This is a genomic window from Aureimonas sp. AU12 (genome assembly GCF_001463705.1).
In the GTDB taxonomy this organism is placed as follows: domain Bacteria; phylum Pseudomonadota; class Alphaproteobacteria; order Rhizobiales; family Rhizobiaceae; genus Aureimonas.
This window is the reverse complement of record NZ_BBWH01000029.1, coordinates 1-57,671: the sequence shown is the minus strand read 5'-3', so window position 1 is coordinate 57,671 and position 57,671 is coordinate 1. Positions and strand designations below refer to the sequence as shown.

The following is a 57,671-nucleotide window of genomic DNA, read 5'->3' as shown; positions in this document are numbered from 1 at the left end:
CTGCAGGTCAAGATCCCCGACGCCGTGGACGCCGACCGCCTCTTCTCGCGCCTGATGGGCGACGAGGTCGAACCCCGCCGCGAGTTCATCCAGGAACACGCCCTGCAGGTCGCCAACCTCGACATCTGACGAGCTTTGGCGGTCAACGCAAAAGCATGCGACTTCAACCCATGATGGCGGAATGGATTAAACCATAAGTGCGCTGATGCTCCGTTGCGTCGGAGGCTGGTTCGCCCGAACCGTGTATGGTTGCGTCGACAGCACCACCTTGAGTCCGTGATTGTTCGAGTGGATGGACGGCCGCGGTAGCGCATCGGATACCGAGGGTGGCCGCGCAGACCTTTCTCGAGCTATTTATATGCTTGGTCAGGGCATCTGGTTCCATCGTCGAGGCAATTAACCCCATGTCCTGACAGGACAGAAGCTCACATCGCCTGCCCTCACCAGGTGACCCGGTTCAGATCCGATGGACGGTGGACTTGTCCTTGACGGTCGAGGTAGCCGGCGAAGGGGAGGTGGCCCAGCCACCCGTGGCACGACGGCGGGTGCAGGCGGACGGTAGCCGAGGTTCGCATGCGGCCGCTTGGTGCTGTCGGGGCCGCGCCGGCCCTCGATGACGATCCGCGCTTTGGTGAGACCGTACGAGATTTCGCCGTTGAGCCGCTCGTCCGGCGGTCTCGAGCTGCCGCTTTCGTCGTATCCGATCTGCCAAGGTAAGCCCGGTTCTATGAACGCTGCCACGGCGCTGACTGCAGAGTTTCATCCGCCACCACTTGGGCTGCGAACTCGCGGCCGTTTCGGAGCGAACGTGATCTGGCACGCCGCCTGGGATGAAAACGTTGGACAGGACATCGATCATATCCGACGAGCACAGCTTCCGAGCGGTTCGGCTGCAAAAGCACTCCCGATGAACTCGCCTATCGGTCGGACGCCCGGTTGCCCTTGGTCGTCTGGCAGATGGAGCGGCGATCCGATCCTGCGGTGTCGGAGAATTCTCGCGAACTCGATCGGCAGCAACCCTCCTTGCACGGTCGCGATGGTCGTCGCAGAACCAATCGCGCCGAAGCAGCCGACGTTCCGGTCTCCGAGGCCCTCCTGCCGGTGCTGGAGCGCTCCGCCGACGAACGCGACGGTGATCCTGGTCCTCGACAGACAGGCCGCGCTATGGGCCTCCGTGCAGCGCGTGGCGGGTGCCGCAGGGTTCGGGTCGAACGAGACCCGCTTTGTCGTGCGAAACGACGAGAATCAGTATCGGAAGCGGCTCGCGACGGGGATCAGTCCGCACGTCCTGAGTCATGCCGCGGCCCCACAGATGGCCGGGCGTGGCGGGCCGCTCTGGACCGTCGCCAAGATGCCCGCCAACTCGCTGCCGATGATTGAGAAGGTCTATGCGAAGCAAACACCGGACGATTACGCTCCACCGTCGATCTGATCAGCGGCGAGTAAAGCATCGTCTCCACCGCAAAGCGCGCCGAGAACCTCTATGTCAGGCGATCGGAGCAGGTCATGATGCCCGCCAGAAAAGTTGTACGGTCAGGGGTGCCGATGGTGCTGCGAGAGAGGGCCGATGGTGCTGCGAGAGAGGATTGAACTCTCGACCTCTCCATTACCAATGGAGTGCTCTACCACTGAGCTACCGCAGCCTGCCGACGGAGGCCCTATTGCCATAGCGGCGGCAGGAGCGCAAGGCGAAAGGCGGGCGGTTTTTTTGCGCGGGCGTCGGTCGCAAAAAGGGTGGACAGGCAAATGGGGCTTGCCTATAAGGCCCGAACCCGAGCGAGACGCCGGCCGGTCCAACCGGTCCTGTTCATCGCTCGCGGCGCCCGGGTAGCTCAGTTGGTAGAGCATGCGATTGAAAATCGCAGTGTCGGCGGTTCGAATCCGTCCCTGGGCACCACTATTTTTTCAATATTTACAATGAGTTAGAGGCAAATTCGGCAGGCCCGAAAAGCGCTGGCTCTAGGCCGTTTCGCGCTTTTCCAATTAGCACAGCCTAGCACAGGCACTCTTTAACCATAATAGTTTAAGTGTTCGCGCGTCATACTAGGTAGCGCAGGCCTAGCGCGTTTGATTAGCAAATAACTTGGAAGTACCCTGCTTAATGTGCGCTGTTAATGGCGCAGCATCAGCATCATTCAGGGCCAATCTCTAATGCCGACGATCTTCAGTGGCGACGACTACCAGCTATTTACCCGGCCAGGAAATCCTCAAATCAACGCCCGTTTCTCCGTTCCCAACCAGGGCCAGCGTCGCGTGAGCCTGAAGACGGCGGATCTCACCGAGGCTCATCGCCGGGCACAGGCCGAATGGCACAAGTGCCGGGTACTTGCTGAAGCCGGGCTGGTCGTCACGAACAAGAAATTTGCCGATATCGCCGAGGACTACATCGCGGGTCTCGAACGCGCCGTGGAACGCGGCGACAAACCTGGGTATCAGATCAAAGGCTACCCCGGAGTGATTCGCCGGTTTTTCATCGGCTATTTCGGCCCTCGCCTAATGAGCGCCATCACCTCTGCGGATATCGAGCGCTATTGGGACTGGCGGCGAGAGTTCTGGCTGACCGGTCCGGGTTCGAAAGACCCCAGCATCGTGTATTTCCGCCGCAAGAAAGACGACGTAGGCCCGCCAGCGCGCATCGTGCGTCCGGTGAAGGAGAAGTCACCCTCGCCGGCCACTCTCAAGCTGGAGGGCTGGCTGCTGGGCCAGCTGTTCGATTTTGGGAAGCGCACGGGCTTTGTGAAGACGGTTCCGCTGATCCAGCCGCCCAAAGACACCACACGTCGGGATCGCTCCCGGCCGGGTTTCACGCTGGAGGAGTTCGCACACCTGAAGAAGGTCAGCGAGCTACGCGTCGCGGAGTTCGAACAGAACCCCAATTACCAGCCGGGCAAGCGCATCAAGGAGGACGACGAGCGCGGGCGCAATCAGCGCATCTATTTGGACCGGATCAAGCTCCACTGCTTCTGCATGATCGCCGGGTTCACTGGCATGCGACCCACGGAACTTAAAAATCTGGACTGGGGTGATGTCGTACCCCGCAGCTTCGAGATCCAAGACGGCATGACGGCCGATGCCATCGTCCTACATGTCCGGGGCAAGGGCAAAGCCCGCGAGATGGTCGCACAGCCCGAGGCGCTGACGTACTTCAACCTGCTTTGCAACATCTGCATGCTGGAGATCGGCCGCGAGCCCGGCGCGGATGATGCCGTGTTCACGAACCGCGCGGGCGAACGCGCTGCCTCTTACAAGAAGGGCATGATCGAGCTGCTGGAAGCCGCAAAGCTCCGGTTCAACCGTGAGGGTCGTCGCCGGGATAGCTTCTCATTCCGCCACCTGTATATCACGGAACAAATCCACGGCGGCGTGGACGTGCATATGCTGGCCCGCAATACCGGCACTTCCACCACGATGATCGACAAGTTTTACTCCAAGTTCCTGCCTACCAGCACCATCAGCATGCTGACACCGGATTGGCTCAAGCAGCGGCCTCTCGGCTGATGCAAAGAGTTTAGCGAGTAAACAATTTCGAAGCGTTTCATGCGCGCCGGTTGCTGTCGGTCCGCTACTGGGCAGATCTAAACAAGAGCGGACTTACTGCAGATGACGGGTTTTAACCGGAAGTGGCACTAAGCGTTCGCTTTCCTCAGCCTGTCTCATTGAGTCCGCGAACGCAAGCCAATGCGCGCAACACGGGCGCGTTCTCGATGCCGGGTGGTATGCACGGATCGTCGTCCGATCGTGACGCCATCACACCGTGAACGTTGTCGTTAACCTCCACTGTCGATTTCCAACGAGAGCTGACCCAAAATTTCCATCAAGAACTGATCCGGCTTCGATAATGTTGGACTGGTCAAATGGAGATCAAGTTCCGCGTTCTCTCCCTTGTCGGTTTCTAGGGCTCAGCTGAGCTATTTTGAAGCGGAAGCTGTCGTTTCTACTCCCTAGGATGTGGTAGTGGTGAGTGAGGCGATCGAGCAGCGCGGTGGTCGTCTTCGGATCGCCAAAGACCGCGGCCCTATCGCTGAAGCTTAGGTTGGTGGTGGTGCCTAAGCTGGTGCGTCCGCAATGCCCTGCTCAGCAGGTGGAGCAGCAAAGCACCGTCTGAAGCACTGAACGGCAGGTAGGTCGTCCAGGGTGACGAGCTGCAGAACGCTGTCTTCTATAACAGCGGCTTACTCTGTCGAATTCGCCACCTCGAAGCTGACGTCGTCGAAGAGGCACTCGAGGACGCCCAGGTGGCGTGCGATCTCTGTTGGGGAGTGGCGTCCCATCATCCAGGTAATCCGCGACTGCAGGCTCTTATCACGCAGCCTGCGAGTTTCGGTTTGTTGAGGCATACGTCCAAGCTGTTCAAGGGCTTTCACGCATTCACGCACGAAATCCATCTGCTTGACGAAGCGCAGCTGCCGGCCGTCATCGGCCGTCAAGAGATATTCACCTGCCTTCAGCTTACGCCGATGAACTGGCTCTGCCACGATTAACCGCGGGACATCAGACTTGGGGGCGGTGACCCCCAGGGCGCAAAGATGCTCGTCGTTTGACGCTCGGTCGCCGCTTTTGCGCAGCCGAGTGCGCAACGCTTGATAACCAAGGTTATGAATTGTCCGATAGCTCGCGTACGCACCCTCGGAGAACTCTTTCGCCAAATGGTTGCGGCTGCCTTCGACAAGCGTGCCGTCGGGGAGGCGCACGACGATTGGCTTTACGCGGTCCTGCTTCCTGATTAGATGGTCTATGGTGTCCGCCGACGCCATGGCATCGATCGATCCCACGATCTGATGAAGGCGATGCATAACTGTTGATTGGGATACGCCGGACATTTCGGCAAATTCTTTGATCGGTACCTTACGACCTGATCCATCAGGAGCCGGCAGATTGAATCCCCGGGGAATGGCCACCGCAGTGGTTTTGATCCGTTCACGGTGGGCCCGCGAACGCACCGTGGCTACATTTTCCCCGTCGGCACGTGCCTTGCGGCTCAGCTCGGTTCCACGGCCGTCCTCATGCGATTCAAACTCCAACGCTTCTGCATGTGTCCAACCATTCTGGATGCGCATGAACACCATGCCAACGAAGCGGTCGAGGTCTTTTTCGAGTTCCCGAGCCCGGACTTGGGCTGCTGCTTTAATAGACGGAAACTCCACGAGAACATTATCAACGAGCAGGCGCATGGGCTTAGAATTGCTTGGCCCGCCAGCACTGCATCCCCCCGGCATCAGATTGTAGCCGTTGGGCGCCATCGTTCCTAGTTCCTCGATCCAGCGCCCTTCGCCCTCCAGCATCGCGTGGACTGTGCCGTATTCCTCGAGCAGTTCGATCTGAAAGTGTTCATGAGGGTTGTTGGCGCTCCTGATCTCCGCACGTATCGCTGCACCAAGCGAAAGTGAGTGAATGCTACGCTTAGCCCGGCTTGCCTCGTTGATATGGGCGTCCTTTCGTCTAGCCAACGTTCTCGCTGTCAAGCCGACATATGACTTCAACTCCGCTCCCTCATGATTGAGGTGCCTGATCCGATAGACCTTGAACATCGATATTTACCCCCCGTGAAAGTGTCGCACACGGATCTGGCATTGTTAAAGAACTGCGCACCGTGTGGCATCAGGAAGGATGCAACGGAAAGGAGCCGCTATCGGAAAATGGCCTGGGCTGCCCATGGTATCACACCGCTACAGGCTACACGCCCAATGCCGCTTTAGTAATAGAGGCATGTCAGACACTCTCATGTCCGGTAAATGATTTTCACAGCGGCGGCGCGGCCGCTTTTTTCTCGACGAGGCAGGCTGATATCGCTTTTGGGACTTTCTAAGGAGCAAGGCTTCGTTCAGGGTCGACAACGCGTCCTGGTGGCGAGGAGGATGAATTGAAGCTGCAAGATCCACGCGAAGGTGAGATCATTCATATTAGGAAACGGCCGGCTGCCTTCTCCTTCTTTCCTACCTATCACGGCGCTACGCGGGAGGGTCTTCACTCCACGATGTTCGCGACCCAGCCCTGGAATATCATCAGGCACGAACTCGAGAGAATTAGCGACCCCAACGCCCAGCGGCAGGCACTAGCGTTTTCGAACCAGGCACGAGACTTCTTCACCGCAGCTCAAAGTTCCGAAGTAAACGCGGCCAAACCGCTTCTCCTCTATTACTCGTTCCTGAACCTTGCAAAGTGTCTTATTGTGAAGAAGCTTGGCACCGCTCTAGGAACAGTTAGGCATGGGCTCTCGGAGAAACTACCCATCACGCAGGGCGCGATCCACGGCCACGTATCTATAGATATTACGCAGAACCCGGGCGTGAGTGCGTTCGCAATGTTCGCCAATGCAATCAACGCGATCTTGCCGGTGCCGGCTGCCGGAAATACGCATATTCAAATGCGATCGCAGGACTTCCTTGGCCAGATTTTGATCGGACACCGGGTCTTCAGCCACGCGGAGGGGTTAATTGAGCGTTTTATAAGCGTGGAACGCCTTGAGTACATGCACGCCCCGGCAGCCAAAGAGGCCTGGATAAGGGCGAGGGCCTACGCTGACGATTTCACCCGTCTAGGCTATCCTATGGCAGGACTGTCCAAGAATTTAAGCGACGCCCAGATCTGGCGAAACGTAAAATGCGAGCATACGATCGACGGCCGACGGATCATCGAGGCCGAAATGACAAACGCTGTCGCGTATAGCCACCGCCCATCTCAATCTTTGGAACCGCTTAGCAAAATGACCCGGTCGAGATTGTGGAGGTCAGTTACAGCGGTTCCACCCTATCGTAAGTATTATGTCTATCATGCCTCGTCGACCCAATTTCTTATGAACCAGCTTCTAACAATGTATCTCGCTACTTATTACTTTGGATCTATTACACGCTACAAGCCGGAGCAATTTGATTTCATTCTGCGAAGCCCAATAGGTCCGTTTGTGTTCGAATTCTTTGCCAATCAGCCAGTGCAGTTCTTATACCTCATGGCTTCGGAATTCATGGGCCAGGAAGTCGCCAAGGCAGCTATCGCCTAATTATAAGTTTTTAGAATAATTGGGACGACGACAAAGCACAGTCTTTGGTCGCTTTTTGCCGTTCTGGCTGTAGTCCGGAGATCGGAAACGATTTCACGGAGGACCACATGGCACATCTCAAGACGCTTAAGCTGGCCCACGCAGAGCCGGTGCACGCCCAGGCGGATCCAGTGAAGCGCGCCCGCGATAAGGTAGTTGAGGGCCTGTTCGAGCAGAAGCGGGCGGCCGAGGCCAAGCTCGCGGGACAGCATTACGCGCCGACCCACATGGTCACGCGCAAGAACGAGGCAGGTGAACGCATTCAGTTGGAGCAGCGAAAGCGGTTCCGAAATGGCTGGTTCGAGAACGCAGCGGGGCAGTGCTTCTTTGCCTTGCGCTATGCGGGCAAGGCAATCGAACTTGCCAAGGGCAAGAACGCGATTGAAGTGGGCGAATTCGCAAAGCTGCCGGGGATCATCGACACGCTGATCCAAGCGGTCAACGCGGGGGAGCTTGACGCCCAGCTTGCGGCGGCGGCGGCGGAGCGGGGTCAGCTCCTGCGAAAGACAGCGGCCTGAGCGCGGTTCGCAGGGCCACGAGCATGACCGATGCGGAAGCTCGGGACCTTACCCAGGATCTGATGAGGGACTTCGCCGTTCTCGGCGGGGTTCACGCAAAGGCCGCGGCGACCATCAGCGGGTCCGGCATTCCTGAGGCGCAGAAGACCCTTCTGCTCCACACGATCAAGACCGCAGAGACCGCGATCCGCAAGAGCGGGATCATTCTCTTGAGCTGGAGCATCGGCGCGTACGAGGGGCGGCCAAGTCTCCCGCATGAAGAGCCGGTCCAGCATTGATCCGCAACATCGATATCGTGTTTCGGCTGCTGGCGCTGCCGTTTCACATCGCGGTCGCGCGGTTCTGGACCGTGCTCGCGGTAATCGCCATCGGCTACGTAGCGGTCACTTGGCTGAACGTGGAGCCGGTCCGGATTGTCATCTATGGGTTCGTGGCACTGGCAGTCGTCGGCTTTGCCGTGTCAGCCCAGCAATGGGACAGCGGAAGTCTGGCCGGCGGTATCGTCATTACCGCCCTGATCGGCGTGGTGATGATGGAGCCGGTGTTTGATCGCGTTCTGCCCAAGAACCCCACGTATGAGGTGACCACCGCTATCCCCGTGGACTTCAGGTTCCGACTTACCGGGGAGACAGTCATGGCGGAGGCGATCAACCGCAGCCACGACTGGCTGGAGCATGCGCGTGTCGCCTGCCAGGGCTACTACGGCAATGGCGAACCGGTAGAACAGCCGTGGATGACCGCCGTTGCTGGCTTCTTCTGGCTGCCACCAGGGGAAGGCACAGGCGAACGTCGTCTGTCGCTCAGCATCCGCGACACTTACCGGTACGATCTCGCACGAACGCAGTGCCAGATTGCTGAAGCTCGGTTCCGGCAATCGCCAGTGGTGGTGCCATCGTTCAGCGTCGAGCAAATCAGCGGCAGCGGCCTTGCGCGGTTCCATGTGATCAACGACACTAGTACGGCGTTCACGGCAGTCCGCTTCACGTGCCAGCAGGGCCAAGGGGTACGCGCGACGTTCACAACCTCCCCGATGCTTCAGAAATCCCAAGACTACCTGCTAAAACCAGGTGGCACGATCGACCTCGTTAGCGATCGAATGTTTACGAAGCTGGAAAGCTGCCGCATCTACTCTGTGGACAGCCCGTGAGCGTCAGCAGGCGCGGCCGCATCCCTGATGCAGCACGAGTGCGCCAAAGGGCACGACCACAGCCAGTGACGCTCTATGACGCCCGTTGGATTCCCAGCTCGTCTGAAGCGTGATTCAAAGCTTCCTTTTAGGGAGGCTGCATTGGCGCGAGGCGATCTGTCGGACGAAGAATGGGCCATCATCGGCGAGCTTTTGCCGAGCGAACGAGGTCGCAAGGCTCGTCCATCGCATGACAACCGCCGCTTCCTCTATGGCATGCTGTTTGTCCTGCACGCCGGCTGCCCATGGCGCGACATGCACGAGGGTTACGGCAAGTGGAATCAGTCTGCGTGAGGTTCAGGAGCTGGGCCGAACAGGGCATCTGGGACGCCATGCTGGAGACGCTCGTGGAGCTGGGGCTGACCGACGACTAGCAGCACATGATCGACTCCACCACCGTTCTCGGCCATTCGCAGGCAGCGGGCGCTGAAGGGGGACCCATACGCAGGGCTTTGGTCGAAGCCGCGGCGGTTTTACGTTGAAGATCCATGCCCGTGCAGACGGTCAATGACACCCTCTTGGCTTCGTGCTGACGGGCGGAGAGACCTCCGATTACCAAGCCGTTCCCGCCCTTCTGGCCATGCCGGTAGGCAAGCCGCGCCTGATGCTCGCCGACAAAGGCTACGACGGCGACGAGGATCGTCACTCCTTGCTTCTGAAGGGCGTCATGCCGGTGATCCCACCCAAGGCCACCCGTCGAACACCGGCTGCCTGCAATTTCCGTCAGTATCAGGATCGCAATCGGATCGAGCGCATGTTCAACCGGCTGAAGCAGGCTCGGCGCATCGCAACGCGATACGACAAAACCGCCAAATCCTTCCTGGCCTTCCTCTGCCTCGCTGCATCGCGCATGTGGCTGAAGGACATTGTCAACAGGGCCTAGTCGGCCGCAGTGCGGTCGCGGTCGCTCCTGAGGCGCGTGCTAGCCGAACGGCGGGTCGGCTGCTCGTGCATGCCTCCGGTCTCGACCGACGGGCTCCGGTTCGCTAGGAACAGGAACAGTCAGGCCGCATATCGGCCATAGAAGACTCGTCAGGGACTACAAGACCTATGCTCAATCCGGAGGCCGGTCTGTTCATCGACTTGGAAGCCTTTGGCAGGTGGAGCGTGCTGCAGGGGGCAGGTGCAAGGCTTCCGAGTTTCCAGACGATAGTGCGATCCTACCCGGAGCTGATCGCGGCGAAGCCGTTGCGCCGGACGCCGATGTTCGTGACGCATCGTTGGGACGGCCGAGACCATCCCGATCCTTCGGGATGGCAGCTCAGGGCATTGCGGAACCTAGCCGACGACTACCACTATCATGAAGCCGGTACATGTTTCTGGTACGACTATATGAGTCTGCCACAGCGCCCGCGCAACGCCCACGAGAACAGGCTCTTCACCGCCGGTCTGAACACCATCCGACAGACCGTCGCGGAGTGCGACAACATATGCTTTGTCAGTAGAGCGGGCCAGGATCATGCCGACGATCGCGAAGACATGCGCCGGCGGGGCTGGATATTGTTCGAGCTGTTCATCGCCCGCAGCAACATGAAGCGATCCGTCCCTCTCTACGAACGCGAGAACGCCTCCGTCCGGTTCGGACGAGATGAGCAGTATTCGGATAGCTTCCCCGACATGCTGCTGCACGCGCCGGTGGATACCGCGCAGCATCTCCATGATTGGTTCGTCCGGCGGGAAATTCGCTGTACCAACGGCAGCGACCTCCGGCTTCTCAGCGGGCTGCTGCACGAGGAACTGACGCGGCCGCAGAGCACGGAGCCCCTGCCCAACTTCGAATACGGCGTTCCCGTTCGACTGTCGGCCCGTCAGCTGATTGCGACGGAGTTCCGGAACGCGACGTCGCTTTCGAGCCGTCTGCCGGAGGCTTTTCTGCTCAGCCGGGAGCTGGTGTCCTACCGTACTGATGAAGAGCAGTTCTGGAACGTGGTCATAGTCTGGAGACCTCCTCTGCCGACCCTAGGGCAGTGGCATGACATTGCAGGCAGCGACGTCGAGCATATGAATATAGACTGGGATGATCAGGTCTCGCCGCGATACCCCGGCATCCGCTTCGAAAAGTCTCGCGACGGTCTGAGCTTCAAGGCCACTCTATAGTAGTCTCGAGGCTAGCCGCGAGGCCTGCCGATCTTCAGTAGCGTTTCGAGGCAGCGAGCCCGACCGACTGTTCTATGCCGGCGAGTGAGACAATCTCCTCGATGCGAAGGGGAGGAACAAGGATCACGATGTTGGCCCCGTCGATGCGTTTGGTCGACGCATACCGAATTGCGTCATAGCCGGCCGCACGGGCGCAGTCGGCGACGAACCGGGAAAAGACATACTGCTTCTTCAGCCAGCCCTCCCCGCTTCGGGGTGCGGCCAGAAGTGCAGAGCTCGCCAACGGCGCCATTAGCTCGTGCCCCGGATCACCCTCGTCGATCTCGACGAGATCGAGAAAAACGAGCGGACGTGAGGTCACCAGCTCCGCTATTAAACACGGCTCTCCCGGAGCGCCGATCTCGGCGCTGGCGACCTCGGGCGAACTCGCGAAATAGAGCATTGGAGTGCCGGCGTGGTTGAAGCGTCCTTCGACGACTAGCCGCGTCGGCGGCGGTGCGTAGGCCTGCAGATCGCCAGTGTACTGACCTGAAGAGGATATACTCGCCGCGGTACGTGCACGGAACAGCGACGTGCCGGCGGCCAATGTACCGGCTTGTTTGACGGCGATTCGGAGGTGAGCCAGCACGCGGCGAGCGAATTCGTGTTCAAGCATCAGGAAAGGCGTTTCGTCACCGATCGTCAGCAACTCGTCGATCTGGCTTTCGATCGCCGCCACGTCGCTGAAGGTGTGCTCATAGATCCAGATGTTGCCTGCGACGTATTCACCGCATCTTTCGCATCGGACGAAATGGCGCAGGGTTGAGATCTCCGCAGGACTCCAGACCCCCGTGAGCCGGGTGTTCTCGACCGCGTAGAACACGCCCATGGACTGGGTCTGAAATTCCATTCTGCGGAACGGCACGTCCGGCCAATGGTCCCTGAAGTCGTCAAAGCACACGTCGCAGCAGCAGATGCTCGATGCAAAATCCGAATCTATCTCGTCCGAGAATGCATCGTTGAAGCTATCGATGTCGGATTCGCTGACGGTTAGGTACGGGCCAACGGCATGCTCGGGCCGAAAAGACTCGTGCTCCGCCGCGTCGTCGGTGATCCACCGAAGCCCAACCCTGTTCGACATGTTCTTTTCGCTCCATGCAAGCCCTACACCGATGAGTGCTCGTCGGTGACCCGCCTCCCAAGGCTAAGATATCAACCGCCAGTCATCTATGCCGAAGTGATCGTTCACAATCGCGGTCAGGGCAGCCCTGAACACCGTCTCGTCATTGAGCTGTGCAACGAGTTCGCGTGCTTCATAAGGCCGGCCGGCCCCCAGTAGCGCCAGAGCGCCACGCACAATAGGCACGGACCGCTCCCGCTGTCTCACCTCACCGTCGAAACGGGCAGCGTCGGCAGTCACAAGATCGAACCAGATGCCGCTTACCCCCTGGTCGACGCTCGGCGACAGGCTCCTCGACAATCCTTCGGTCTGGATGCGCAGGGCAGGATCCAATGCATGGTTTCCGCTAGCGAGCAGGTAGGCGAGCATCCGGCCCCCGGTGACGAAGGCAGAGTTATTCCGTTCCGAGCAGCCCGGGCCATAGAGCCTACATCCATTCCGCTTGTGCTGAACGCCCTTGAACTCGATGCAATGGGACAGATCGAGGTCTCCGTCCACCATGAACTCGGATGTATCGCGGGAATTCCAGTACCAGTTTCCGTTTCTTTCCCGAAGGGGACCTCTGTCCACCGACGGATCGTACGGGGTCAGGAACTTGAGAGAACCGAGATCCTTATCAGTGATCAGGATCCTGTAGGCAGGATTTTGGTAGCGGATGGCTTCGACCCAATAGAAGTGCTTTCCCGCAATCAGCTGCAGCCATGGAAAGGTGAACTGAACGGTGCCGTAGAGAGACCCGTGTTGCCATTGGTTCGCCGAAAGCCAGATGACCGCATGCCGCGTCTGATTCATCCGGCTTTCGTCATGGACGATACCGGCGCGAATGCTTCCATGGTCGAGAATGGCTCTCGCCGCGGGTGGGTGAACCACGTGGTGTACCTCCACGAGCTGGGAAACGTTGTTCATCCGCTCGCCGTCCCGGGGGATTGCGATCCTGTACTCATTCCATTCTGGCATGTCCGGCCCCCCTCATCGAAAGCGTGACCCGTACGAAGGTGCGGGTAATGGCATCTCACAGGTCGCTAGCCTATAGCGCGTACGACCGCCAACTCGGCAGGCCGCCTCGTTGCTGAACGGATTTTGGGGTCGTCCTTGAAGCGTACCGCTGACCAGACTTCAGGTCCAAGTCGTTTGAGGTTCTAAAGACACCTCAGAAATTCGCTTGCCGCGCCTTACCTACGGTCGCGCGGACCTGAAGGCCACCTTCGGTCATTGTCAACATGGGGTCAACGACGGAAATGGGTCGAAAGCGGCGCAATGTGTTGTTTCAGCATAATGCCTATTTGAATGACAGTGTCTTCTAATTTCAAGCGCTTAGCACCGCCGACATTCACGACCGCAGCAAACGAGCTTCTATGACACTCGCAGACGGTTTCTAGTGATGTGTAGATGCAGCAGGTTACCCCGTCGCGATCGGCCGAGGTTGAGAATGCGCAGTTGACGTCAAGGCTAATACCGTACCTGCCGTATGAAGGGGCATCGGATCCGCGTGGCACCCAAAGTCGAAGTCTTCATAAACGATGAGGTTGCGATCCAGTGCTGCGGCCAGCTTCCAGCGATTGTTCCGGTAGATCCAGTTAGTATCTTGTACCATATTATTATACCTAGCAGAGAATCCGAGATCCTCTGGTAGCTCGGCATGTCCCGCCACTGACGTATTGATAGCAGACACGTCCTCCTCTTCAGTGATTGTCGTTTCCTTCGATTGCCTGCTTCCAATTCGAATACGCATTGACTGGAACCCGCTGTGTTCCCCGCAGAGCCAACCTGCGTAAGCGCGAATGTCCTCTTGCGGCCACCAGTTCCGCTTGAACAGGATTGGATCTTCCTCCTCAGCGTCCTCGAAAACCGGCATGCCCTTGTAATCGTGCTCGATGCGGAACTTGTTCGCGTATCGAACGATGCTTTGAAGATTTTTCTCTACCTTTCGGCTCGTATCAAAGGCTCGGAGGTCCACCTGGTACGCCGCCTTGCACCCGTAGCTGCGGAGCGCGTTGGCGAACTCCTCTCGAGAGACATCGCCCAGCGCTACGATCGCATGGAAATGCGGCAGCCATAGCGTGGCATCTGATGCCGTGACCGGAACGCCGCTCTGCCTGAGGAATAGGCGCGTGTTGCGCCCTTGGCCCGCGATCTCATCCGCGCGAAGGCGGTCCAACTCCCAGTACCCGACGAGGTGCACGTCGTTCCATCGCGCGTCTTTCTCGCGCTGACGTACGATGAAGTTACGCATACGCGTGTCCGCCCGCGCCATGATCTTCGTCATCGACGCAAGATCCGCGTCCACGGGCATCAGCACGGTGAGTAGCGCGAGCTTGTCGTTCCCAATGCCAGCGAACTCCTCGCGGATCACCCGTTTGGTTTCCCCACCCCTTCGAAGCATGAGGCACCTCGGACACAACGGCACGCGGCATTGCCGCATGTTGTCCTGCTCATCCACCTCCCCGCACGATTGCATGCGAAGTATCAGGTCCTCGCGGGATCCTCGGAGGCTCCACATCACGGCTTGTCGCTGCGACTCCATCCCTGGCGTTAGGTGGCGGCAACGCTTCTGATCACGGCGGCTCCAGCGGCAGTCATACCATTCCTCGACCAGTCGAGATCTCAGCCGTTGCAAACGTTCGTCCATCATATTTCTCCCGAAGCAATTCGGGTATTTATGATTTAGCTCTCCGCCGATACGGAACCACCGAGGGTTTCCGATCCAGCGCAAGCCTGAACAGACTGACGGACCGAAAGATCGCCCGCGTATCCAAGGGCAGCGAACTGAGCAGTACATAATGAGCTGGCGGAATAGCTACGATGGTCTCGTCTTCTGATATCTCATCAGCCCTACCCTCAAAGGCACGGTCGAAGAAAACTCTAACCTGAACATTCCAATTTTCAGTCGACAAATTTATTCGGAACACCGGAGGATAATTCGGCTTTTGAGACCACAGGTCCAGTTGGATTTCCCATTCAATGCCCTGCCCGTTAAGGCTGCATCCCGCAGTATCGCCTAGTCCAACGATCTCATTCGGATAATTGGCATTGCTTCGAACGGACGCATGTATTGCCGCTTGACCCATCATGCAGATGAATTTCTCAAGCTCTGATACTGCGGCCTCCACCACGATAACATTGTAGAACATTCCATAAAAATGCATTCGGATCACCTTAATCGCCATGAGAGTAATCGAGCCTCTGCGGTCTGCAGAGTCTGAACAGGTCATGGCCTGCCGGCCATGACCTGTTGAAGTCCCGGAGTCAGGAGGTTTCGAGCACCTCCCGAGCCCAAGACAGTTGATCCGGAACAATCATCTGCTCCAGATCCAAGCCGGCAAATTCCGCGAGGATCACTCGCAGCAGAGGGATCGTCTCGCTGTCCGCGGCCACTGAGCGCGGCAGCAACATTGCGCCTTTACGCTTGGCGTTCTTTAGGTCGTCCATCCCACACTCGTAACCTTTAAGGGTCAGCCAGTCCGCGACGTCCCGATAGCTACGGCCGTCCAACGCCAGCCCCCACTCATCGCGAACCAGAGCCCGAAGAAACTGGCGGAAAAGGTGCCCCAGCGTGCCGTCGGATCGCAGCCCCACGCCGGCTGGCACGGCACGTTCGGCAAGGTCCTCATAAGCTTGCCAGGCATGAAAATCTTCGCGCGTGCGAAGGATGCGCTGATGCCCGCGGGTCCACCCCCGGAACCGTGTCCGAGCACGCTCTGCGTCCTCGACGGTTGACCAAGGCTGGGTATCGAAGGCCAGATGGGATCGCCCTCGAACCGCTTGATCCGAGGTCGTCTGCGGCTTCCGCTTGAAGTCGAACTCCAGGTTTAGCGTGACCTCTCGGGATAGGCTGACCATGTCGCTCTCGGTCATCCACATCTCTCGCAGGCCGATCAGCGAGGTCCGGTGGTGCTTCTGGCCTGGCACTCGATTGAGGAAAAGCTCCAGCATGTACTCGTTATGCTCGGCCACCGGCGCATCCGGCTTGACCCCAGCCTTTGCCAGAACAGGTGCGTAGCCGGGAATTTCCTCCCCGGTCACCTGCCCCCGCGTCTTCATCCCTACTACCTGTGCCACGCGGTGCTTTTCTTCCAGCAGCGCCGCCGTCCCGAACACCCGATGTCGAAGGCTGAGGAACTCGCGGCATAGAGGACCACGATCGTCGATCTCCTCCAGCGGCGCATCCGTCAGGATTCCGTCAGTCGTCGCGCTGACAACGATGCGGTGTGCGGGGATCGCGGAGAGAATCTCGCCCAGCACTGCTCGGATAAAGCCCGTTACGTAAGAGGCATACCAAGCCGACGTAATTGGCGACGGAGGCATGCTGTCCATTCGACCTCGTCGAGGGTCGAAGACCCTCTTCACATGGACCCCTTGAGCCGTCTTCCCGTAGAGACTGTTGCCGATCTCCTTCCAAATCATCGCCTCCAGGCTGCCCTTCAGCGCGGCTGCCCGGCGGCTTTGAATTAGCCTGGTAAAGCTCTGGAAGATGGGAGTATCGGACGCGTAGGGGATCACCACGCCGTCAAGGATCTCGATGCTCGCACCCATTCTGCGAGCCAGCACTAATTCCGGAGCCGTGCAGAGGGAGACGCCAGTTAACGGGAAATAGAGGTTGTCGCCGGATCGAACCGGCAGGCAAGGAAAACGAGTATCCCGGGGGAATGCGAACCGAACGCGAGCCGCACCCACAGTGTCGACCTCGAAATCATCTAGGTGACGGGTATGCCGGTAGCCATCGTAATCGAGGGGCCGCAACATCGCCATGGCAGTGGTGTACGCGCCGGGCAGATCGTAGTCGTAGTAGGTTCCGATGGGCGTCGGGCCGAACCAGTAACATTCGCCCCGACCACCATGATAAGCGGAAGCGCCGAATTCCTCGTATATGAGCCGCCGGAAAGAGGGCTCCTTTGTCGTAGCGGTCCGGTACTGGCCGGTGCGATCGTTGAAACGAGTGACATTACGGCGCTCGAGCCCGAGGGCTTCGTCGAGGTCAATGCCATCAGCCTTGCACTGGTCCCGCAGGATGCGAAGTCCAAAGCCCGCCAAAGTGGAAGGCAGTTTAGCCAGACCCAGCGACTTCGCCATCTCGGTCATGCGAAGCCCATAGTCCAAGGCGATCTCTGCATCGTGAAGCGCGTAGGCTTCGAAGGCCCGGCGATCAGCCTTTAGGAGCAAGTCCATTCGGTCGATCGCGAAGCCCTCGGGCAGGGCAACTTTGGCAGTGCCGATCAGCTCGGCTGCTTTTGCTAGCCCTCCGCGGCCGGGCGTCAGCAGCATGGTGTCCACGTACCGGATCGTGACGAGATGAGGGGCCCCGCCGCGTTTGGCCGGTAGCATCATCGCACTCAGGGTTCCACGCTTGCTGGCATCATCGTCGCCAGTGTCGAGCACTTCGCGCTTCAGCAAGCCCGTAAAGGTCCGACCGATTCCCTCGAATGATCGCTTTGCACCCCAGAAGTCCTGAAAATGGACGAGGTCGGCCCTCAAGAAATGTCCGAAGACGATGACGCGGTCGGGAGCCCGCGGTATCACCCCAGTGCGGATGGCTTTGCGAAAGATTCGCTGAAAAAGTGAACGTTCACTTACACGAGCTCGACGAGAGGGGCCTGTCGTATAGACGACCTCGGAAACTCGACGGCCATCGTGATCAAGGACGATCTGATAGCTGAGGACGTGATTGTCGGGTTGCCCCGTAAAGGGATCCCTACGGGTCACCCATTCGGAGTCGAGGCCGACATGGACGACGAGCGGGGGCTGAGCCGCTTGGACTTGCATGGATCAGAGCTCGGGATGAGGTGTCGGTGTAGATGCGCATCGGAGCCCCATCGGGACTTTTACACCGCGCGCGATAAGGAATGGGCGATGTCAGGGTCCTGACACCGCCCACGCTTCGATAGCTTAAGCCAGGAGGCTCTTCATCCAGTCGGGCAGAACGACAGGCTTGCCGTTCCCATGATCGATGAGGAGACGCCGAAACGTCTTCACCACCTCATCGCGATCGACACCTTCGTATTCGTCAGGGTCGAAGACCGCGACCGGGGAGTTGTCCTCGCCGGGCAACAGCACGCGGCCGTCGGGCAGAATTCTCATGCCCCGCGCGGAATTGAGGGAGATTAGATCCCCGGTAGGGGTTGGGATATAGATGCGAGTGCTCGCCATTTGCGTCTCCATGGAAGGAGTTACGGGATGGCGTGACAACTGCAAAGACGGGCGAGTCAATACGAAACGACCCGCCGCCGCGCAAGTGCACGCCGGTGGATCGTCCCGCGAAAGACGAAATCTCCATGGACCCCTGGAGACATTGCCAAGCTCTTTCTGGACTTGGCAGACACAGCCTCGCTTGCGCTGGCGGCTGTTACGAAGGGCAGGATCATGGCCCCTAAATCCTTCTCCACCGTCTTTTTCCCCGCGGTGAAGCTCGCGAAGCGGCAACATTATGGATTGCCGATAAGGAGTCAAGATTGAAAGAGACGCTCAAAGGAGCTCCACTGCTGCGCGTTTCAGGTCGTCCCGAACATCGATATAGCGTTGAGTGGTCGAGAGATTTCGGTGGCCGGCCAGTTCCATGATGACTTTCGCGGAAACAGCCTGGCTGTGTGCCAAACGCGTAATGAACCATCTCCGGCCGCTATGGCTGGTTGCGCCTTCAAGGCCGGCCTGCCGGTACAGCTGCCCCATCAGTTGACACAGTGTGTTGGCGGAGAAGGCCGTTCGCTTCTGCGTCACCAACAACGGGTCCGCAACGGCGATGACCGAAAAGCCCTTGTCCTGGCGATAACGCCGGATTTCTTTCCGCAGACGCTCGCTGAGGAAGACCACCCGCGCATGACCGCCCTTCGTGACCTCTGCAGACAACCGGAGCTGCTCTCGCGCGTCGCCATCACCGTCAATGACGTCGCCGACCTTTAGCGACGCTATCTCCCCGACGCGAAGGCCCGCGAGATAGCTCAGCATGAACGCCATCCGATTGCGCCCGGCATGCTTGGTCTGGGCCACCACGGCCATGACCCGCTTGAACTCCGCATCAGTTGGCACGCGCGCCTGCTTCATCTCGACCTCATGAAAAGCGATCATTTATCGCGTTTCATGATGTTGCCTGCCATGCAAAAGAGCGACCGCACTGTCGAGCTGTCGAGGACATTAGGTAGATCAAAGACTTAGGCAGGACTGAGCCCGAAACGTCACAAATTGTAGATTTTACAACATTACGCTGGCGACTCGTTTATGACCCGAGACGTGTACCGATAGAATGGGCATTAAAATTTGTGGAGCTGGAATGGCTGATCGGGCGCAAAAGGACCGGTTCCTAGTGGCCCTTGCTGAGCTTGGCGGCTCTGCGGGCAATGCGCGGCTACGAGAAACCTTACAGTGGGACGAAGCAGCCTACATCTCGGTTAGAGAGGCGCTTGTCGCCGGCGGGGCGATAGTTCCTGGGCGCGGTCGGGGAGGATCGGTGTCGCTCGGCAGCACGTTAAGCGGTGCAACCGAAACTGATAAATCGTCACCTGTCGTACTCCCCGCAAAACTTGCTCGCAATGGAAATGGCGGCGATCTTGGCTTCGAGGCAGATCTCTTCAAGACCGCCGACAAATTGCGCGGTAACATGGAGCCGTCCGACTACAAGCACATTGCGCTGGGTCTGATCTTCCTCAAGCACATTTCCGACAGCTTCGAGGCCAAGCGCGCCGAGCTACTGGCCGATTATCCTGACGGCGCCGAAGACCCGGACGAATATTCCGCCGAAAACGTCTTCTGGGTGCCGAAGGAAGCGCGCTGGTCGCATCTTCAGTCGAACGCAAAGCAACCGTCGATCGGAAAGATGATCGACGAGGCGATGATCGCCATCGAGAAGCGAAATGAAACCTTGAAAGGCGTACTGCCCAAGGACTACGCCCGGCCCGCACTCAACGCGGTCATGCTTGGCGAACTGATCGATCTCATCTCGGGGATCGCGCTCGGCCAGGAAAAGGGCGAGGCGCGCGACGTGCTCGGCCGGGTCTATGAATATTTCCTCGGCCAATTCGCTGGTTCGGAAGGCAAGCGCGGCGGCGAGTTTTATACGCCGCGTTCAGTCGTTCGCGTCATGGTCGAGATGATCGAACCCTACAAGGGCCGTGTCTACGACCCCTGCTGCGGCTCGGGCGGCATGTTCGTCCAATCCGAGAAGTTCGCGTTGGAGCACGAAGGCCGGATCGGCGACATCGCCATCTATGGCCAGGAGTCGAACTACACGACTTGGCGGCTCTGCAAAATGAACCTAGCCGTGCGCGGCATCGACGCGGACATCAAATGGAACAACGAGGGCAGCTTTCATAAGGACGAGCTGCGCGACCTTAAAGCCGAATACATTCTCGCCAACCCGCCCTTCAACATCTCCGATTGGGGCGGCGATCGGCTGCGTGACGACGTGCGCTGGGGATATGGTGTTCCGCCTGCCAGCAACGCTAACTTCGCCTGGGTGCAGCATATCGTGCACCACCTCGGGCCAAGTGGAACGGCAGGGGTGGTGCTAGCAAACGGCTCGATGTCGTCGACGCAAAGCGGAGAAGACACGATACGCCGCGCGCTGATCGAAGGCGTCGGCGGCGCACCGGGCGTCGTCGATTGCATGATCGCGCTTCCCGGCCAGCTTTTTTATTCGACGCAAATTCCGGTCTGCCTCTGGTTCCTCGCCAGGGACAAGTCGAACGGCATCGCCCGCAATGCCAAGCTGCGCGATAGGCGCAGCGAGATCCTGTTTATCGACGCTCGTAAGCTCGGTCACATGGTGGACCGCACACGCAAGGAGTTCTCCGACGCCGATATCGGTAGGATCACCCGCGCCTATCACGCTTGGCGTGGCGAAGCCGATGCTGGCAAATACGAAGACATTCCCGGTTTCTGCAAAGCCGCAACGATCGAGGAAGTGCGGCAGCAGGCACACGTGTTGACGCCGGGGCGATATGTTGGGACTGCCGATGTCAACGATGCTGACGGGTTGTTCGCCGATCGATTTGCGGAACTGACAGAAAAGCTCAAGGGCCATTTCGCGGATGCGGAGGCGCTTTCTGCTCGCATCGTTGAAAGCCTCCAGCGAGTGGTTGGCTGATGGCGCGAGCCCAGACCATAACTGGCGGGCGAGATGCGACCGCGGCCGTTATCCCGGGGCGATATGCACTCTCAGTAGGGATGCCAAATCTGCCCGCTCCCGAGGGGTGGAATTGGACACCCTTGTCATCGGTCGCCCGGCTCGAATCGGGCCATACGCCGAGCCGTCGTCACCCCGAGTATTGGGGCGGGTCGATCCCCTGGATCGGTATTCGTGATGCCACAGGAAATCATGGCCGCGTCATCCACGAGACAATTGAATCCACAAACGAAATCGGGATAGAGAATTCCTCTGCCCGCGTGCTTCCAAAAGATACTGTTTGCTTATCCAGAACGGCTTCCGTGGGCTACGTCGTCGTCATGGGTCGCCCGATGTCAACCAGCCAGGACTTCGTGAACTGGATTTGCTCGGACAAGCTAAACCCTCATTTTCTCAAATATGTCCTACTCGCCGAGCGCGAAGCGCTGTTAATGTTCGCAGTCGGGAGTGTCCACCAGACGATCTACTTTCCGGAGGCGAAAGCGTTTTACATCTGCATGCCAGATCGAAACACTCAGGATTCGATCGTCGAAGTCCTCGGCGCGCTTGACGAAAAGATTGAACTGAACCGGCGGACGAACGAGACGCTGGAGGCGATGGCGCGAGCGCTCTTCAAAGATTGGTTCGTCGATTTCGGCCCCACCCGTGCCAAGATGGAAGGCCGCGCGCCCTATCTCGCGGCAGATATTTGGTCGCTTTTCCCGAACAAAATTGACAATCAGGGCAAGCCTGAAGATTGGAGCACTAGCACGCTTAAAGAAATCGCATTTCGAAATAAAGGACAGATACGAACTGGGCCTTTCGGTAGCCAGTTGCATCGATCTGATTATCTCCCAGTGGGAATTCCGGTCGTAATGCCCGCGAACTTGACCTCCGGTGAGATTGTGGAAGATGGGATTGCCCGGATCGGGGCCGCGATGGCACTGCAGCTCTCTGATCACGCAATGACTGATGGAGATATTGTTTACGGACGCCGAGGTGATATCGGGAGGAAGGCACTGGTAGGTCCTGATGAAGCCGGATGGATTTGTGGCACCGGCTGCCTCCGAATAAGTATTCGTTCTAACGAATGCCCTCCACTCTATTTGTTTTACCACCTCGACCGACCGGATGTTCGAGAGTGGATATCTGCCAGAGCCATTGGCGCCACAATGCCAAATCTGAACACAGGTATTCTGGGCGAGGTGGAAGTTCTGCTGCCAGGCGTCGAACTCGCGGCGCAGATTACTCTTGCAATCGAGCCGATGTTCCATCGCATGCGATTTAATCGCCGCGAGAATCAGACGCTTGCCGGCACACGTGATTTCCTCCTTCCAAAGCTCATGTCCGGCGAGGTTCACGTCAGGGACGCCGAGGGGCCTGTCGGGGAAGCCACATGACGGTTTGGCTCAACCAGACAGAAGCCGACACCCTCTTCGCGATGGAGAAGCACCGCGTCGATAAAGAGCGTTGGCGCTTGCCCGATACGGGCGGCGGCATCGTCGTGCCGCTTATCTCGGCAGACGGGGATGAGCCTTTTCACCTCGATATCAGCCGCGGTCGGATCAATCTAGCCAAAGGCAAGATACAGAACCGCGCGCGAACGACGACGGTTCTGGCGCGGATTGATTTCGGCGGCGCGCCGCATCGCAACCCGGACGACGAAGAGATCGCCTGCCCGCATGTGCATCTCTATCGCGAAGGGTTTGGTGATCGGTGGGCATTTCCAATTTCGGCCGAGGTTTTCACGCAGCCGACAGATCACTGGCAGACGCTGGTCCATTTCATGCGGTTCTGCAACATCACTCGTCCGCCCGAATTTGATCGGGGGCTCTTCACATGAGCGAAATCGACCTATTGATTGATGGATATTGGCGCTGGCTGCGGGACAAGACCGCGATCAAGCAACTGAAGGACTGGACCGAGATAACGACGCCGTATCTCGACCGGCATAACGACTACCTCCAGATTTATGCTCGCAAGACGGACAAGGGCTTCACGCTGACCGATGGTGGGGAAACGCTGCTCGATCTTGAACAGTCGGGATGCCTGATGGACAGCCCGAAGCGGCAGGCCATCCTACGAACGATCCTAAACGGCTTCGGCGTCGAGCAGCAGGCAACCGAATTGCAGGTCTCTGCGACCAGCGACAATTTCGCGCTACGCAAACACAATTTGATCCAAGCGGTTCTGTCGGTCCACGACATGTTCTTCCTGGCCTCCTCGACAATCGAAGCGTTGTTCTTCGAGGATGTGGCGGCTTGGCTCGAAAGCGTCGATATTCGATACACGCCGCGAGTGAAGTTCTCGGGCAAGAGTGGTTTCGATCACATGTTCGACTTCGTGATCCCGAAGTCGAAGGTGGCCTCTGAGCGGATCATCCGTGCGATCAACAATCCAAGCCGTAGCACGGCCCAGAATCTGATCATGGCGTGGATCGACACCAAGGACAGCCGGTCTGAAACATCGGAACCATTTGCTTTCCTAAACGACAACGAAAAAACAATCGCAGGCAACGTGACCGACGCACTTCGAAACTACGGGATCACTCCCGTTGCATGGAGCCGGCGAGATCAGTTCCGCGAACGGCTTGTGGCGTAGGGAGGCGGTCGCGATGTCAGCGGACTGGTATCCCGGGATCAGGGCATTTTCCACCCACTGGCGGCACGCGTCGATGCTGCAACAGACGTTCGAGACGCTTGAGCGAGAGTTCGCGGACGAGAACGACGCCTGCATCGACGCGGCCAAGGGTTTCGTGGAATGCGCCTGCCGTTTATTGATCCAGGAGCTGGATGATCCACTGAACCCGATCGACAAGTGGCCAGACAGCCCAATTCGGAATGCGCACCCAAGTTTCAACAATTGGGTTTCCGCGGCCTTCCGTTTGATGGCGATCGTCGAACGTCGCGATGACCCGTTCAGCAAGGTGATATCGCAGCACTACAACCTCACCGAAGCGCTCGGCAAGTTTCGCGATGTTGCTGGGACCGTAAGTCACGGGAAGGAAGGCTTAAGCAAGAGGCTTTCTGCTCATCATCGGCGCTCGGCATTGCTCGCAGCGGATGCGATCGTCACGTTCCTTCACGAGGCCTATCTCGAACGGGAACCCGATCCGGTTCGCACATTCGAACCTTACGAGCGATTTGAAGCGTCGAATGCGATTATCGATGAGTTCGCGACGTTGCGTGCCGAACTCGATGAGGAAGGCTTCATCCGCGCCGTGGTCGTCCTTCCGGACGGCGAAGAGGTGCCCCTGGCGATCGAAACGTCTCGCCTGCTCTTCGGCGTGGACCGCGAAGCCTACAAACTTGTGCTCAATGCATGTCGTGAAGCCAAGGCCGCTGCGCCTCAAGACGCGGAGGTCCCTTGATGGCTTATCTTTCCGAAGCCGCCGTTGAACAGGTCGTGCTCGATCATTTGTCCGGTCTTGGATACGCGATTGCCACGGATGCCCAGATCGGCCCGGATGGGAAGGCGCCGGAGCGCGAGGCGTATGCCGATGTGGTGCTAGTCAAGCGCCTGATGGTAGCGATCGAGAAGCTGAACCCAACGATTCCGGCGGAAGCGCGCGGTGATGCGCTGCGCAAGGTGCTGGCCACAGAGAAGCCGTCGCTCGTTGAAGAGAACCGCCGCCTGCACAAGCTGATGGTCGAAGGCGTCGATGTCGAGTTTTATAGTGATGACGGCACGATCCGTGGCGACAAGGTTTGCCTGATCGATTTCGACGATCTCGCCGCAAACGACTGGCTGGCGACGGGCCAATTCACGGTTATTGAGGGCAGCATCAACCGCCGGCCTGATATCGTCGTCTTCATTAACGGCCTGCCGCTGGGCGTGATTGAGCTCAAAGCGCCTGGCGGCGAAAACGCCACGCTTGCGGGCGCGCACAACCAGCTTCAGACCTACAAGTCGCAAATCCCGTCGCTCTTCCGGACGAACGCGGTCCTTGTCACGTCGGACGGCATTACAGCGCGCGTAGGCTCGCTGACCGCCGATCAAGAACGCTTCATGCCCTGGCGTACCACGGACGGCATAGTCATTGCCGCGAAAGGCCAGCCGGAACTTAATATTCTGATCGAAGGCATTTTTGATCGCCGCCGCCTGCTTGATCTGCTGCACGATTTTACAGTGTTCGGCGAGACGGGTTCGGGCCTCACGAAGATTATCGCGGGCTATCATCAGTTCCATGCCGTGCGGCACGCCGTGGACAAGACCGTTGAGGCGTCGGCACCCCAGGGCGACCGAAAAGTCGGAGTGATTTGGCATACACAGGGTTCGGGTAAAAGCCTGCTGATGGCGTTCTATGCCGGGCAGCTTGTGCGGCGTCCTGAGCTTGAGAACCCTACGATCGTCGTCATCACAGACCGCAACGATTTAGACGACCAGCTTTTCGGCACATTTTCGATGTGCCGCGATCTAATCCGGCAAACGCCTATTCAGGCAGACAGCCGGGACGATCTGCAATTGGCGCTTAGCCGCGCCTCCGGCGGCGTGATATTCACAACCATTCAAAAGTTTTCACCGGCAACTGGCGAAGCGATCTATCCGATGTTGTCGGATCGCCGGAATGTTGTTGTGGTCGCGGACGAAGCCCACCGAAGCCAATATGGCTTCCGGGCACGGATCGAACAGAAAACCGGCGAGATCGCTTATGGCTTCGCGAAGTATCTGCGCGATGCCCTTCCGAACGCGTCCTTCATCGGGTTCACCGGAACGCCGATCGAAATGGACGACGTGAACACGCCTGCCGTGTTCGGCGAGTACATCGACGTTTACGACATCAGCCGGGCAGTAGAAGACGGCGCCACGGTCCCAATCTACTACGAGAGCCGCCTCGCGCGCATCGAACTTGCCGAAGAGGAGAAGCCAAAGATCGATGCCGAGATTGAGGAGCTGACCGAAGACGAGGCAACGACGGAGCAGGAGCGCATCAAGCGCAAGTGGGCAACTGTTGAGGCACTGGTCGGCTCGGAGAAGCGCCTTGCGATGGTTGCCACCGATATGGTCCGGCACTTCGAAGATAGGGTCGCCGCCATGGACGGCAAAGCCATTGTGGTTTGTATGAGCCGGCGCATTTGCGTGGCGCTCTATAACCACATCATCGCGCTACGGCCCGATTGGCACAGCGACGACGACGCTGCGGGCACGATCAAAGTGGTAATGACCGGTTCAGCCGCCGATCCTCAAGGCTGGCAACCACACATTGGAACCAGGGCTCGGCGTGATCTTTTGGCGAAGCGTGCGAAAGACCCAAATGACACGCTGAAGCTCGTGATCGTCCGTGACATGTGGCTGACCGGCTTCGACGCGCCGTCGATGCACACGATGTATATCGACAAGCCGATGAAGGGCCACGGGCTAATGCAGGCCATTGCGCGGGTAAACCGAGTTTTTCGCGACAAGCCCGCTGGCCTCGTTGTCGATTACATCGGGATAGCCCAGAATCTGAAAAACGCACTCGGCCAGTATTCCGGTTCAGATCAACGTCACGCCGGGATAGATGAAGCCGAAGCGGTTGCTGTGCTGCTTGAGAAGTACGAGGTCGTGAAGGCCATGTACCACGGCTTCGACTATGCGCGAGGTTTGGCTGGCACGCCGCATCAGCGCTTGGTGGTGCTCGCCGAAGCGATCGAATGGATACTTGATCACCAGCACGACGCAGCGGCCAAGGAAACCAGCGAGGACGGCAAGCGCCGCGAAAACCGTCGCTATCAGGATGCAGTGCTCGCGCTTTCCAAGGCATTCGCCTTGGCCTCCGCAAGCGATGAGGCCCGCGACATCCGCGATGAAGTGGGCTTCTTCCAGACGGTTCGTGCCGCCCTCGTGAAGTCGCAAGAAAGCTCAGGAAAGAGCAGTGCGGATCGGGAGTTCGCAATCCAGCAGATCCTGGACCGGGCAGTGGTATCCACGGATATCGTGGACATACTTGCTGCCGCCGGCGTTACGACGCCGGATATCTCAATCCTGTCGGACGAATTCCTCGCCGAGGTTCAGCAGCTCGAAAAGAAGAACCTTGCGCTTGAGGCTTTGCGTAAGCTGCTAAACGATGAAATTCGCTCACGCACCAAAACGAACGTGGTGGAGACCAAGCGTTTTTCCGAGCGCTTGGAGGCCGCTATCGCCCGCTACCACACGAACGCAATCAGCACTGTCGAGGTGTTGCAGGAACTAATAAACCTTGCCAAGGAGATCCACGCGGCCCGCAGGCGCGGTGAAGCGGAAGGACTGTCGCAAGACGAGATTGCCTTTTACGACGCTCTCGCCGAGAGCCAGAGCGCCGTCGAGCTGATGGGCAACGAATCCCTGAAAGTGATTGCGCATGAATTGCTCGTCAGCCTTAAGTGCAATATCAGCGTCGATTGGTCTCATCGGGAGAGCGCACGCGCACGAATGCGAGTTTTGGTGAAGCGTATTCTGCGGAAATACGGCTATCCACCGGACCTTCAAGACGCGGCGGTACAGACCGTTCTAAAACAGGCCGAGGCATTGTCAGGCAGTTGGTCAAACTAGATAAATGGCTCTCGGTCTTTTTAGTCGCAACCTCCAGGCAAACAGCGCACTACTAGCGCATGAAAACAGATCATCATGTAAATCAATTGGTTAATATTGTTAGACTCCAATTGAAAATCGCAGTGTCGGCGGTTCGAATCCGTCCCTGGGCACCACGCTTTCCCGACGCGTCGGTGACGGCAGCAAATTCAGCTCCATATTGACGAACGACGGCCCGAACTTCGACCGGCGGACGAACCTCGTGAGTGTCGCGATCCGCATTGATCGCAAGCGGGATGCCAGCAGCGTCAGTGTGGCGTGGCGCTCACGCTCAGTGGGGTGCGCCGGTTTGGCCGGCGTCTGACGGACAGCCGGTTGCGCGTGCGGTGAATTCGGCCTCGTAGGGGATCGCGACGCCGCGCCCGGCAGCCTTGGCGGTATAGAGCGCGCTGTCGGCGCGTCGCATGGCTTCGGTGAAGGACAGCGCGCCATCGTCCACGGTGACCATGCCGATCGAGACGGCGCTGGTGATGAGGTGCGGACCGATCGGGTAGGGCTGGCGGCAGGTCTCGATGATGCGCGTGGCCAGAGCCCCAACGACGCTCGCGTCGGGGCAGATCACGGCGAACTCGTCGCCGCCGAGGCGGGCCGTGACGCCGTTCTCGGCCACGACGTGCTGCAGGCGACGGGCGAATTCTTGGATCAGCTCGTCGCCGGTCACGTGGCCGTAGGTGTCGTTCACCCGCTTGAAACGATCGATGTCGAGATAGAGGAGCGCCGGCGTGCGGAAGCCGGCGCGTGCCGCGGCCGCCTCCTCGGCGAAACACTCGGTGAAGGCGGTGCGGTTGAGGAGATCCGTCATCGGATCGCGGCGCGCGTTTTCCCGCGCCCTCGCCTCGCTGGCGACGAGGAGGGCGGTCAGGGCCTCGAGTTCGGCGACGCGGCGCGCAAGTTCCTGGACACGGCCGAGATCGGCGGACCAGCGCTGCGAGAGAGCGGTCGCCATCTGTGTCAGTTCGCTCGGACCGAACGGCTTGACCATGTAGAAGATCGGCCGGTCCGACCCGATGGCCGCGTCGATGGCGGCCGGCAGATGATCGGAATAGCCGGTGACGATGACGATGTTGGCATGTTCGTCGATGGCGCGGATCCGGCGCCCCGTCTCCAGGCCGTCGATGCCGGGGGGCATGCGGATGTCGAGGAACACGACGCCGAAGGGCCGTCCCTCGGCCATGGCCGTGCTGACGGCGAGGACGGCATCCTCGCCCTGCCGGCAGTAGACGAGGTCGTCGATCGCTGGCGGCTCGTCCGGCTCGCTTTCGCCGAACAGGTCCTGCGACAGCGCGGCGAGATCGCAAGGCCCGTCCGCGCCGGGCTGGCCGACGAGGCTGCCGAGGACGCGGCGATAGCCGTCGAGGACGTGCGGGTCGTCGTCGACGACGAGAATGCGTCGGGGGCGTCGCTCCGGGCTCATGCGGCGATCCGCTGCTGAGCGTTGGTCGCCGGCAGGACGAGGCGAAGGGTTGCGCCCTCGCCGGGCCCTGAGCTCTGCGCCGACAGGCTGCCGCCCATCGCGTTCACCGCATTGGCGCACCAGTGAAGCCCGAGGCCGCCCGAGCGCTCGCGGCGGGTCGAGAAGCCGTTGGCGAAGAGACCGGCGACGTCGCCGGCGGCGATCCCGTCGCCGTCATCGATGACCCGGATCTCGACCGCGGCGAGGCCGTCGTGCAGGCCGGGAACGGCCTCGACCGCGATCCGCCCGGTGCCGCGCGGCGTGGCCTCAATGGCCTGCGCGGCGTTGACGAGGAGATTGTCGAGGATCTGGTCGAAGACGACGCGGTAGCCCAGCACCTCGGCCGCCTCGAAGACGCGGATGTCGAAGACGAGGCCCGGCCTGTGGGCCACCCGGCGGACGGCCTGCGCCACGGCTTCGGCCACATCCACGGCCTCGGGCTGGCGATCGGTCTGCGACAGGTGATCCTGTTCGCGCAGGATCTCCTCCACATGGCCGATCATCGCCTGGAGGGTGCGCAGGTCCGCCTGCCGGCCAGCGCCCGCCTTCAGGGCCTCCCGCGCACAAAGGATCAGGAGCCCGTCGAGCTTGGCGGCGCGCGCGGGATCGAGATCGCCGCGCTCGAGCTCCGCCAGAACCTTCGTCAGCGTCGCCTGCCAGTTCGCCTTGTCGCGGGCTTCCAGCGCCCAGGCGATCGCGGCGATCGGACTGACCGCGTTGCGAAGATTGTGGAGGAGCCCGGCGGCCTGGTCGGCGGCCCCGTGGCGATAGTCGCGCTGCCGCAGCTCGCTGCGCAGTTCCGCCAGCTGCCGGGCCATCGCGTTGAACGAGACGATCGTGTCGCTCAGTTCATCGGCGCCGCGATCCTCCGTCATCGGGCCGAGCGAGCCCGTCTCGGCGACACCCGACAGATGGGCGCGCATGCGCTCGATGCGACGCACGGCGATGAGACGGATCGCGACGCTGAGACAGGCGAGCACCACCAGCATCGAGACGAGCATGAGGCCGCTCGCCCACCCGATGGCGGTCTGGCCCGCCCCCACGTTGCGGCGCGTGGTGACGGTGACGAGCTCGGCGACCGGCTGGCCGTCGACGCCTGCCAGCGTCTTGCGCGCCTCGATCGCGTCGGGCAGGCGGAGGAAGGCGGGCCGTGTTCCCGCGCCGGACGCCGGTTCGAGGCGGAACTTCACCTTCGTCATCGCGCTGAGGGCCGAAACGTCGATCGAACGGGCGAGGAGCACCGTTCCGATCCCGGCCGCGGCCGGGCCGGACGTTTCGACCGGCGCGGTGCCGACGGCGACGAGCGCGCCGCCCACCGACATCAGGCCCGAGCGGACGCCGCCCGGCTGGGACGCGCGCAGGGGATGGGCCGCCGGCAGGCTGGCGCCGCTCAGGAGATGGGCGTTGCCGGCCTCACCGAGGTCGTGGTCGAAGAGAATGCGGCCGTCGCCGTCCAGCAAGGCGACATGGTCGATGCCCATCTCCCGCAGGAGATCCTCCTTCGGGGCATGCGCGGTGCTCGCGCTGGCGCCGGCTCGGGCGGCTGCCGCGATGCCATCGAAGGACGCGTAGAGCCAAGCGGCCTGGGCGACCTGGCTCTCGATCGAGGCGATCGCCTCCTCGGCCCGGCCCTGGTTGCGCTGGCTCGCGGCCTCTTCCAGATCGTAGAAGATCGGCAGGACCGTCGCCTGCATGGTGGCAAAATTCGACCCCGCCGCCAGCACGACGGCGGCGACAAGCGTCAGGTTGATTTTGGTCACGATCCGCATGTGCAACGTTCCTCGTCTCGAAGGAACCCTGCAGGAAACACGTTGAGATCACGTGTAGCTCCGTCCTCGAATCATCGAAGAGTGCGGTGCAATATCTTAGGGCTGCGCCCAGGTGACCGGCGGCGAGCCGTTCGCGATCGGCCTGCTGCCGGCGGAAGGCGAAGCGGAGACCGGGTGAAAGGCGGCCGGGACGGCCTCGACCGACACCGACCCGGCGATCGAACTAGGAACCTGTTGCGAAAAGCTTGGGGGACGGGCGTGGACCGGCCGTCAGCCGACGGCGTCCTTCGCGCTGGCCCGTATCGGCCGCGTTCCGAGTCTCGCACCCGTCACCGCGTCGATGGCGACCGGCTCGATCTCGTGGCCCGTCTCCTCGTCGACATAGCGGGCAAGGTTCGAGCCGCAGTTTCGCTGGGCCCAGGCGCCGATCATCAGGAGAACCGGGAGGAAGTCGCGCCCGGCCTGCGTCAGGACGTAATCCTCGCGCGGCGGCCGATCCGAATAGACGCGCTTCTCCAGAAGCCCGTCCTGCGTCAAGGCGCCAAGGCGCTTCGTCAGCATGGTCGGCGCGATCCCGAGGTTCCTGCGGAACTGGTCGAACCGGGTGAGGCCCGCATGCGCGTCGCGCAGGATCAGCAGGCTCCAGGCGTCGCCAATGGAAGCGATGCCGCGACCGATCGGGCATTGAAGCGTGATAGATTCTGTCTCGACCATATCATTTCGATAGTGACTTACTACTGAAACGATAGTATCAGACTCTCCATCGGCGATCCAGCCTGCGACGGAAGTTGAGCACATGACCACGACCACGGGAGGCATTGCCCTCGTCACCGGCGCCTCGTCCGGGATCGGCCTCGTGACCGCGAAGGCGCTGGCGAAGGCCGGCTACCGGGTGTTCGGCACGAGCCGCAGGCCGGCCGCCGATCTCCCGGGGATCACGATGCTCGTCTGCGACGTGACGGACGAGGCTTCGGTAACGGACCTCGTCGCCGAGATCGTGCGGCAGGCCGGGCGCATCGACCTCGTCGTCAACAATGTCGGGGTGGGGCTTCTGGGCGGCGCCGAAGAATCCTCGATCGCGCAGGCCCAGCGTCTCTTCGACGTCAACGTCTTCGGCGTCGTGCGCGTCGTCAACGCGGTGCTGCCAGTAATGCGCCGCCAGAAGGCCGGCCGGATCGTCAACATGAGTTCGATCCTCGGCCTCATCCCGGCGCCGTTCAACGCCTTCTATGCCTCCACCAAGCATGCGGTCGAAGGCTATACCGAATCTCTCGATCACGAGGTCCGCGCCTTCGGCATTCGCGCGATCCTCGTCGAGCCCGGCGTGACGCGCACGGCCTTCGAGGAGAACCTGACGCGGGCCGACCGGCCGATCGCCGTCTATGCCGGGGAGCGCTCGCGCAGCGAGGCGCTCATGCGCCGGTGGGTCGAGGACGGCGACGCGCCCGAGATCGTGGCCGCGGCCGTGGTCAAGGCGGCGACGGTCACAAGTCCGAAGCTGCGCTACTCGGCGGGCCGGCAGTCGAACCAGGTTCGCGCCCTGCGGCGCTACATGCCCGAGCGCCTCGTCGACCGGATCTTTCGCAAGGTCAACGGCCTGCCGGCCTGACGTCGCGGGCGACGTCGCCGCCCGCGAATGCTTCCTTCCCGCCTGAAACCCCGATCCCACCCCGAGCTTTCGTCCATCCTCCCTTCCGGAGACCATCGCCATGTCCTCCTCCTCCGCCGTCCTCTTCCGCCCGTTCAGCCTGGGCACGATGACCCTGCCCAACCGCATCGTCATGGCGCCGATGACGCGCACTATGGCGCCGGCCGGCGTGCCCGGCCCGTCGAACGCCGCCTATTACCGCCGGCGCGCGGAAGGCGGCGTCGGTCTCATCCTGTCGGAGGGCACGGTGGTCGGCCGTCCCGTTTCACGCAACGAGGCCGACATCCCATTCTTCCACGGCGAACCGGCGCTGGCCGGTTGGAAGGGTGTCGTCGATGCCGTCCACGGGGCGGGCGGGCGCATGGGCCCGCAGCTCTGGCACACCGGCTCGACGCGCGGCATGAGCGGCTGGGAGCCGGAGGGCCCGGTGGAGAGCCCGTCCGGCCTCGTCGGTCCCGGCGAGGCGCGCGGCGAGACGATGAGCGAGGAGGCCATCGCCGACACGGTCGCCGCCTTCGCCGCGGCCGCGGCCGACGCCAAGCGCCTCGGCTTCGATACGATCGAAATCCACGGCGCGCACGGCTACCTGATCGACCAGTTCTTCTGGCAGGGCACGAACATGCGCGCCGACCGATACAACGGCGCGACGATCAAGGAGCGCTCGCGCTTCGCGGCCGAGGTGGTGGCCGCCATCCGGGCGGCGGTCGGGCCGGACTATCCGGTGATCCTGCGCGTCAGCCAGTGGAAGCAGCAGGACTTTTCCGCCCGCCTCGCTCCGAGCCCCGCCGAGATGACCGACTGGCTGCTGCCGCTCGTGGAGGCCGGCGCCGACATCCTCCATTGTTCGCAGCGCCGCTTCTGGGAGCCCGAGTTCCCCGAGATCGACGGCGAGGCCGGGCTGAACTTCGCGGGCTGGGCCAAGAAGCTGACGGGCGCGGCGACGATCAGCGTCGGCTCGGTCGGCCTCTCCAGCGACTTCTTCGGCGCCTTCGGCGGCGAGAACTCGCAGGCCGGCGGCATCGAGCGGCTGGTCGAGCGCATGGAACGCGACGAGTTCGACCTCATCGCGGTGGGCCGCGCGCTGATCAGCGATCCCGACTGGGCGCACAAGATCCAGTCCGGCGATACGGCCGACCTCAGGGGGTTCCACGCCGCGGCCCTGGCCGAACTCGTCTGAGCGGGGCACCGGACCGATGGCGGGACCGCCGGCCTGAAGGGGCCGGCGATCCCGGTGGCGTGATACGCTTCATGGATCGCCTACGGTCGGCGACCTCGCCCTACGCCCCTGCATTCATCGGTGCAGCGAGTGAAAGCAGCCGCGGGATCCTGGAGATCACTCACCGATCCCACGCAAAATCGCAGCAACGACGGTCTGGAACGGGTTGCGACTTCAATACCGCTGCCTCGCGGACCGCTCGCGTTAAGTTGTCGTAATTGTGACTTGATGTTGCCATTATGCAATCATGAATGATTCGATCATGTTTTAGAAGCGTTCTTCGTTGAAGTCGCGGCTAAGGGGCTCGTAAGGCGGGAGGCGGCAAGACCTGCGGGCCAAGGCCTGCTTCCCGGAGAACCAGCATGACAGCGCGCATGATCGCTTCGTTCCACCCGTTCCTGATGGGCGCGTCGCTTGTCGCGCTGACATCCAGTTCCGTCTGGGCGCAGGAGCCGCGCCGGACGCCAGCGGGCCGCGAGACGGCACAGGCCGCGAGCGGTGTGGTGTCGCCCGATACGGTGGTGCTGGATACGGTGGTGGTGGAAGGGGCCGAGGCCGAGGGGGGCCCGCCGGCGACCGGGACCGTCGGACAGCCCCCTGCGCCCTACGCGGGCGGCCAGGTCGGAACGGGTGCGCGCCTCGGCGCGCTCGGCAACCGCTCGATCCTCGAGGCGCCCTTCAATGCCACGAGCTACACCGAGAAGCTGATCCGGGACCAGCAGGCCCGCTCGGTCGCCGACGTCGTGCTGAACGACCCTTCCGTTCGCAACGATGCGCCGGCCTTCAGCGAGCGCGACAGCTTCTTCATCCGCGGCTTCTCGGTGGTCAATCTCGACACGGCCTACGACGGGCTCTTCTACATCTCCAACCCGCGGCGTCACTTCATCGAAGGCATCGAGCGGGTCGAGGTCGTCAAAGGGCCCACAGCCCTCCTCAACGGCGGCGTCGGCCGCGTCGGCGGCACCATCAACCTCGTGCCCAAGCGCGCCGGCGATGCGCCGCTGGCGCGGCTCACCACGACCTATCTCAGCGACTCGCAGGTCTGGCCGCATTTCGACGTCGGCCGTCGCTTCGGGCCCGCGGGCGAGTGGGGCATCCGCGTGAACGGCTCGTATCGCGAGGGCGACACCGCGCTGGACCGCAACGAGAACGAGGTGGTGGTGGGCGCGCTCGGCGCCGACTATCGCGGCGAACGGGTGCGGGCCTCGATCGATCTCAACCATTCCGACCAGAAGATCCAGGCGCCGACCTCGCTGTTCAACGCGGCGGCGCCCGGCGTCCCCATCCCGAGTGCGCCGGACGGCGACATCAACACGTCGAACTCGTTCGAGTTCATCGACTCGACCTACAACATGGCCGCCGGCCGGATCGAGTTCGACATTCTCGACGACACCACGATCTACGCAGCCGCCGGCACCAGCCGCTACCGCGAGGACTTCCTCACCAGTTCCTACACGATCGGCGACGCCCGCATCCGCAATCCGGGTCTCGGCGACGCACAGATCGATTTCGGCTTCAACCCGCAGGAGATCGAGGGTCGCACCGGCGAGATCGGGCTGCGCTCCAAGTTCGACACGGGGCCGGTCGGCCATCAGGTCAACGTCGCGCTGTCGAGCGCGCGCAACGAGAACCATCGCGGCGAGTTCAACCCGCGCAACCTGCGCTTTCCCAGCTACACGACGAACATCTACGATCCCGTGGCGTTCGCGGGAACGCCGCCGAGCCTCGCCGGTCTTCCGCGCGCCAGCGATCTCATTCCCTTCGCCGACATTCTCGCCAACAGCCTGGCGGTGGCCGACACCCTGTCCTTCGGACAGGACCGGTTCCTGCTGACGCTCGGCGGCCGCTACCAGGAAATCCGCTCGCGCGGCTTCAACACGCGTCCGGGGATCGCCACCGCGCCGGTCGGCGAGCAGAACTACTTCTACGAGGATTCGCGGATGAGCCCGGCGGTCGGCGCCGTGGTGCGCCTCACCGACCGCTTCTCCGTCTACGGCAACTATATCGAGGCGCTCAACGAAGGCCCGATCGCGCCGGCGACGGCGCTGAACGCCGACCAGGTGTTCGCGCCGATCGTCAGCAGGCAGAAGGAAGTCGGCGTCAAGTACGACTTCGGCACGTTCGGCTTCACCACGTCGCTCTTCGAGATCGAACAGCCGAGCGGCTTCACCGACCCGGCCTCGCGCATCTTCTCCGTGGACGGACTGCAGACCAATCAGGGTCTCGAGATCACCGTCTTCGGCGAGGTCACCGACAACCTGCGCCTGCTCGGCGGCGTCACCTTCATCGAGGCGGAACTGACGCGCACGCTCGGCGGTCGCTTCGACGGCAATAGCGCACCGGGCGTTCCCAAGACCGCGTTCAACCTCTACGGCGAGTACGACCTGCCCTGGATCGCAGCCGGGCTCACCGCCACCGGCCGCGTGATCTATTCCAGCGGCACGCGCTACGATCAGGCCAACACGCAGCGCGTGGACGACTGGACGCGCGTTGACATCGGCGCACGCTACGGCTTCGTCGGGCCCTACGACAAGCCGGTCGAGATCAAGGCGAATATCGAGAACCTGTTCAACGAGAACTACTGGGCTTCGTCGGCCCGCGGGTTCCTGGCGGCCGGCGCGCCCCGGACCTTCCTGCTCTCGGCCTCGATCGACTTCTGAACGATCGGCGAAGCGATGGCTTCGCCGTCGGATCTGCCGGTAAACCACTGGTTCAAATGGAGCGCATTGTCCGAAGCGATGTTCGGGCGGTGCGCTCTGGCGTTCGATCTTCCGATGGTGCGGGAGGCGGTCCGTTCGAGGCGGTCGGGTCGCCGACCTGGTCTCCCGTCAGCGCCAGAAGACGCAGACGGGCCTCCCGTCGATGCGCACGACCTGCATCTCCATGTCGTAGATCGCCCGCAGCGCCTCCGGGGTGACGATCTCGTCCGGCGTCCCGTCGTGCACCACCGCGCCCTCGCGCATGGCGACGATGCGGTCGCAGTAGCTGGCGGCGAAGTTGATGTCGTGCAGCACCACCACCACCGTCTTGCCGAGATCGTCGGCGGCGCGGCGCAGGATCCCCATCATCGCCACGGCATGTTTCATGTCGAGGTTGTTCAGCGGCTCGTCGAGGAGGATGGCGTCGGTGTCCTGCGCCAGCACCATCGCCACGAAGGCGCGCTGGCGCTGGCCGCCCGAGAGTTCGTCGAGGAAGCGGTGGCGATAGGGATCGAGGCCGAGGAAGCCGATGGCGCGCTCGATCGGCTCGCGGTCGCTCGCGACGAGGCGTCCCTTCGAATGGGGATAGCGCCCGAAGGCGACGAGCTCGGCGACGGTGAGGCGTGCGGCCAGCGCATTGTCCTGCCGCAGCACGGAAAGACGCCGCGCGAGGACGTCGCCGCTCGTGGTGGCGACGTCCATCCCGTCGACGAGGACGCGCCCGGCGTCGGGCTTCATCAGCCGGCTCATGATCGAGAGCAGCGTCGACTTGCCGGCCCCGTTCGGTCCGACGATGGCGGTGACGCCGCCGGCGGGCAGGGCGAGCGTCACGCCGCTCACCACGGTCTGCGCCCCGTAACGCTTGCTGACGGCTTCGATGTCGATCATCGGTTGAGACCCCGGACGAGGAGGACGAGGAAGGCGAGGCCGCCGACGAACTCGATGACGATCGACAGCGCGATGTCGAAGCGGAAGACCCGCTCGAGCACGAACTGGCCGCCCACGAGCGCCAGGATCGCGATGAGCGCCGCCGCCGGCAGCACCACGGCGTGCCGGTGCGAGCGGATCGTGAGATAGGCGAGATTGGCGACGAGCAGGCCGAAGAAGGTGACGGGGCCGACGAGCGCGGTCGAGATCGAAACGAGCAGCGAGACGAGGACGAGCGCGATCGTCACCTCGCGGCGATGGTCGAGCCCGAGATTGACCGCGGCGTCGCGTCCGAGGCCGAGGACGTCGAGCCGTCCGATGCGCCGGGCGATGAACGCCGATATGGCGAGGATCGCCGCGCTCGACCCGGCCAGGAGCGAACCGTCCACCGTGTTGAAGGAGGCGAACATCCGGTCCTGCAGCACCACGAACTCGTTGGGATCGATCAGCCGCTGGAGCAGCCCCGAGACGGAGCGGAACAGGGTGCCGAAGACGATGCCGACGAGGACGAGCAGGTAGAGCGAGCCGAGGCCGCCGGCGAAGAGCCAGCGGTAGAGGAGCGTCGAGAGGCCGACCATAACGGCCACTTCCGCCCCGAAGACGAGGCGGGGATCGAGCGCCGAAGTCGCCGCCGCGCCGAGGCCGAAGACGAGAAGCGTCTGGATGAGGGCGTAGAGCGCGTCGAAGCCCATGATCGAGGGCGTCAGGATGCGGTTGGCGGTGACGGTCTGGAAGAGGACGGTGGACACCGCGATCGCGGTGCCGACCAGCACCATGGCGAGGACCTTGGTGCCGCGGAACGCCAGCACGAAGCTCCAGCTGCCGCGCGCCCCGACGCTGAGGAAGAGAGCGATCGCGAGGAGGCAGGCCAGCGCCAGGCCGGCGACCACGAGGCGTTCGTGCCGCCGCCGCGCCTCAGGCGACACGGGTGCGCCGGTTGAGAAGGAGCACCAAGAAGACGACACTGCCGACGACGCCGAAGACCGTGCCGATCGGGATCTCGTAGGGGGGCCGGATCAGCCGCCCGACGAGGTCGCAGGCGAGAACGAGCGCGGCGCCGAGCGCGGCGACCCAGGGCAGGGTCCGGCGCATGTTGTCGCCCGCGAAGAGGCTGACGACGTTGGGCACGACGAGGCCGAGAAAGGGAATGATGCCCACCGTCGACACGACGCTCGCCGTCACCAGCGAGACGATGACGAGGCCGACGATCATCAGCCGACGGTAGTCGAGGCCGAGATTGGTGGTGAAATCCTCGCCCATGCCCGCCACGGTGAAGCGGTCGGCCGCGACATAGGCGGCGAGTGCGAGGGCGAAGCCGATCCAGAGCAGTTCGTAGCGCCCCCGCAGCACCACCGAGAAGTCGCCGGTGGTCCAGGCGCCGAGCGCCTGCAGGAGGTCGTATCGATAGGCGATGAAGGTGGTGGCCGCCGAGACGACGCCGCCGAGCATCAGCCCGACGAGCGGCACCACGAGGGGTGAGCGCAGCGGCACGCGCGAGAGGATCTGGAGGAACAGCGCCGTGCCGGCCAGCGCGAAGCCGGCGGAGACGAGCATGCGCGTGAGGATCGAGGCGTCGGGGAGGAACAGCGTCGCCGCCAGCATGCCGAGGCTTGCCGACTCCACCGTGCCGGCGGTCGAGGGTTCGACGAAGCGATTGCGGGTCAGCATCTGCATGAGAAGCCCGGCGACGCCGAGCGAGACGCCGGCGAGGATCAGCGCCAGCGTGCGAGGAATTCGGCTGGCCCAGAGGATCTCCATCGCCCGGGCGCTCGACGCGGGGTCGAGGAGCGCGGCCGGCGTGACCTCGCTGACCCCGACGAACAGGCTGGCGAACGCAAGCGCCGCCATCGCGGAGAGGGCGAGGAGGAAGAGGGGCATGGAGCGGGGCAGGGCGGTTGTCGTCAAGACGATGGCGTTCGCGGCGCGCCGTCAGTTGCCCGCTTTCGGCTTCATCGCCTCGGCCAGCTGGTCGACGCTCGCCTGCAGCGCCGTCAGCCCGCCGCCCGCGAGATACCAGCGCGCGGGATCGAGATAGACGACCTGCCCCTTCCGCCAGGCCGTGGTCCCGCGCACCAGTTCGTTGTCGAGGAGCGCGGCGGCGGTGCCTTGGCCGATCGCCGCGTCTCGGTCGATCACGAAGAGCCAGTCCGGGTTGGTCTCGAGGATGTATTCGTTCGAGACGGCCTCGCCGTGGATGGCGGTCGCGAGCTTGGGATCGGCGGGCGCGACGCCGAACTCGGAATGCAGGACGCCGAATCGCGAGCCCGGGCCGAAGGCGCTCATGCGGTTGCCTGTGGCGAGCACGATCAGCCCGCGCCCCGCCTTCGCGGTCTCGGCCTTCAGATCGGCGATCGAGCCGTCGAGCCTGGCGAGCGCCGTCTCGGCCTCGGGGCTCTTGCCGAAGATCCCGGCGAGGGTGCGGATGTTGCGCTCGGCGCTGCCGATCGTGTCGGCCGGGTCGAGCGTCAGGTCGATCACCGGCGCGATGCGCGACAGCGCCTCGAACTGCGGCGCGGACCGGCTGGCGACGATCACGAGATCGGGCTGGAGCGCGTTCACCGCCTCGAAGTCGGGTTCGAAGAGCGATCCGATCTTCGGGGTCGCGTCGTCCGCGTAGCGTGCGAGATAGGCGGGCATGGCGATCACCGGCACGCCCGCGACCGGGATCCCGAGCGCATCGAGCGTGTCGAGCGAGGCGAGATCGAAGGTCACGACGGTCTTCGGCGGGGCTGCCAGTTCGGTGGTGCCGCGCGCATGCTCGACGCTGATCGGCTCGGCCTCTGCGGGAGCGATCAGCGCCAGACCGAGGACGAGGGCGGCGGCGAGGCGCAGAGGCGCATGGCGGGGGGCGGCGTTCGACATGGCGAAGGGTTCCAACGGCGGGACGAGGGCGTTCGAGCGGGAGACGCGGCCCGTCATGTCCACTCGAACCGGAGCGTCTCGCGGAAGGCGAAGCGTTCGAGATGGCTGGCGACGACATCCCGGAGCTGCGCGAGCGCAGCGTCGTCCGAAGCCGAGAGGGCGACGGTCAAGGTCTCGGCTTCGGCCGCGAGCCGCGCCTCGCCGATGGTCAGCACGATCCGGCCCACGGTGAGCGTGAACTCGGTCTCGAACTTGTGAGCCCAGTGCTTGCAGAGCTGCTGGAGATAGCGGGACGCGTGGGCCGTGGTGACGACGGCGCGACTGTCGGGCATGCGTTCATCCTTCTTGTCGATGGGCCGGGACGGTCGTCTCGGCCGCATTCGGACAGGCGGTCAGCCCTTGGTCCTCAGGCGATGGCAGGCACGCGACGAAGCGGCGGTGAGGATCCTCGGCGTCGATGGATCGTCACGCAGGTCTCCGTCGGCGACGCTGTCGAACGCCGCGGCATCGGCGAGCCTTGATGGTGAAGTCTGCATGGTGACGGGATCCCCCGGCGAACCGCGGCACTGCGTTGCGGGTTACCGATTAAAGCTGATAATCACAATCAACTTTGAACGGCAACCTGCAACGTCCCGTTCACACGATTGCGATCCATCGGGGGCACGCCCGCCGATTGCGGCGATCACGTCGTCGCAGCGCTACCGATCGATGATCCACCGCTATGGAGGTGTTTCCTGCACAGCGCCGCGTGGTGCGGACGAAACGCGCCATCCGCCGTTCGTCGTGCGCGCCTTCTCCCTCGGCTCGAAACGCCAGATCCGAGGCCATGGCGCCGAGGCGGGCCCGACGCGTTTCGAACGCGGCCGAGGTCCCGCCACAACGCTCCCGTTCGGGCTGGAAGGTCAGCGCAGAAAATTGGCGCGGGCCAGTTCCGCCACTTCGTCGCCACGGCCGCTCATGATCGCGCGCAGCGTGTAGAGGCTGAAGCCCTTAACCTGCTCGGCCCGGATCTTCGGCGGCATCGCCAATTCCGTCGTCTCGGTGACGACGTCGACAAGCGCCGGTCCGTCATGGGCGAAGGCCTGGCGCAGTGCCCCTTCCAGCTTGTCCGAACTCGTCACCCGCAGACCGAAGAAGCCCATTTCGCGCGCGACTGCGCCGAAGTCGGGGTTCTTCAGCGAAACGTTGGTGTCGACGTAGCCCGCCGCCTTCTGCTCCATCTCGACGAAGCCCAGCGTCGAATTGTTGAAGACCACGATCTTGATCGGCAGGTTCATCTGCACCGCCGTCAGCATGTCGCCCATCAGCATGGTGAGGCCGCCGTCGCCCGAGAGCGAGACGACCTGCCGGCCGGGACAGGCCGCCTGCACGCCGAGCGCCTGCGGCATCGCGTTGGCCATCGAACCGTGGTTGAACGAGCCGATCAGGCGGCGCCGGCCGTTCATCGTCAGGTAGCGCGCCGCCCAGATGGCGGGCGTGCCGACATCGACGGTGAAGACGGCATCCTCGGCGGCGATCGCGTCGACGACCTTGGCGACATATTGCGGATGCAGCGCCTCACCTTCGGCCCGGGGGGTGGCGAGATCGTCGAGGCCCTTGCGGGCCGACCGGTAGTGGTCGCACGCCTTGTCGAGAAAGCCGCGGTCGCGGCCCGGTGCGATCTTCGGGAGCAGCGCGGCGGCCGCTTCGGCCACGTCGGCGAGGATGCCGAGATGGATCTGCGCGCGGCGACCGAGCGCGGACGGGTCGCGGTCGACCTGCACGATCGTCGCCTTGTCGGGATAGAAGTTGCGATAGGGAAAGTCGGTGCCGAGCATGAGGAGCGTGTCGCACTCCATCATCGCATGATAGCCCGACGAGAAGCCGATCAGGCCGGTCATGCCGACATCGAACGGATTGTCCCATTCGATCCATTCCTTGCCCCGGAAGGCGTGGACGATCGGACTTCCCAGCGCGTCGGCGAGTGCCATGACCTCTTCGCGGGCACCGGCGACGCCCGCGCCGCATAGAAGCGTCACCGCCTCGGACGTGTTGAGGATATGGGCGAGGCGTTCGATCTCGGCGGCATCGGGCACCAGCTTGCCGGGAACGAGGTTCGGGAAGTCGGGCCGGGCGCCGGCGGGAACATCCTGCAGCGCGACATCGCCGGGAATGACGATGACGGCGACGCCCTTCTTCGCGATGGCGGTGCGCAGCGCCCGGTGAAGCAGCGCCGGCATCTGCTCGGGCGTCTGCAGCATCTCGCAGAAATGGCTGCATTCGCGGAAGAGTTCCGTCGGATGCGTTTCCTGGAAATAGGTCAGGCCGATCTCGGACGAGGGGATGTGCGCGGCGATGGCGAGCACCGGCACATGGTTGCGCTGGCAGTCGTAGAGGCCGTTGATGAGGTGGAGATTGCCCGGTCCGCAGCTTCCCGCGCAGACCGCGAGCCGGCCGGTGGCGGCCGCCTCGGCGCCCGCCGCGAAGGCGGCGACCTCTTCGTGGCGCACATGCATCCAGTCGATGTCGTCGAAGCGGCGCAGGCTGTCGTTTAGAGCGTTGAGGCTGTCGCCGGTGACGCCCCAGATCCGCTCGACGCCCGCGGCAGCCAGCGTTCGCGTGATGAAGTCGGCGATGGACTGGCCCATGGAGGCTCCCCCGTATTCGATGATGATCGACCGGCGAGAAGGCTGGTCGGTCCGGCATGACCGAACGAGGAACGCCTGGGAAGTGCGGATGCTCCCTTCGAGCGAACGGGGATCGGCGGGGGACGACCGAGGGGGCGTTCGGTGCGCTCCGTCTCCGTGGCCCCGCCGACCCCCCGGGGCGACGGCATCGGGTGTGGCCTCGCGACAGGCGTCGGTGCCACGCCGCGGAGGTACGCCTCTGCGGTCGTCAGGGCAGCCGCCGTCACAGCCGTGCTGGCGGTGGTCCGGGCAGGCTCGGCGGCTGGCGGAGAGCGCCCTCGCCTCGAACCTGCCGCGGCGGTCAGTTCGAGGGTGCGGGAGCGGCCGGCGTCGCCGGTACCGTCGCTGCGGCGCTTGCGGGGGCGGCGGTGCCCGAGCCGACCGGGACGGACGAGCCCGACGAGGCGAAGGGCGCGCCCTGTCCGACCTCGCCGGGGCCGTAGGTCTCGCTGGAGCCGGCGAGCGTGATCTCCACCACGTCGCCGGGGGCGAGCGCGGTGTCCTCGTCGGCGTCGATCGTCTCGGCCTTGCCGCTCGTCTGCCGCACGATCCTGACCTTCGGGCGCGCCTCGTAGCGCGACTCGCCGGCGCTCAGCGGCGCGAAGAAGGCGATCTTCTCGCTCATCTCGCGAAGCCGGGCCTGCGTGTCGAGCAGCGCGACATGCGTCGTCCGCATCTCGTCGAGGATGGCAAGGCGGCTGTCGCTGTCGACCTTCTCGAGATCGCGGCGCAGGTCGATCACCTCGCGCTCGAGGCGCGAGGCTTCCGAGGAGACCTCGAGCGAGCGGCTGGAGGCGAGAAGGATGGCGCGCTGCGCCTCGTTGAACTGGCCGGCTTGCACGAGACCGCGCTTGAAGAGGTTCTCGACGCGGGTCAGATCCGCCTCGTAATTGGCGATCTCCTTTTCCGCGTTGTCCTGCTGTTCGGTGAGGATCGCCGCGCGGCGCTCGCTCTGCGAGATCGCTTGGCGGATCGCGGCGCGCTGCTTCTCGCGGGCGGTGACGCGGTTGCTGAACTCCTCGGTCTCGGTTCGTGCGAAACGCTCGGCGACGGACGGATCGAGGCGGGTGGAGGCGAGGGCGGCGAAGTCGGGCGGCGTGTCGCCGGCCAGCTCGGCCTGCAGCCGGATCTCTCTCGCCTGCGCCGCGACATAGGCGACGAGCAGCCCGTCATAGGCCTTCTCGATGCCGATGATCTCCACCGGGTTCTCGACGCGGGTGCGGAAGAGATTGTAGCCGCCGGCGACGGAGGCGGCTTGGCGCACGGTCAGGCCGGAGCGGAAGCCCTGCGCGCCCGGCGCGAAGATGTCCCCGGTCAGGTAGATCGGCTGGTACTCGACGATGTCGAGGGCGATCTCTTCGGGGTAGATGATCTTCCAGATCGTGTCGCCTTTGGGATCGGCGCCGACCGAGAGGAGCTTCGACTTGAGGTTCTCGACGATGTCGCCCTGCACCTCTTCGAGCGTGCGGCCGGCGGCCGTGAAGGAACCGCCGACGGGAATGCGGATCTGGCCATCGATGCCGACCGGCGCGCGCTGCTTCAGGCCGGGTGTGCCGAGGATCGTGAACTCGACCACGTCGCCGGCCTGCAGCCGGTAGGCCTCGGCCGAGGCGGGCGCGGCGAACGATGCGGCCAGGGCGCAGGCGCCGAGAAGGAGGCGGCGAAGGCGGGGCATGGCGGAAGTCGTCATCGGCGATCTCGTCTCGTCTGGCAGGAGAGGGTTCGGGCCGGTCCGCCCATGGGGTCCGGCCTATCCTGATGAACGATCATGGCACGAGCGCGAAGAGAAATCTCGCAGCTGCGAGAAAAGGAGGGTGCGCCCCGTGCGGAACGTTCGGACGGTCTTTACGCGATGCCGAGACGCCCCTTCACCATGCCGATCGCCACCGAATGATTGGCGAGGCCGAGGCGGATCAGGTCGAGCGCGATGTCGCGCAGGCCTTCGTTCGGCATGCGCGCGAGTTCCGCGATCAGGCGCTCGCGGTCGTCTTCCTCTTCCTCGCAGTGGCGGATGCGTCCGGTCAGCAGTTCTCGCAGGTCCGCGTCCTTCAGCCGGACGGACTTGCGGTCGCGAAAGCCGCGCAGGCCCCCGTCGTCCGACAGGAAGTCGAGACCGAGCGCCGAGATCGTCGCAAAGACCGGCGTGCGGTCGCCGTCGGGGTCGTCCATCCAGTCGATCGTCAGGAGCCTGTGCTGCTCGAGATAGACGAGGGCGGCCGTCACGGCGCCGCGATCCTCGTCCTCCAGGAGATCCCAGACCTGCAGGCCCGCGGGAAACAGCGGCGCCAGCTGACCGAGAACGCGGCCCTGAAGGTTCCGGTCGAGGATCTCGGTCATGGCGGCACTTTCATCGGAAGGAGACGTTCGGCCGCGTGGGCGGGAACGACGGGGGACAGGGGGCATCGTCGGCGCAAACGAGCCGGCCGCCTCGATGCGAGGCGGCCGGCAGGGACCTAGTGGCTCATCTTCTCGAAGCCGCCGTCGCCGCCGAGATCGAAGTCGAAGCCCTCGTCGGCCGATCCGGGCCTGCGGCTTGCCTTGGCGGCAGCGCGATCGGCGGCAAAGCCCTGCGCCTTCGCTTGCAGGGCCCGAACGTCCTGTCCGGCCGCCGCCGTGGTGGCAGTCGAGGCCTTCGCGGCTTCGACCTTGCGGGGAGGAGCCGGGATGGCCGCGGCGCCCTGGAGCTTGGCGATCTCGCGGGCTTCTGCGGCCTGCGCGCTCGCGCGCTCGGCTTCGGTGAGGCGGAAGAAGCCGGCGCGATCCTCGAGGCGTCCCGCTTCCGCCGAAAGCTGTTCGGATGTCGCGGACATCTCGTTGGCGGCACCGGCATTGGCCTGCGTCACCTGATCCAGCTGCTGGATCGCCTGGTTGATCTGCTCCACCCCGATCGACTGCTCGCGGCAGGCCGCCGAGATCTCGGTGATGAGTTCGGCCGTGCGCTGGATGTCCGGCACGAGATTGCCAAGCATCCGGCCCGCCTCTTCCGACGCCGTCAGCGTCTGCGACGACAGCGTGCCGATCTCCGACGCCGCCTGCTGCGAGCGCTCGGCAAGCTTGCGCACTTCGGACGCCACCACCGCGAAGCCCTTGCCGTGCTGACCCGCACGGGCCGCCTCGATCGCGGCATTCAGCGCCAGAAGGTCGGTCTGGCGGGCGATCTCCTGCACGACCTGGATCTTCTGGGCAATGATGCGCATCGCCTCGACGGAGTGGGCGACGGCCACGCCGGTCTTCTCGGCGCTGATGCTGGCCTGCGCCGCGATCTTCTCGGTGGTGGATGCGTTGTCAGCGTTCTGGCGGATGTTGGCGGTCATCTCCTCCATCGCGGCCGAGGCCTGCTCCGAGGCCGCGGCCTGCTCGGTCGAACCCGACGAGAGCTGATCGGCGGTCGAGGCGGAGTGGGCCGAGCCGGACAGGACATGGCCGGCGGAGGCGCGCACCGAGGAGACGATGTCGGAGAGCTGCGCCGCCATCGCCGTCATGGCGCGATGCAGGTCGCCGATCTCGTCACGCGAGGTCGATTCCAGCCGGTGGGTGAGGTCGCCGCTGCCGATCGCCTCGGCCAGCGCCACGGTCTGCCGCAGGCCGCGGCTGATGTGCCGGCCGAGCCAGTAGCCACCGCCGCCGAGCACGAGGAGGATCGCGCCGAGAATCACCGCCACCGTCGTAGCCTCGCGCCACATCTGTGCCTCGAGGTCGTCGACATAGACGCCGGTGCCGACCGTCCACTTCCACGGCGCGAAGACCTTGGCGTAGCTGAGCTTGGGCGACTGCACGTCGCTGCCGAGGCGCGGGAAGACGTAGGAGACGAAGCCGCCGGTGCTGGAGACGGCCAGCATCTCCTTCACGTAGGCGACGCCGTTGGCGTCGGTCCGCTCCAGCCCGTTCGTTCCCTCCAGCTCCTTGCGTGGATGAACGGCGAAGGTGCCGGTCTCGTCGAGGGCGAAGAGATAGTCGGCGGCCGGGCCGTAGCGAAGGCCGCGCAGCGTGGTGCGGGCGCGTTCCTGTGCATCGTCGAGCGTCAGAAGTCCGATATCGGCCTGCTGGCCGAAATACGCGAGCATCGTCAGTGCGCTGTCGACCTGGGACTGGATGAGCAGCCGCCGCTCCGCCAGCATGTTCCCCTCGGACTTCTTCAGCTCGTAGACGAAGCCGGCCGTGACGATGCACGACGTCAGGACGATGAGGGCCAGCAGCTTCCGGAAAATGGTCAGTCTCATGTGGTTCCCCCACGTCGGCCGAACGGGCCTCGACGTCCCTCTTCTAGCGCACATCTTTTAAGGGCTTGCTAAACCGAAGAACTGAAACACGCTCGACAGGGATGGAGGCCGACGCCGATAGCATCGCGGGATGTTTGCTTGGGATCGTGGGGCCCGGGATCGTGGGCTTGGCGATCGAAGGCCTTGCGATCGGCGGGAATTTGCGCGGCGGCCGCCGGGCCGCTCTTTCACGCCCCGCGCGCGCTTCCCATATTCCGCTCAGCGGTCGGCCGGAACGGCGACCGACTCCCCACTTGGGCGATCATGCCGGCCACCGGGTGATCTGCCGATCAGGAGACACGACATGGATATGGAACGGTACACCGAGCGGGTTCGCGGCTTCATGCAGGCGGCCCAGACGCTGGCGCTTTCGCGCGACCACCAGCAGTTTCTGCCCGAACACCTGCTCAAGGTGCTCGTGGACGACAACGAGGGCCTCGCCTCCGGCCTGATCGAGCGCGCCGGCGGGCGCCCCAAGGACGTGCGCCTCGGCGTCGAGGCGGCGCTCGACGCGCTGCCGAAGGTTTCGGGCGGCAACGGCCAGATCTATCTGGCGGCCCCGACCGCCAAGGTCTTCGCGACCGCCGAGGAGATCGCCAAGAAGGCCGGCGACAGCTTCGTCACGGTGGAGCGGCTGCTTCTCGCGCTGGCGATGGAGAAGTCCGCCAAGACCGCCGACATCCTCGCCCGCGCCGGCGTGACGCCGCAGGCGCTGAACACGGCGATCGAGGCGATCCGCAAGGGCCGCACCGCCGACAGCGCCTCGGCCGAGCAGGGCTACGACGCCCTGAAGAAATATGCGCGCGACCTGACCAAGGATGCACGCGAGGGCAAGCTCGACCCGGTGATCGGGCGCGACGACGAGATCCGCCGCACGATCCAGGTCCTGTCGCGCCGCACGAAGAACAATCCCGTTCTGATCGGCGAGCCCGGCGTCGGCAAGACCGCCATCGCCGAAGGCCTGGCGCTGCGCCTCGTCAACGGCGACGTGCCGGAAAGCTTGCGCGACAAGCAGCTGATGGCGCTCGACATGGGCGCGCTGATCGCCGGCGCCAAGTATCGTGGCGAGTTCGAGGAGCGGCTGAAGGCGGTGCTTTCCGAGGTCACCTCGGCCGAGGGCGGCATCATCCTCTTCATCGACGAGATGCACACGCTGGTCGGCGCCGGCAAGGCGGATGGGGCGATGGACGCCTCGAACCTCCTGAAGCCTGCGCTGGCGCGCGGCGAGCTGCACTGCGTCGGCGCCACCACCCTCGACGAGTACCGCAAGCATGTCGAGAAGGACCCCGCGCTCGCCCGGCGCTTCCAGCCGGTCTTCGTGTCGGAGCCGACGGTGGCCGACACGATCTCGATCCTGCGCGGCCTGAAGGAGAAGTACGAGCAGCACCACAAGGTGCGCATCTCCGACTCGGCGCTCGTCGCCGCCGCGCAGCTTTCCAACCGCTACATCACCGACCGCTTCCTGCCCGACAAGGCGATCGACCTCATCGACGAGGGCGCGGCGCGCCTGCGCATGGCCGTGGACTCCAAGCCCGAGGCGCTCGACGAGATCGACCGGCGCGTCGTGCAGCTGAAGATCGAGCGCGAGGCTTTGAAAAAGGAGCACGACGACGGCGCCCGTTCGCGGCTGGAGCGGCTGGAGGTCGAGCTTGCCAATCTCGAGGAGGATTCGGCCAAGCTCACGGCGTCGTGGCAGGCGGAGAAGTCGAAGCTGGGTCTGGCCGCCGATCTCAAGCGCCAGCTCGACGAGGCCCGCAACGAACTCGCGATCGCCCAGCGCAAGGGCGAGTTCCAGCGAGCCGGCGAACTCGCTTACGGCGAGATCCCGCGGCTGGAGCGCGAGCTGAAGGAGGCCGAGGCCGGCGACGGCAAGGTCTCGATGGTCGAGGAGACCGTGACGCCCGACCACGTGGCGCAGGTCGTTTCGCGCTGGACTGGCATTCCCGTTGACCGGATGATGCAGGGCGAGCGCGAGAAGCTGCTGTCGATGGAGGATGCGCTGGCCAAGCGCGTCATCGGGCAGGGCGAGGCCGTGCAGGCGGTGTCGAAGGCGGTGCGGCGTGCGCGGGCCGGACTGCAGGACCCCAACCGGCCCATCGGCTCGTTCATCTTCCTCGGCCCCACCGGCGTCGGCAAGACCGAGCTGACGAAGGCGCTGGCGAGCTTCCTCTTCGACGAGGAGACCGCGATGGTGCGGCTCGACATGTCGGAGTTCATGGAAAAGCACTCCGTCGCCCGGCTGATCGGCGCGCCTCCCGGCTATGTCGGCTACGAGGAGGGCGGCATGCTGACCGAAGCCGTGCGGCGCCGGCCCTATCAGGTGATCCTCTTCGACGAGATCGAGAAGGCCCATCCGGACGTCTTCAACATCCTCCTGCAGGTGCTCGACGACGGTCGCCTGACGGACGGGCAGGGGCGCACGGTGGACTTCCGCAACTCGCTGATCGTGATGACCTCGAATCTGGGCTCGGAATACCTGACCTCGCTCACCGACGAGCAGGATGTCGACGTCGTGCGCCCGCAGGTGATGGACGTCGTGCGCTCGGCCTTCCGGCCGGAATTTCTCAACCGGGTCGACGAGATCGTCCTCTTCCACCGGCTGAAGCGCTCGGAGATGGGCGCCATCGTCGACATCCAGATGAAGCGGCTGGAGACGCTGCTGGAAGACCGCAAGGTGGTGCTCGATCTCGAGCCAAGCGCGCGCGACTGGCTGGCCGAAAAGGGCTACGACCCCGCCTACGGCGCGCGTCCGCTCAAGCGCGTCATCCAGCGCGAGGTGCAGGATCCGCTCGCCGAGCGCATCCTGACGGGTCAGGTCAAGGACGAGGACCACGTGAAGATCTCGGGGGGCACTGACCGCCTGAACTTCTACGTTACGGGCTCGAAGACCGCGGCCGACGGCGAGCGCGTCGCCGCCTGACCTCAAGGGCTCCGCGGCTTCGACATGCAGAAAGGGGGCGGTTCTCGCGAGCCGCCCCCTTTCGATTTCCGTCAACGGTGTCAGTAGTAGGCGACGCCGTAATAGTCGTTGATGCGCCGACCGTAGTCGGGATCCACCCAGTTCGGACTGGCGTTCGCGCCGTAGCGCGGGGCCTCCTTCAGCTGGTCGATGGTGATGCCGACGACGTAGCCGCCTTGGCGCTCGTCGTATTTCAGCACCTCCCAGGGCAGGGGATGGTAATCCTCGCCGATGCCGAGGAAGCCGCCGAAGGACATGATCGCGTATTTCACGCGGCCGTCGCGCTTGCCGATGACGATGTCGTAGATGTGGCCGAGATTGTCGCCGTCGGTGTTGTAGACGCGAGTTCCGTTGACGCGGCTGGCCTCGATCGCGTCGGCGCCGATCTCGACATCCGACACGGCGCCGGTTCCAAGGGTCGATGACATGGGGTCCGCTCCGTCTCAAGGTTGTTCTAACCTGTGAAACGGGCGGGGGCGCCGCCCGTTCCCTCCCGCCTTGGCCTGACCCTGCTTCCCGCCGACGCCGTTCGCCTTACCTTCGCCCGAGCGAGAAGGAGTGTCAGGGCATGAAGACGATCCAATTACGCGACGGCGCCGTGATCCCGGTTCTCGGACAGGGCACCTGGATGATGGGCGATGCGCCGGCCCGGCGCGCCGACGAGATCGCGGCGCTGCAGCTCGGGATCGATGCCGGCATGGTGCTTCTCGACACGGCCGAGATCTACGGCGACGGCGCCTCGGAAGAACTGGTGGGCGAGGCGATCGCCGGGCGGCGCGACGAGGTCTTCGTGGTCTCGAAGGTGGCGCCCTCCAACGCCTCGGCGCGCGGCACCGCGGCGGCCTGCGAGGCCAGCCTGAAGCGGCTCGGGCTGGAGCGGCTCGACCTCTATCTCCTCCACTGGCGCGGGCGCCACCCGCTCGCTGAAACGGTGGGCGCGCTGGAGGATCTCGTCACCGCCGGGAAGATCGCCCGTTGGGGCGTCTCCAATTTCGACTTCGAGGACATGGAGGAGCTCTTCGCCGTTCCCGGTGGGGCGCGCTGCGCGGTCAACCAGATCCTCTATCATCCGGGCGAGCGCGGCATCGAATTCGACCTCCTGCCCTGGATGGAGCGGGCGGGCGTCGCCGCCATGGCCTATTCGCCGATCGGACAGGGCGGCGATCTCCTGCGCCGGCCCGCGCTGCGCGAGATCGCGTCGCGCCATGGCGCCAGTCCGGCGCAGGTGGCACTCGCCTTCGCGCTGCGCCAGCCCGGCCTCATCGCCATTCCCAAGGCCGGCTCGCCCGCCCATGTCCGCGACAATGCGGCTGCCGCCGACCTCGCGCTGACACCCGAGGACTGGGCGGCGCTCGATGCCGCCTTCCCGCCGCCACCGCGCAAGATGCCGCTCTCGATGATTTAACGTCGTCGTCGGCGGCGCTGCTGCGGGCAAGTGTGCCGTCGACGGAGCCATCTTCGCGCCCGTTTCGTTTGCGATGGCTTAACCATCTTTTGCGCAGCATGTGGGCCGGACCGAAGGTCGGCGTATTCGCATGGTGCGTTGGCAGGCAGTGAGACGGGCAGGAAGCGGGAGTTCGGACGAGATGGCGACGAAGACGATGTGGACGATCGGCCTTCTGGCGCTCGCCGGCCTGTCCGGCGTGACGCCTGCGGCGCATGCGCAGGGCGTCGATCCCTATTTCGAGGATTACGGGCCGGGCACGGAAAGCTTTGTCGACGACAACGGCAACATCGTCACGGTGGACTCCTACGGCCGCGTCATCGCGGTGGAGCGTCCGCGCCGCGCCGCGCGCGGCGAGCGCGGACCCCCGCGCGGCGATCTGCAGTTCGAGGGCCGCGTTTCCGAGACCCCTCCGGGCGTCGAGCTCGGCTTTCCCGACATGGGCGCGGGCGGCGGCGGCTTCTACGACGGCCCCGTCGAATCGGCGCCGCTCCCCCCGCCGGGTTCGACGCAGAGCGCCGGCCTGCCTGACGCCGCGACCACCGGCTCGATCCCGCCGGACGAGGGGCTCGGCGGCTACACGCCCTCGATCGGCAGCGCGCCGATCGGCTCGACGCTGCCCGAAAGCCACCCCGCGCCGCGCGTTGCCGGCCCAACGGGAAAGAACGCCAAGACCGAGACGGCTGCGCTGCAGGTGCTGCTCGACCGCGCCGGCATCTCGCCGGGCGTCATCGACGGGCGCATGGGCTCCAATGTCGACAAGGCCGTCGCGGCCTATACCGAGATGACCGGGCGCACGATCGACGCCACGAACGCGCAGTCGCTGGTCGAGGAGCTCGACATCACCGGCGGCCCCGCGATCGCGACCTACGAGATTACCAACGAGGATCTCGGCGGCCCCTACGTCGCCTCGATCCCCGAGGACTACGCCCACAAGGCGGCGCTGCCGGCCATGTCCTACACCCGCGTCACCGAGATGCTGGCCGAGCGCTTCCACATGGACGAGGGCTACCTCAAGGAGATCAACCCCGGCGCCGATTTCGACCGGCCGGGCACGCGCATCAAGGTCATGGCGGTGGGCGAGAACGCCACCGGCGAAGTCGTTCGCATCGTCGCCGACAAGGGCCGCGAGCAGGTGCGCGCCTACGATGCGAGCGGCCGGCTCGTGGTGGCCTATCCCTCCTCGATCGGATCGACCTCGACGCCTTCGCCCTCGGGTACGGTGGAGGTCGCCCGCATCGCCTTCGACCCGAACTACACCTACAACCCGAAGATCAACTTCAAGCAGGGCGACAACGACAAGATCCTGACGATCCCGCCCGGCCCCAACGGCCCGGTCGGCACGATCTGGATCGCGCTGTCGAAGCCGACCTACGGCATCCACGGCACGCCCGAGCCCTCGATGATCGGCAAGTCGAACAGCCATGGCTGCGTGCGCCTGACCAACTGGGACGCCAAGGAACTGGCGAAGCTGGTGAAGCCCGGCACCGTCGTCGAATTCACGGAATAGCCGAACGCATGCGCACCGAGACCTCCCGCCGGCTCGTGGCCGCCCTGCTGATCACCGCTGCCATCGCCTCCGGGCCGATGGCGGGCCCGGCGCTGGCGCAGGGCTCCGTGCCCGTACCGACCGCCTCGCCCAATGATCCCCCCGCCCCCCCGGCAGGGGAGGGGGCTTCTGTCCCCGCCGGCGACGCCAAGACCTCTCCTGAGACCGACCCCGCCGCGCCGCCCACCGACGTGCCGGTGCCGGAGGCGCGGCCGACGCCCCCGTCCGAACCCGTTGCGGAAACGCCGCCGGCTCCCGATGCCGGGCCGGTGCCGGCGCCAACCCCCGAGCCGGACGCCGTGCCGACGCCCGCGCCCGCGCCGCCTTCGGCAGGGGAGGGGGCATCCGAACCCGCGGAGGCCGGCACCGCGCCCGCCGGCGCCGAACCGTCGCCGCAGCCGGCCTACGTGTCGCCTGAGAAGGCGCGCACCACGGCCGAGCCCACCGCGCCCGAGACGCCGCCGATGGAGGTCACCCCCGCCGAGACGGTGGACGCCGCGGCGGCCGTCGAGGATGCCATGCTCTGCGAGGCCGACCTCGAAAAGCGCGGCGCCGCCTTCACCGTGGGCGAGACGATCGCCGAGGGCGATTGCGGAGTGCTGCGCCCGGTCGAGCTGACGAAGCTCTCCTCCGGCGTCACGATTTCGCCGGGCACGAAGTTTCTCTGCCGCACAGCGCTCGCGCTCGACATCTGGATGAGCGACAGCGTCGAGCCGGCGGCGAAAGCGGAACTCGGCGGCGCCACCGTCAAGGCGATCGCGCAGGCCTCGACCTATGTCTGCCGCGCCCGCGCCAGCGAATCCAAGATCTCCGAGCACTCGCGCGGCAGCGCCATCGACATCGCCGCGCTCACCCTCTCGGACGGTCGCAGCCTCACCGTCGAAGCGCATGCGCCGGGCTCGGCGGACGACCGCTTCTCGGCGGCGATCCGGCGCGGCGCCTGCGGCCCGTTCAAGACGGTGCTCGGACCCGGCACCGATTCCGACCACGGCACCCATCTGCATCTCGACATCGCCGCCCGCTCCAACGGCTCGCTCTACTGCCGCTGAGGGCGGAACGGGACGGTGCTCGCGCGACGGACGGCATCCCAAGTCTTCCATCGCGTGGGCGTCGGTTTAAGTTCGGCCGCGATTCGTCACTGCGACGAACGATTCGTGGAGGACCCTTATGCCCTATACCGCCGCCGACACCCGCTACGGCGAGATGCCCTACCGCCGCTGCGGACGTTCGGGCCTCGATCTGCCCGCGATCTCGCTCGGCCTCTGGCAGAATTTCGGAGGCACCGACGTCTTCGAGACCGGCCGCGCGATCCTGCGGCGCGCCTTCGATCGCGGCGTCACCCATTTCGATCTCGCCAACAATTACGGCCCGCCCGCCGGCTCGGCGGAGGAGAACTTCGGCCGCTGGATGGATCTCGACTTCCGGCCCTACCGCGACGAGCTGTTGATCTCGTCGAAGGCGGGCTGGGACATGTGGTCGGGCCCCTACGGCAATTTCGGCTCGCGCAAGTATCTCGTCGCCAGCCTCGACCAGAGCCTCAAGCGGATGGGGCTCGACTATGTCGACATCTTCTACCACCACCGTCCCGACCCCCGCACCCCGATCGAGGAGACGATGGGCGCCCTCGACCAGATCGTGCGCTCGGGCAAGGCGCTCTATGTCGGCGTCTCCTCCTATTCGCCGGAGCTGACGCGTCAGGCGCACGCGATCTTGAAGGATCTCGGCACGCCGATGCTGATCCACCAGCCGTCCTACTCGATGCTGAACCGCTGGACCGAGGACGGCCTTCTCGACACGTTGAGCGAACTCGGCGTCGGCTGCATCGCCTTCTCGCCGCTGGCGCAGGGGCTCCTGTCGAACAAGTATCTCGGCGGTGTGCCGGAGGGCTCGCGCGCCTCGAAGGGCAAGTCCTTCTCGGCCGATCTCGTCAGCGAGGACAATCTCGGCCGCATCCGCGCGCTCGACGCCATCGCGAAGCGGCGCGGCCAATCGCTGGCGCAGATGGCGATCGCTTGGGTGCTGCGCAATGACCGCGTCACCTCGGCGCTGATCGGCGCGCGCACGGTGGAGCAACTGGATTCATCGCTCGACGCGCTGAAGACGCCGGGCTTCACGAGCGAAGAGCTGGCCGAGATCGATGGCTTCGCAAGCGAAGGCGGCATCGACCTCTGGCGCTCGCAGTCGTCGATCAAGCCGAAGGACTGATCGGCAACGGCCGTTCGACAAACGAAAAATCCCGCAGTCGCCTTGCCGGCGGCTGCGGAACCGGCACGTTGGCAGAGCTGAACGGTTTGACCTCGCCGCAACGCCGGTTTGACCCGCGTTGCACGTGAAACATCGCCAAACTTCGAGCCCTCAGCGCCCGGCCACCCGCATGTCCTCGACGCTCTCCTTCAGAAGATTGTCGATGCGCTGGCGCTCGCGCTCGAAGGCTTCCAGTTGCTGGCCCTGCAGCTGGCGGCCGGAGGGCAGGCGGATGCGCAACGGGTCGACACGAGTGCCGTTGACCGCGACTTCGTAATGCAGGTGGTTGCCGGTCGAGAGGCCGGTCGAGCCGACATAGCCGATGATCTGGCCCTGCCGGATCTGCGCGCCGGGTCTCACACCCTTGGCGATCGCGCTCTGGTGCGAATAGGAAGTCTCGTAGCCGTTGGGATGCTTGATCACGGTCTGCTGGCCGTTGCCGGTGGACCAGCCGGCGCGCTCGACGACGCCCGAGCCGGAGGCGAGGATCGGCGTGCCGCGCGGTGCGGCCCAGTCGACGCCCCAGTGCATCCGCGAATAGCCGAGGATCGGATGCCGGCGCGAGCCGAAGGGCGAGGTGAACCGCCCGTTCGGCACGGGATTGCGCAGGAGGAACTGTCGGGCGCTGCGCCCGCTCTCGTCGTAATAGTCGCTCTGGTCGTCGTCGTCGGTGAAGAAGCGGTAGTAGCGCTTGGTGTCGGTCCCGAACTTGGCCTCGACGAAGACGATCTGCGATTCCTGGCTCGCATTGTCCTTTCCGTCCTCGAGCGAATAGAGCAGCGTCAGCCGGTCGTCGGAATCGAGGCGCGCCTGGTAGTCGACGTCGGGCGCCAGGATCTTGATCAGCCTGCGGCAGAGCCGGTCGTCGAGCCCGTAGGCGAGCGCCGCTTGATAGACGCCGTCGTAGACGGTGGGCATGCTCTGGCGCAGCGGCGCCTCGGTGGCGTTCTCGTCGAAGGCCTCGGCGACCGAGCGGCTGAGCGCCGGCTCGGGGCCTTCCGCGAACCGTCCGTCGTCGCCGAGCGCCACGGTCGCCAGATGCCGCTCGCCGCGATAGGCCGACAGGCGCACGATGCGCGAGCCGTCGCCATCGGGCTCGAGGCCGAGGCGCAGCACCTCGCCGGCGCCCATCTCGTCGCGCCGCAGGCTCTTCGCCAGCCTCTCGGCGGCGGGGCCGGCATCGGGATGGGCGCTCTCCTCCAGCGCTTCGCGGATCGCCTTGTCCTCGCGGAAGGGGACGATCTCCTCGAAGTAGCGGGTGGACCGCGTTCCCGCCGTCTCGGAGGCCGAGACCGAGACGTTTTCCTGAATGACGCGGAAGGCCGAACCCGGCACGTATTCCTGCGCATCGCTCATGCCGCCGAAGCGCGAGGCGTCGAAGGACTGGATCGCGGCGACCTGCACCGGCGCCGCGTCGCGGCGGGGCGCCGCCATGCGCACGAGCTGCTCGGCCTCTTTCGTGCCGATGTCGGAGAAGTCGTCGAGCGAGCGCGAGGTGACGTCGAAGGCCTCCACCGCCAGCTTCACGTCGCCCTCGAGCTTGGCGCCGTAGAACTGGCCGGTCTCCGTGCTCGCCTTGTCGCGTCCCGCGTCGTCCTCGTCCCCGCCGCCCTCGCCGAAGACGGTCATCGCGTCGAAGGCGGGATAGCTCGTGGTGGTGGGATGGCGCGCGCCGAGCAGCATCGAGGCATAGGCGAAGGGCACGGCCCGCACCACTTCGCGGCCGCCCTCGCGAACCATCGTCGGCACCTCGATCGTCGAGCGGTTGCGATCGATGGGAATGAGGGTCGCGAAGACGCGCTCGCCCTTTTCGGTGAGGTCGTTGACGGTGGCGGTGGCAACGCCCACCACGGCCGGAGAAACGAGGGTGCGCCGCCCGTCATGGGCGGCCGAAAGCGCGATGCCCATCATCGCCGTCGAGGTCAGGCCGGTGAGGAGGGTTCCCGCGAGCCAGCGGGCGGACACCTGACGGCGATCGGGCTTGCGACGGCGGTCGGCGACGAGCGGAGGCTGGTTTCCGAAGTCCGGCTTGCGATAGCGCTCGTGGTTCATTCCTGTCCTGTGCGTTGTCTCGCGGGGATGTCCGCCCCAACCGGGGCGAAATCGCGACGACGCCCGGTTCGGAACCGGACTTCGCATCCAGCTGTTGCCGAAGGGAGACGGCTGGGTTCGAAACGTCGATAGAGCGGAAGGCTCGGTCCTCTGTCAACCGGAGGGGTCTGGGCGGGGTCACCGGGACGGGCCCGTCTCAGGCTTTCGATCGGCTGATGAACCGGTTCCCTGATCCTTCCGCTATGCAGACCAACGGCTTAACGACCTCAATTGCAGAAATAAGCGTTT

At 63.8% G+C, this 57,671-nt stretch carries 47 protein-coding genes, 3 tRNA genes and 1 pseudogene (1 of these 51 running past the window's edge); 26 read left to right on the top strand and 25 right to left on the bottom strand.

All coding sequences use genetic code 11. The features are described from left to right. On the top strand, positions 1–129 hold the 3' end of the coding sequence (gene gyrB, locus AUL33_RS12730; protein ID WP_062208458.1) for a DNA topoisomerase (ATP-hydrolyzing) subunit B. 2,322 nt of this gene lie to the left of the window's left edge; only the last 129 of its 2,451 coding nucleotides appear in the window; the start codon falls outside the window, past its left edge; the stop codon is at positions 127–129. Between the two features lie 267 nt (positions 130–396). On the opposite strand, the gene AUL33_RS23050 is transcribed toward gyrB, so the two are convergent. Continuing rightward, positions 397–741 (bottom strand): integrase core domain-containing protein, encoded by a 345-nt coding sequence (locus AUL33_RS23050; protein WP_082652564.1) that lies wholly within the window; start codon positions 739–741, stop codon positions 397–399. 391 nt (positions 742–1,132) lie between these two features. On the opposite strand from AUL33_RS23050, the gene AUL33_RS12725 reads away from it, so the two are divergent. After that, positions 1,133–1,432, top strand: a complete 300-nt coding sequence (locus AUL33_RS12725; protein WP_062208455.1) for a hypothetical protein — start codon at positions 1,133–1,135, stop codon at positions 1,430–1,432. A gap of 136 nt (positions 1,433–1,568) precedes the next feature. Here the strand turns inward: AUL33_RS12725 and AUL33_RS12720 are convergent. Then, positions 1,569–1,643, bottom strand: a tRNA-Thr gene (locus AUL33_RS12720). Between the two features lie 178 nt (positions 1,644–1,821). On the opposite strand from AUL33_RS12720, the gene AUL33_RS12715 reads away from it, so the two are divergent. Then, positions 1,822–1,897 (top strand) — tRNA-Phe (locus AUL33_RS12715). A 254-nt stretch (positions 1,898–2,151) separates the two neighbouring features. After that, on the top strand, positions 2,152–3,498 hold the full coding sequence (locus tag AUL33_RS12710; RefSeq protein WP_156419402.1) for a site-specific integrase: 1,347 nt from the start codon (positions 2,152–2,154) through the stop codon (positions 3,496–3,498). 363 nt (positions 3,499–3,861) lie between these two features. Here AUL33_RS12710 and AUL33_RS21650 read toward each other — a convergent pair. Continuing rightward, positions 3,862–4,123, bottom strand: a pseudogene (locus tag AUL33_RS21650) (ATP-binding protein); the annotation flags it as partial. 49 nt (positions 4,124–4,172) lie between these two features. After that, complete coding sequence (locus AUL33_RS22200; protein WP_156419401.1) at positions 4,173–5,528, bottom strand: hypothetical protein; 1,356 nt, start codon at positions 5,526–5,528, stop codon at positions 4,173–4,175. 446 nt (positions 5,529–5,974) lie between these two features. On the opposite strand from AUL33_RS22200, the gene AUL33_RS12700 reads away from it, so the two are divergent. The 7 genes from AUL33_RS12700 (at position 5,975) to AUL33_RS12670 (ending at position 10,837) form a co-directional block, all read left to right on the top strand. Beyond that, positions 5,975–6,997 (top strand): YaaC family protein, encoded by a 1,023-nt coding sequence (locus AUL33_RS12700; RefSeq protein WP_062208446.1) that lies wholly within the window; start codon positions 5,975–5,977, stop codon positions 6,995–6,997. Between the two features lie 107 nt (positions 6,998–7,104). Further along, a complete protein-coding gene (locus tag AUL33_RS12695) occupies positions 7,105–7,554 on the top strand; it encodes a hypothetical protein (protein WP_062208443.1) in 450 nt (149 codons plus the stop codon). Between the two features lie 23 nt (positions 7,555–7,577). Continuing rightward, positions 7,578–7,832, top strand: a complete 255-nt coding sequence (locus AUL33_RS12690; protein WP_062208440.1) for a hypothetical protein — start codon at positions 7,578–7,580, stop codon at positions 7,830–7,832. Continuing rightward, complete coding sequence (locus AUL33_RS12685) at positions 7,829–8,701, top strand: hypothetical protein (protein ID WP_062208437.1); 873 nt, start codon at positions 7,829–7,831, stop codon at positions 8,699–8,701. The genes AUL33_RS12690 and AUL33_RS12685 overlap by 4 nt, the downstream gene beginning before the upstream one ends. Positions 8,702–8,842: 141 nt before the next feature. After that, positions 8,843–9,034 (top strand): transposase, encoded by a 192-nt coding sequence (locus AUL33_RS22805; RefSeq protein ID WP_244492200.1) that lies wholly within the window; start codon positions 8,843–8,845, stop codon positions 9,032–9,034. Between the two features lie 232 nt (positions 9,035–9,266). After that, positions 9,267–9,623, top strand: a complete 357-nt coding sequence (locus tag AUL33_RS22800) for a transposase (RefSeq protein ID WP_244492198.1) — start codon at positions 9,267–9,269, stop codon at positions 9,621–9,623. Positions 9,624–9,790: 167 nt separating this feature from the next. Next, positions 9,791–10,837, top strand: coding sequence for a hypothetical protein (locus tag AUL33_RS12670; RefSeq protein WP_062208434.1), 1,047 nt, complete (start codon positions 9,791–9,793; stop codon positions 10,835–10,837). A gap of 34 nt (positions 10,838–10,871) precedes the next feature. On the opposite strand, the gene AUL33_RS12665 is transcribed toward AUL33_RS12670, so the two are convergent. The 7 genes from AUL33_RS12665 to AUL33_RS12635 form a co-directional block, all read right to left on the bottom strand. Then, the gene (locus AUL33_RS12665) at positions 10,872–11,957 is read right to left on the bottom strand and encodes an RES family NAD+ phosphorylase (RefSeq protein WP_062208431.1); all 1,086 of its coding nucleotides are present in this window, start codon (positions 11,955–11,957) and stop codon (positions 10,872–10,874) included. A 63-nt stretch (positions 11,958–12,020) separates the two neighbouring features. Beyond that, on the bottom strand, positions 12,021–12,902 hold the full coding sequence (locus tag AUL33_RS12660) for a hypothetical protein (protein ID WP_156419400.1): 882 nt from the start codon (positions 12,900–12,902) through the stop codon (positions 12,021–12,023). A 493-nt stretch (positions 12,903–13,395) separates the two neighbouring features. Then, positions 13,396–14,349 (bottom strand): hypothetical protein, encoded by a 954-nt coding sequence (locus tag AUL33_RS12655; protein WP_156419399.1) that lies wholly within the window; start codon positions 14,347–14,349, stop codon positions 13,396–13,398. Between the two features lie 304 nt (positions 14,350–14,653). Then, positions 14,654–15,163: a hypothetical protein gene (locus AUL33_RS22195; RefSeq protein ID WP_156419398.1), complete on the bottom strand. Its 510-nt coding sequence runs from the start codon at positions 15,161–15,163 to the stop codon at positions 14,654–14,656. Between the two features lie 79 nt (positions 15,164–15,242). Further along, positions 15,243–17,387, bottom strand: coding sequence for a DNA polymerase (locus AUL33_RS12650; RefSeq protein WP_192843188.1), 2,145 nt, complete (start codon positions 17,385–17,387; stop codon positions 15,243–15,245). A 492-nt stretch (positions 17,388–17,879) separates the two neighbouring features. After that, on the bottom strand, positions 17,880–18,140 hold the full coding sequence (locus tag AUL33_RS12640; RefSeq protein ID WP_156419396.1) for a hypothetical protein: 261 nt from the start codon (positions 18,138–18,140) through the stop codon (positions 17,880–17,882). 315 nt (positions 18,141–18,455) lie between these two features. Continuing rightward, positions 18,456–19,055: a site-specific integrase gene (locus AUL33_RS12635; protein WP_244492196.1), complete on the bottom strand. Its 600-nt coding sequence runs from the start codon at positions 19,053–19,055 to the stop codon at positions 18,456–18,458. A 379-nt stretch (positions 19,056–19,434) separates the two neighbouring features. Between AUL33_RS12635 and AUL33_RS12630 the strand changes: the two genes are divergently transcribed. The 7 genes from AUL33_RS12630 to AUL33_RS22190 all read left to right on the top strand — a co-directional run bounded on the left by AUL33_RS12630 (position 19,435) and on the right by AUL33_RS22190 (position 27,752). Continuing rightward, on the top strand, positions 19,435–21,069 hold the full coding sequence (locus AUL33_RS12630; protein WP_244492194.1) for a class I SAM-dependent DNA methyltransferase: 1,635 nt from the start codon (positions 19,435–19,437) through the stop codon (positions 21,067–21,069). Beyond that, positions 21,069–22,487: a restriction endonuclease subunit S gene (locus AUL33_RS21640; protein WP_082652563.1), complete on the top strand. Its 1,419-nt coding sequence runs from the start codon at positions 21,069–21,071 to the stop codon at positions 22,485–22,487. The genes AUL33_RS12630 and AUL33_RS21640 overlap by 1 nt, the downstream gene beginning before the upstream one ends. Further along, the gene (locus AUL33_RS12620; protein ID WP_062208405.1) at positions 22,484–22,930 is read left to right on the top strand and encodes a hypothetical protein; all 447 of its coding nucleotides are present in this window, start codon (positions 22,484–22,486) and stop codon (positions 22,928–22,930) included. The genes AUL33_RS21640 and AUL33_RS12620 overlap by 4 nt, the downstream gene beginning before the upstream one ends. After that, positions 22,927–23,688 (top strand): DUF1829 domain-containing protein, encoded by a 762-nt coding sequence (locus AUL33_RS12615; RefSeq protein WP_062208402.1) that lies wholly within the window; start codon positions 22,927–22,929, stop codon positions 23,686–23,688. Before AUL33_RS12620 ends, AUL33_RS12615 begins: the two co-directional genes overlap by 4 nt. A 13-nt stretch (positions 23,689–23,701) precedes the next feature. Further along, positions 23,702–24,457 carry an abortive infection family protein gene (locus AUL33_RS12610; RefSeq protein ID WP_062208559.1) on the top strand — a complete coding sequence of 252 codons (756 nt, stop codon included), beginning with the start codon at positions 23,702–23,704 and terminating at the stop codon, positions 24,455–24,457. Next, positions 24,457–27,597, top strand: coding sequence for a type I restriction endonuclease subunit R (locus AUL33_RS12605; protein ID WP_062208399.1), 3,141 nt, complete (start codon positions 24,457–24,459; stop codon positions 27,595–27,597). The genes AUL33_RS12610 and AUL33_RS12605 overlap by 1 nt, the downstream gene beginning before the upstream one ends. A 77-nt stretch (positions 27,598–27,674) precedes the next feature. Further along, positions 27,675–27,752: transfer RNA gene (locus AUL33_RS22190), tRNA-OTHER, on the top strand. Between the two features lie 155 nt (positions 27,753–27,907). On the opposite strand, the gene AUL33_RS12600 is transcribed toward AUL33_RS22190, so the two are convergent. The 3 genes from AUL33_RS12600 to AUL33_RS12590 all read right to left on the bottom strand — a co-directional run bounded on the left by AUL33_RS12600 (position 27,908) and on the right by AUL33_RS12590 (position 31,572). Beyond that, positions 27,908–29,050, bottom strand: a complete 1,143-nt coding sequence (locus AUL33_RS12600) for a diguanylate cyclase (protein WP_062208396.1) — start codon at positions 29,048–29,050, stop codon at positions 27,908–27,910. After that, a complete protein-coding gene (locus AUL33_RS12595) occupies positions 29,047–30,858 on the bottom strand; it encodes an ATP-binding protein (RefSeq protein WP_062208393.1) in 1,812 nt (603 codons plus the stop codon). Before AUL33_RS12595 ends, AUL33_RS12600 begins: the two co-directional genes overlap by 4 nt. Before the next feature lie 270 nt (positions 30,859–31,128). After that, positions 31,129–31,572, bottom strand: a complete 444-nt coding sequence (locus AUL33_RS12590; protein ID WP_062208390.1) for a helix-turn-helix domain-containing protein — start codon at positions 31,570–31,572, stop codon at positions 31,129–31,131. Between the two features lie 82 nt (positions 31,573–31,654). On the opposite strand from AUL33_RS12590, the gene AUL33_RS12585 reads away from it, so the two are divergent. The 3 genes from AUL33_RS12585 (at position 31,655) to AUL33_RS12575 (ending at position 36,382) form a co-directional block, all read left to right on the top strand. Next, on the top strand, positions 31,655–32,467 hold the full coding sequence (locus AUL33_RS12585) for an oxidoreductase (protein ID WP_062208387.1): 813 nt from the start codon (positions 31,655–31,657) through the stop codon (positions 32,465–32,467). A 100-nt stretch (positions 32,468–32,567) separates the two neighbouring features. Continuing rightward, positions 32,568–33,683, top strand: coding sequence for an NADH:flavin oxidoreductase (locus tag AUL33_RS12580; RefSeq protein WP_062208384.1), 1,116 nt, complete (start codon positions 32,568–32,570; stop codon positions 33,681–33,683). Positions 33,684–34,084: 401 nt separating this feature from the next. Continuing rightward, positions 34,085–36,382: a TonB-dependent siderophore receptor gene (locus tag AUL33_RS12575; protein ID WP_244492191.1), complete on the top strand. Its 2,298-nt coding sequence runs from the start codon at positions 34,085–34,087 to the stop codon at positions 36,380–36,382. A 168-nt stretch (positions 36,383–36,550) separates the two neighbouring features. On the opposite strand, the gene AUL33_RS12570 is transcribed toward AUL33_RS12575, so the two are convergent. The 9 genes from AUL33_RS12570 to AUL33_RS12530 all read right to left on the bottom strand — a co-directional run bounded on the left by AUL33_RS12570 (position 36,551) and on the right by AUL33_RS12530 (position 47,096). Continuing rightward, positions 36,551–37,309 carry an ABC transporter ATP-binding protein gene (locus AUL33_RS12570; protein ID WP_062208381.1) on the bottom strand — a complete coding sequence of 253 codons (759 nt, stop codon included), beginning with the start codon at positions 37,307–37,309 and terminating at the stop codon, positions 36,551–36,553. Then, positions 37,306–38,274 carry an iron chelate uptake ABC transporter family permease subunit gene (locus tag AUL33_RS12565; protein WP_062208378.1) on the bottom strand — a complete coding sequence of 323 codons (969 nt, stop codon included), beginning with the start codon at positions 38,272–38,274 and terminating at the stop codon, positions 37,306–37,308. Before AUL33_RS12565 ends, AUL33_RS12570 begins: the two co-directional genes overlap by 4 nt. Beyond that, complete coding sequence (locus AUL33_RS12560; protein WP_062208375.1) at positions 38,264–39,226, bottom strand: ABC transporter permease; 963 nt, start codon at positions 39,224–39,226, stop codon at positions 38,264–38,266. The genes AUL33_RS12565 and AUL33_RS12560 overlap by 11 nt, the downstream gene beginning before the upstream one ends. Positions 39,227–39,277: 51 nt before the next feature. Beyond that, positions 39,278–40,210 (bottom strand): siderophore ABC transporter substrate-binding protein, encoded by a 933-nt coding sequence (locus AUL33_RS12555; RefSeq protein WP_062208553.1) that lies wholly within the window; start codon positions 40,208–40,210, stop codon positions 39,278–39,280. A 53-nt stretch (positions 40,211–40,263) separates the two neighbouring features. Beyond that, on the bottom strand, positions 40,264–40,542 hold the full coding sequence (locus tag AUL33_RS12550) for a DUF2218 domain-containing protein (protein ID WP_062208372.1): 279 nt from the start codon (positions 40,540–40,542) through the stop codon (positions 40,264–40,266). Positions 40,543–41,112: 570 nt separating this feature from the next. Further along, positions 41,113–42,837, bottom strand: a complete 1,725-nt coding sequence (poxB, locus tag AUL33_RS12545; protein ID WP_062208369.1) for a ubiquinone-dependent pyruvate dehydrogenase — start codon at positions 42,835–42,837, stop codon at positions 41,113–41,115. Positions 42,838–43,177: 340 nt separating this feature from the next. Further along, entirely contained in the window at positions 43,178–44,566 is a 1,389-nt protein-coding gene (locus tag AUL33_RS12540) for a polysaccharide biosynthesis/export family protein (RefSeq protein ID WP_062208366.1), read from the bottom strand. 155 nt (positions 44,567–44,721) lie between these two features. Further along, a complete protein-coding gene (locus AUL33_RS12535) occupies positions 44,722–45,213 on the bottom strand; it encodes a hypothetical protein (protein WP_062208363.1) in 492 nt (163 codons plus the stop codon). A gap of 116 nt (positions 45,214–45,329) precedes the next feature. Further along, entirely contained in the window at positions 45,330–47,096 is a 1,767-nt protein-coding gene (locus AUL33_RS12530) for a methyl-accepting chemotaxis protein (RefSeq protein WP_062208360.1), read from the bottom strand. 343 nt (positions 47,097–47,439) lie between these two features. On the opposite strand from AUL33_RS12530, the gene clpB reads away from it, so the two are divergent. Beyond that, positions 47,440–50,055, top strand: coding sequence for an ATP-dependent chaperone ClpB (gene clpB, locus AUL33_RS12525; protein WP_062208357.1), 2,616 nt, complete (start codon positions 47,440–47,442; stop codon positions 50,053–50,055). An 80-nt stretch (positions 50,056–50,135) separates the two neighbouring features. Here the strand turns inward: clpB and AUL33_RS12520 are convergent, their stop codons facing one another. Then, positions 50,136–50,522, bottom strand: coding sequence for a PRC-barrel domain-containing protein (locus tag AUL33_RS12520; protein WP_062208354.1), 387 nt, complete (start codon positions 50,520–50,522; stop codon positions 50,136–50,138). Between the two features lie 140 nt (positions 50,523–50,662). Here AUL33_RS12520 and AUL33_RS12515 point away from each other — a divergent pair, with 140 nt between their 5' ends. The 4 genes from AUL33_RS12515 (at position 50,663) to mgrA (ending at position 55,292) form a co-directional block, all read left to right on the top strand. Further along, positions 50,663–51,499: an aldo/keto reductase gene (locus AUL33_RS12515; RefSeq protein ID WP_062208353.1), complete on the top strand. Its 837-nt coding sequence runs from the start codon at positions 50,663–50,665 to the stop codon at positions 51,497–51,499. A 181-nt stretch (positions 51,500–51,680) separates the two neighbouring features. Next, positions 51,681–53,048, top strand: a complete 1,368-nt coding sequence (locus AUL33_RS12510; RefSeq protein ID WP_244492189.1) for a L,D-transpeptidase — start codon at positions 51,681–51,683, stop codon at positions 53,046–53,048. An 8-nt stretch (positions 53,049–53,056) separates the two neighbouring features. After that, positions 53,057–54,136, top strand: coding sequence for an extensin family protein (locus AUL33_RS12505; RefSeq protein WP_062208350.1), 1,080 nt, complete (start codon positions 53,057–53,059; stop codon positions 54,134–54,136). Between the two features lie 118 nt (positions 54,137–54,254). Beyond that, complete coding sequence (gene mgrA / locus AUL33_RS12500; protein ID WP_062208347.1) at positions 54,255–55,292, top strand: L-glyceraldehyde 3-phosphate reductase; 1,038 nt, start codon at positions 54,255–54,257, stop codon at positions 55,290–55,292. 150 nt (positions 55,293–55,442) lie between these two features. Here mgrA and AUL33_RS12495 read toward each other — a convergent pair whose 3' ends face one another. Continuing rightward, entirely contained in the window at positions 55,443–57,383 is a 1,941-nt protein-coding gene (locus AUL33_RS12495) for a M23 family metallopeptidase (protein WP_062208344.1), read from the bottom strand. Positions 57,384–57,671 lie beyond the last annotated feature (288 nt).

Bases quoted from the DNA above. Each gene is read 5' to 3' on its own strand.
- AUL33_RS12710 (WP_156419402.1), top strand. From the start codon at position 2,152: ATGCCGACGATCTTCAGTGGCGACGACTACCAGCTATTTACCCGGCCA.
- AUL33_RS22200 (WP_156419401.1), bottom strand. From the start codon at position 5,528: ATGTTCAAGGTCTATCGGATCAGGCACCTCAATCATGAGGGAGCGGAG.
- AUL33_RS12700 (WP_062208446.1), top strand. From the start codon at position 5,975: ATGTTCGCGACCCAGCCCTGGAATATCATCAGGCACGAACTCGAGAGA.
- AUL33_RS12695 (WP_062208443.1), top strand. From the start codon at position 7,105: ATGGCACATCTCAAGACGCTTAAGCTGGCCCACGCAGAGCCGGTGCAC.
- AUL33_RS12690 (WP_062208440.1), top strand. From the start codon at position 7,578: ATGACCGATGCGGAAGCTCGGGACCTTACCCAGGATCTGATGAGGGAC.
- AUL33_RS12670 (WP_062208434.1), top strand. From the start codon at position 9,791: ATGCTCAATCCGGAGGCCGGTCTGTTCATCGACTTGGAAGCCTTTGGC.
- AUL33_RS12665 (WP_062208431.1), bottom strand. From the start codon at position 11,957: ATGTCGAACAGGGTTGGGCTTCGGTGGATCACCGACGACGCGGCGGAG.
- AUL33_RS12660 (WP_156419400.1), bottom strand. From the start codon at position 12,902: ATGAACAACGTTTCCCAGCTCGTGGAGGTACACCACGTGGTTCACCCA.
- AUL33_RS22195 (WP_156419398.1), bottom strand. From the start codon at position 15,163: ATGGCGATTAAGGTGATCCGAATGCATTTTTATGGAATGTTCTACAAT.
- AUL33_RS12640 (WP_156419396.1), bottom strand. From the start codon at position 18,140: ATGGCGAGCACTCGCATCTATATCCCAACCCCTACCGGGGATCTAATC.
- AUL33_RS12635 (WP_244492196.1), bottom strand. From the start codon at position 19,055: ATGATCGCTTTTCATGAGGTCGAGATGAAGCAGGCGCGCGTGCCAACT.
- AUL33_RS21640 (WP_082652563.1), top strand. From the start codon at position 21,069: ATGGCGCGAGCCCAGACCATAACTGGCGGGCGAGATGCGACCGCGGCC.
- AUL33_RS12620 (WP_062208405.1), top strand. From the start codon at position 22,484: ATGACGGTTTGGCTCAACCAGACAGAAGCCGACACCCTCTTCGCGATG.
- AUL33_RS12615 (WP_062208402.1), top strand. From the start codon at position 22,927: ATGAGCGAAATCGACCTATTGATTGATGGATATTGGCGCTGGCTGCGG.
- AUL33_RS12610 (WP_062208559.1), top strand. From the start codon at position 23,702: ATGTCAGCGGACTGGTATCCCGGGATCAGGGCATTTTCCACCCACTGG.
- AUL33_RS12605 (WP_062208399.1), top strand. From the start codon at position 24,457: ATGGCTTATCTTTCCGAAGCCGCCGTTGAACAGGTCGTGCTCGATCAT.
- AUL33_RS12600 (WP_062208396.1), bottom strand. From the start codon at position 29,050: ATGAGCCCGGAGCGACGCCCCCGACGCATTCTCGTCGTCGACGACGAC.
- AUL33_RS12595 (WP_062208393.1), bottom strand. From the start codon at position 30,858: ATGCGGATCGTGACCAAAATCAACCTGACGCTTGTCGCCGCCGTCGTG.
- AUL33_RS12590 (WP_062208390.1), bottom strand. From the start codon at position 31,572: ATGGTCGAGACAGAATCTATCACGCTTCAATGCCCGATCGGTCGCGGC.
- AUL33_RS12585 (WP_062208387.1), top strand. From the start codon at position 31,655: ATGACCACGACCACGGGAGGCATTGCCCTCGTCACCGGCGCCTCGTCC.
- AUL33_RS12580 (WP_062208384.1), top strand. From the start codon at position 32,568: ATGTCCTCCTCCTCCGCCGTCCTCTTCCGCCCGTTCAGCCTGGGCACG.
- AUL33_RS12575 (WP_244492191.1), top strand. From the start codon at position 34,085: ATGACAGCGCGCATGATCGCTTCGTTCCACCCGTTCCTGATGGGCGCG.
- AUL33_RS12570 (WP_062208381.1), bottom strand. From the start codon at position 37,309: ATGATCGACATCGAAGCCGTCAGCAAGCGTTACGGGGCGCAGACCGTG.
- AUL33_RS12560 (WP_062208375.1), bottom strand. From the start codon at position 39,226: ATGCCCCTCTTCCTCCTCGCCCTCTCCGCGATGGCGGCGCTTGCGTTC.
- AUL33_RS12555 (WP_062208553.1), bottom strand. From the start codon at position 40,210: ATGTCGAACGCCGCCCCCCGCCATGCGCCTCTGCGCCTCGCCGCCGCC.
- AUL33_RS12550 (WP_062208372.1), bottom strand. From the start codon at position 40,542: ATGCCCGACAGTCGCGCCGTCGTCACCACGGCCCACGCGTCCCGCTAT.
- poxB (WP_062208369.1), bottom strand. From the start codon at position 42,837: ATGGGCCAGTCCATCGCCGACTTCATCACGCGAACGCTGGCTGCCGCG.
- AUL33_RS12540 (WP_062208366.1), bottom strand. From the start codon at position 44,566: ATGACGACTTCCGCCATGCCCCGCCTTCGCCGCCTCCTTCTCGGCGCC.
- AUL33_RS12535 (WP_062208363.1), bottom strand. From the start codon at position 45,213: ATGACCGAGATCCTCGACCGGAACCTTCAGGGCCGCGTTCTCGGTCAG.
- AUL33_RS12530 (WP_062208360.1), bottom strand. From the start codon at position 47,096: ATGAGACTGACCATTTTCCGGAAGCTGCTGGCCCTCATCGTCCTGACG.
- clpB (WP_062208357.1), top strand. From the start codon at position 47,440: ATGGATATGGAACGGTACACCGAGCGGGTTCGCGGCTTCATGCAGGCG.
- AUL33_RS12520 (WP_062208354.1), bottom strand. From the start codon at position 50,522: ATGTCATCGACCCTTGGAACCGGCGCCGTGTCGGATGTCGAGATCGGC.
- AUL33_RS12515 (WP_062208353.1), top strand. From the start codon at position 50,663: ATGAAGACGATCCAATTACGCGACGGCGCCGTGATCCCGGTTCTCGGA.
- AUL33_RS12510 (WP_244492189.1), top strand. From the start codon at position 51,681: ATGGCGACGAAGACGATGTGGACGATCGGCCTTCTGGCGCTCGCCGGC.
- AUL33_RS12505 (WP_062208350.1), top strand. From the start codon at position 53,057: ATGCGCACCGAGACCTCCCGCCGGCTCGTGGCCGCCCTGCTGATCACC.
- mgrA (WP_062208347.1), top strand. From the start codon at position 54,255: ATGCCCTATACCGCCGCCGACACCCGCTACGGCGAGATGCCCTACCGC.
- AUL33_RS12495 (WP_062208344.1), bottom strand. From the start codon at position 57,383: ATGAACCACGAGCGCTATCGCAAGCCGGACTTCGGAAACCAGCCTCCG.